General features: G+C 48.4%; 44 protein-coding genes (1 of these 44 running past the window's edge). 20 read left to right on the top strand and 24 right to left on the bottom strand.

Going from position 1 to position 57,671, the window contains the following annotated elements; genetic code table 11:
- A protein-coding gene (locus IC229_RS07910; protein ID WP_190886418.1) for a glycoside hydrolase family 2 TIM barrel-domain containing protein crosses the window boundary here: on the bottom strand, window positions 1-49 show its beginning. 3,230 nt of this gene lie to the left of the window's left edge; only the first 49 of its 3,279 coding nucleotides appear in the window; its start codon is at window positions 47-49; its stop codon lies off the left edge, out of view.
- Between the two features lie 138 nt (window positions 50-187).
- On the opposite strand from IC229_RS07910, the gene IC229_RS07905 reads away from it, so the two are divergent.
- A complete protein-coding gene (locus IC229_RS07905) occupies window positions 188-1,135 on the top strand; it encodes an alpha/beta hydrolase (protein ID WP_190886417.1) in 948 nt (315 codons plus the stop codon).
- A gap of 12 nt (window positions 1,136-1,147) precedes the next feature.
- Here IC229_RS07905 and IC229_RS07900 read toward each other — a convergent pair whose 3' ends face one another.
- Both IC229_RS07900 and uvrB read right to left on the bottom strand, forming a co-directional pair.
- The gene (locus IC229_RS07900; protein ID WP_190886416.1) at window positions 1,148-1,675 is read right to left on the bottom strand and encodes a DUF2911 domain-containing protein; all 528 of its coding nucleotides are present in this window, start codon (window positions 1,673-1,675) and stop codon (window positions 1,148-1,150) included.
- 283 nt (window positions 1,676-1,958) lie between these two features.
- Window positions 1,959-3,977 (bottom strand): excinuclease ABC subunit UvrB, encoded by a 2,019-nt coding sequence (gene uvrB / locus IC229_RS07895; RefSeq protein ID WP_190886415.1) that lies wholly within the window; start codon window positions 3,975-3,977, stop codon window positions 1,959-1,961.
- Window positions 3,978-4,083: 106 nt separating this feature from the next.
- On the opposite strand from uvrB, the gene IC229_RS07890 reads away from it, so the two are divergent.
- On the top strand, window positions 4,084-4,671 hold the full coding sequence (locus IC229_RS07890; RefSeq protein WP_190886414.1) for a GNAT family N-acetyltransferase: 588 nt from the start codon (window positions 4,084-4,086) through the stop codon (window positions 4,669-4,671).
- 92 nt (window positions 4,672-4,763) lie between these two features.
- On the opposite strand, the gene sufB is transcribed toward IC229_RS07890, so the two are convergent.
- Entirely contained in the window at window positions 4,764-6,251 is a 1,488-nt protein-coding gene (sufB, locus tag IC229_RS07885) for a Fe-S cluster assembly protein SufB (RefSeq protein ID WP_190886413.1), read from the bottom strand.
- Between the two features lie 143 nt (window positions 6,252-6,394).
- Between sufB and IC229_RS07880 the strand changes: the two genes are divergently transcribed.
- On the top strand, window positions 6,395-7,048 hold the full coding sequence (locus IC229_RS07880; protein WP_190886412.1) for a hypothetical protein: 654 nt from the start codon (window positions 6,395-6,397) through the stop codon (window positions 7,046-7,048).
- Between the two features lie 50 nt (window positions 7,049-7,098).
- On the opposite strand, the gene IC229_RS07875 is transcribed toward IC229_RS07880, so the two are convergent.
- The 4 genes from IC229_RS07875 to IC229_RS07860 all read right to left on the bottom strand — a co-directional run bounded on the left by IC229_RS07875 (window position 7,099) and on the right by IC229_RS07860 (window position 8,824).
- The gene (locus IC229_RS07875) at window positions 7,099-7,803 is read right to left on the bottom strand and encodes a hypothetical protein (RefSeq protein WP_190886411.1); all 705 of its coding nucleotides are present in this window, start codon (window positions 7,801-7,803) and stop codon (window positions 7,099-7,101) included.
- A gap of 67 nt (window positions 7,804-7,870) precedes the next feature.
- Window positions 7,871-8,260, bottom strand: a complete 390-nt coding sequence (locus IC229_RS07870; protein ID WP_190886410.1) for a DoxX family protein — start codon at window positions 8,258-8,260, stop codon at window positions 7,871-7,873.
- A gap of 54 nt (window positions 8,261-8,314) precedes the next feature.
- Window positions 8,315-8,551, bottom strand: a complete 237-nt coding sequence (locus tag IC229_RS07865) for a hypothetical protein (RefSeq protein WP_190886409.1) — start codon at window positions 8,549-8,551, stop codon at window positions 8,315-8,317.
- Between the two features lie 12 nt (window positions 8,552-8,563).
- Window positions 8,564-8,824 carry a hypothetical protein gene (locus tag IC229_RS07860; protein WP_190886408.1) on the bottom strand — a complete coding sequence of 87 codons (261 nt, stop codon included), beginning with the start codon at window positions 8,822-8,824 and terminating at the stop codon, window positions 8,564-8,566.
- A 113-nt stretch (window positions 8,825-8,937) separates the two neighbouring features.
- On the opposite strand from IC229_RS07860, the gene IC229_RS07855 reads away from it, so the two are divergent.
- Window positions 8,938-9,732 carry an alpha/beta fold hydrolase gene (locus IC229_RS07855; RefSeq protein ID WP_190886407.1) on the top strand — a complete coding sequence of 265 codons (795 nt, stop codon included), beginning with the start codon at window positions 8,938-8,940 and terminating at the stop codon, window positions 9,730-9,732.
- Between the two features lie 52 nt (window positions 9,733-9,784).
- On the opposite strand, the gene IC229_RS07850 is transcribed toward IC229_RS07855, so the two are convergent.
- The gene (locus IC229_RS07850; RefSeq protein ID WP_190886406.1) at window positions 9,785-10,432 is read right to left on the bottom strand and encodes a peptidoglycan DD-metalloendopeptidase family protein; all 648 of its coding nucleotides are present in this window, start codon (window positions 10,430-10,432) and stop codon (window positions 9,785-9,787) included.
- 120 nt (window positions 10,433-10,552) lie between these two features.
- Here IC229_RS07850 and IC229_RS07845 point away from each other — a divergent pair, with 120 nt between their 5' ends.
- Window positions 10,553-12,064 (top strand): peptide MFS transporter, encoded by a 1,512-nt coding sequence (locus tag IC229_RS07845; RefSeq protein WP_190886405.1) that lies wholly within the window; start codon window positions 10,553-10,555, stop codon window positions 12,062-12,064.
- 76 nt (window positions 12,065-12,140) lie between these two features.
- On the opposite strand, the gene IC229_RS07840 is transcribed toward IC229_RS07845, so the two are convergent.
- From IC229_RS07840 to IC229_RS07820, 5 genes are all read right to left on the bottom strand, one after another.
- Window positions 12,141-12,476 carry a translation initiation factor gene (locus IC229_RS07840; protein ID WP_190886404.1) on the bottom strand — a complete coding sequence of 112 codons (336 nt, stop codon included), beginning with the start codon at window positions 12,474-12,476 and terminating at the stop codon, window positions 12,141-12,143.
- Window positions 12,477-12,483: 7 nt separating this feature from the next.
- Window positions 12,484-12,726: a hypothetical protein gene (locus IC229_RS07835; RefSeq protein ID WP_190886403.1), complete on the bottom strand. Its 243-nt coding sequence runs from the start codon at window positions 12,724-12,726 to the stop codon at window positions 12,484-12,486.
- Between the two features lie 6 nt (window positions 12,727-12,732).
- A complete protein-coding gene (locus tag IC229_RS07830) occupies window positions 12,733-13,515 on the bottom strand; it encodes a LytR/AlgR family response regulator transcription factor (RefSeq protein WP_190886402.1) in 783 nt (260 codons plus the stop codon).
- A 12-nt stretch (window positions 13,516-13,527) separates the two neighbouring features.
- Window positions 13,528-15,003, bottom strand: coding sequence for a histidine kinase (locus tag IC229_RS07825; RefSeq protein ID WP_190886401.1), 1,476 nt, complete (start codon window positions 15,001-15,003; stop codon window positions 13,528-13,530).
- Window positions 15,004-15,225: 222 nt separating this feature from the next.
- Complete coding sequence (locus IC229_RS07820; RefSeq protein ID WP_190886400.1) at window positions 15,226-15,687, bottom strand: SgcJ/EcaC family oxidoreductase; 462 nt, start codon at window positions 15,685-15,687, stop codon at window positions 15,226-15,228.
- A 376-nt stretch (window positions 15,688-16,063) separates the two neighbouring features.
- On the opposite strand from IC229_RS07820, the gene IC229_RS07815 reads away from it, so the two are divergent.
- From IC229_RS07815 to IC229_RS07775, 9 genes are all read left to right on the top strand, one after another.
- Complete coding sequence (locus IC229_RS07815; RefSeq protein ID WP_190886399.1) at window positions 16,064-16,618, top strand: GNAT family N-acetyltransferase; 555 nt, start codon at window positions 16,064-16,066, stop codon at window positions 16,616-16,618.
- Window positions 16,619-16,737: 119 nt separating this feature from the next.
- Window positions 16,738-17,451: a (d)CMP kinase gene (gene cmk / locus IC229_RS07810; protein WP_190886398.1), complete on the top strand. Its 714-nt coding sequence runs from the start codon at window positions 16,738-16,740 to the stop codon at window positions 17,449-17,451.
- A gap of 15 nt (window positions 17,452-17,466) precedes the next feature.
- Window positions 17,467-18,540, top strand: a complete 1,074-nt coding sequence (locus IC229_RS07805) for an NAD(P)/FAD-dependent oxidoreductase (protein WP_190886397.1) — start codon at window positions 17,467-17,469, stop codon at window positions 18,538-18,540.
- A gap of 87 nt (window positions 18,541-18,627) precedes the next feature.
- Complete coding sequence (locus IC229_RS07800; protein WP_190886396.1) at window positions 18,628-21,897, top strand: TolB-like translocation protein; 3,270 nt, start codon at window positions 18,628-18,630, stop codon at window positions 21,895-21,897.
- Window positions 21,898-22,850: 953 nt separating this feature from the next.
- A complete protein-coding gene (locus tag IC229_RS07795; protein ID WP_190886395.1) occupies window positions 22,851-34,265 on the top strand; it encodes an SdrD B-like domain-containing protein in 11,415 nt (3,804 codons plus the stop codon).
- Window positions 34,266-34,288: 23 nt separating this feature from the next.
- On the top strand, window positions 34,289-35,251 hold the full coding sequence (locus IC229_RS07790; protein WP_223833914.1) for a PorP/SprF family type IX secretion system membrane protein: 963 nt from the start codon (window positions 34,289-34,291) through the stop codon (window positions 35,249-35,251).
- Window positions 35,252-35,437: 186 nt separating this feature from the next.
- Window positions 35,438-37,900 carry a carboxypeptidase regulatory-like domain-containing protein gene (locus IC229_RS07785; RefSeq protein ID WP_190886393.1) on the top strand — a complete coding sequence of 821 codons (2,463 nt, stop codon included), beginning with the start codon at window positions 35,438-35,440 and terminating at the stop codon, window positions 37,898-37,900.
- A gap of 109 nt (window positions 37,901-38,009) precedes the next feature.
- Window positions 38,010-38,927, top strand: coding sequence for a PorP/SprF family type IX secretion system membrane protein (locus tag IC229_RS07780; RefSeq protein WP_190886392.1), 918 nt, complete (start codon window positions 38,010-38,012; stop codon window positions 38,925-38,927).
- Window positions 38,928-39,036: 109 nt separating this feature from the next.
- Entirely contained in the window at window positions 39,037-40,116 is a 1,080-nt protein-coding gene (locus IC229_RS07775; RefSeq protein WP_190886391.1) for an AAA family ATPase, read from the top strand.
- A 3-nt stretch (window positions 40,117-40,119) separates the two neighbouring features.
- Here IC229_RS07775 and IC229_RS07770 read toward each other — a convergent pair whose 3' ends face one another.
- The 3 genes from IC229_RS07770 to IC229_RS07760 all read right to left on the bottom strand — a co-directional run bounded on the left by IC229_RS07770 (window position 40,120) and on the right by IC229_RS07760 (window position 42,214).
- Window positions 40,120-40,629 carry a low affinity iron permease family protein gene (locus tag IC229_RS07770; RefSeq protein ID WP_190886390.1) on the bottom strand — a complete coding sequence of 170 codons (510 nt, stop codon included), beginning with the start codon at window positions 40,627-40,629 and terminating at the stop codon, window positions 40,120-40,122.
- 68 nt (window positions 40,630-40,697) lie between these two features.
- The gene (locus IC229_RS07765) at window positions 40,698-41,225 is read right to left on the bottom strand and encodes a thioredoxin family protein (RefSeq protein WP_190886389.1); all 528 of its coding nucleotides are present in this window, start codon (window positions 41,223-41,225) and stop codon (window positions 40,698-40,700) included.
- On the bottom strand, window positions 41,222-42,214 hold the full coding sequence (locus IC229_RS07760) for a helix-turn-helix transcriptional regulator (RefSeq protein WP_190886388.1): 993 nt from the start codon (window positions 42,212-42,214) through the stop codon (window positions 41,222-41,224). Before IC229_RS07760 ends, IC229_RS07765 begins: the two co-directional genes overlap by 4 nt.
- Here IC229_RS07760 and IC229_RS07755 point away from each other — a divergent pair.
- The 5 genes from IC229_RS07755 to IC229_RS35280 all read left to right on the top strand — a co-directional run bounded on the left by IC229_RS07755 (window position 42,204) and on the right by IC229_RS35280 (window position 48,205).
- Window positions 42,204-42,401: a hypothetical protein gene (locus IC229_RS07755; RefSeq protein WP_190886387.1), complete on the top strand. Its 198-nt coding sequence runs from the start codon at window positions 42,204-42,206 to the stop codon at window positions 42,399-42,401. The genes IC229_RS07760 and IC229_RS07755 overlap by 11 nt on opposite strands.
- A complete protein-coding gene (locus IC229_RS07750; protein WP_190886386.1) occupies window positions 42,394-43,350 on the top strand; it encodes a glycoside hydrolase family protein in 957 nt (318 codons plus the stop codon). The genes IC229_RS07755 and IC229_RS07750 overlap by 8 nt, the downstream gene beginning before the upstream one ends.
- Before the next feature lie 63 nt (window positions 43,351-43,413).
- Complete coding sequence (locus IC229_RS07745) at window positions 43,414-45,282, top strand: ABC transporter ATP-binding protein (RefSeq protein ID WP_190886385.1); 1,869 nt, start codon at window positions 43,414-43,416, stop codon at window positions 45,280-45,282.
- A gap of 79 nt (window positions 45,283-45,361) precedes the next feature.
- On the top strand, window positions 45,362-45,970 hold the full coding sequence (locus tag IC229_RS07740) for a hypothetical protein (protein WP_190886384.1): 609 nt from the start codon (window positions 45,362-45,364) through the stop codon (window positions 45,968-45,970).
- A 132-nt stretch (window positions 45,971-46,102) separates the two neighbouring features.
- A complete protein-coding gene (locus IC229_RS35280; RefSeq protein WP_223833913.1) occupies window positions 46,103-48,205 on the top strand; it encodes a DUF5723 family protein in 2,103 nt (700 codons plus the stop codon).
- A gap of 8 nt (window positions 48,206-48,213) precedes the next feature.
- On the opposite strand, the gene IC229_RS07730 is transcribed toward IC229_RS35280, so the two are convergent.
- Window positions 48,214-49,608 carry a Gfo/Idh/MocA family protein gene (locus IC229_RS07730; RefSeq protein WP_190886383.1) on the bottom strand — a complete coding sequence of 465 codons (1,395 nt, stop codon included), beginning with the start codon at window positions 49,606-49,608 and terminating at the stop codon, window positions 48,214-48,216.
- 88 nt (window positions 49,609-49,696) lie between these two features.
- Entirely contained in the window at window positions 49,697-50,437 is a 741-nt protein-coding gene (locus IC229_RS07725) for an NIPSNAP family protein (protein WP_394355929.1), read from the bottom strand.
- Window positions 50,438-50,844: 407 nt separating this feature from the next.
- Here IC229_RS07725 and IC229_RS07720 point away from each other — a divergent pair, with 407 nt between their 5' ends.
- Window positions 50,845-51,807, top strand: coding sequence for an alpha-E domain-containing protein (locus IC229_RS07720; RefSeq protein WP_190886381.1), 963 nt, complete (start codon window positions 50,845-50,847; stop codon window positions 51,805-51,807).
- 27 nt (window positions 51,808-51,834) lie between these two features.
- On the opposite strand, the gene IC229_RS07715 is transcribed toward IC229_RS07720, so the two are convergent.
- From IC229_RS07715 to IC229_RS07695, 5 genes are all read right to left on the bottom strand, one after another.
- Window positions 51,835-52,608 carry a hypothetical protein gene (locus IC229_RS07715; RefSeq protein WP_190886380.1) on the bottom strand — a complete coding sequence of 258 codons (774 nt, stop codon included), beginning with the start codon at window positions 52,606-52,608 and terminating at the stop codon, window positions 51,835-51,837.
- Between the two features lie 137 nt (window positions 52,609-52,745).
- Window positions 52,746-54,794, bottom strand: a complete 2,049-nt coding sequence (gene glgB / locus IC229_RS07710; RefSeq protein WP_190886379.1) for a 1,4-alpha-glucan branching protein GlgB — start codon at window positions 54,792-54,794, stop codon at window positions 52,746-52,748.
- Between the two features lie 120 nt (window positions 54,795-54,914).
- Window positions 54,915-55,256, bottom strand: a complete 342-nt coding sequence (locus IC229_RS07705) for a hypothetical protein (protein WP_190886378.1) — start codon at window positions 55,254-55,256, stop codon at window positions 54,915-54,917.
- 5 nt (window positions 55,257-55,261) lie between these two features.
- Window positions 55,262-55,696 (bottom strand): hypothetical protein, encoded by a 435-nt coding sequence (locus IC229_RS07700; RefSeq protein ID WP_190886377.1) that lies wholly within the window; start codon window positions 55,694-55,696, stop codon window positions 55,262-55,264.
- Window positions 55,697-55,780: 84 nt separating this feature from the next.
- Window positions 55,781-57,457 carry a putative maltokinase gene (locus tag IC229_RS07695; protein ID WP_190886376.1) on the bottom strand — a complete coding sequence of 559 codons (1,677 nt, stop codon included), beginning with the start codon at window positions 57,455-57,457 and terminating at the stop codon, window positions 55,781-55,783.
- Window positions 57,458-57,671 lie beyond the last annotated feature (214 nt).

Genomic DNA, 57,671 nt, shown 5'->3' with positions numbered 1-57,671 from the left:
AGAATAAAAAAACGGTTAAAAAGAGGGTGATAGGTAAGCGTTTGTGCATAGTGAACGCGTTTATTTCTGTACACAAGCGAAGATGCGGTTCAAAACCAGCCTTTAAAGAAAGCATCTATTCACGAGCCTTACTGCAAAACAGCGTAAATTACGCATAATTTTTACCGCCATTAACCCATCAGACGTAATGCGTATACGTAATCTGGTTTTCTGTTCACTACTGATCTTACTCCACGTAACGTCGATAGCTCAATCACGTCGACGTGACCAATTAACTACTCCTCAAAGTAATGGACCCGTGCCAGTAGTTGCGGCTCCCCAAACGCGTCTGCTCGAAAGCCTGGTTATGAACAGTTCTTTGATGAATCAGGCGGTGAAGTTTTCAGTGTATTTACCTCCTGATTACTACGTTTCGAATCGTCGCTATCCAGTAGTATATCTGCTGCACGGACTGGGCGATGACGAAACGGGCTGGATTCAGTTTGGAGAAGCCGACCGTATTGCCGATGCCAGTATTCGATCGGGCGACGTACCGCCAATGATTATTGTGATGCCTAACGCGGGCGTTACGTGGTATGTAAATGATTATCAGAATAAAGTGCGTTACGAAGACATGTTTGTGCAGGAGTTGATTCCGCACATCGATTCGATGTTCCGAACGCGTACTCAGCGTGAATACAGGGCGCTTTCAGGACTGTCGATGGGTGGTTTTGGGTCGCTCATGCTGGCAATGCACCATCCTGACCTGTTCAGTTCATGCGCTGCCTTGAGTGCTGCTGTCCGTACCGATGAAAGCTTTAAAAGTATTCCAGATGAGCGATTTAATACGGTTTTCGCACCTATTTTTAGTGGGCCAGTCAAAGGCGATGACCGGCTCAGTCTTACCTGGAAACGTAACAGTCCCATAAATCTGGCCAAATCGGCACCAGAAGGCGATTTAACTCGCGTACGCTGGTACCTCGACTGTGGCGATGACGACGTCTTGACGGTTGGTAATGCGGCCCTGCATGTGTCTTTGCTGGAGCGGAAAATTCCGCACGAATACCGTGCCCGCGATGGCGCGCACACATGGACGTACTGGCGTACTGGTCTGCCTGAAGCGTTGAAATTTATTGGGACAGGTTTCCACCATTAACGACAAAATTGATTATCGTCGCTGAAACGGCACCGTTGCTTCGGTTGTGTCCCAGATCAGCATCATGTCCGCACCATTAGTGGCTGGTATCAGATTGATGGTGAATTGCTCGGCCATAGGCGTGTGCTGGCGGGATACAACTGGCACGCGCAATACGTCTTTGGATTGATCGTAATTGGTACCCCACTGACCGGTTTCGCTGTTGAAAATAGCAATCCAGCCTTGCTGTGAAGGAATAGTCCAGAATGAATAATTGCCCGCTTTTAAAGGCTGGCCGGCAACCGTTACGTCCTGACCTAATTCAATGACAGTCGCTTCGTTTGCTCCTGTTCGCCAGACCTTTCCGTAAGGTACCAAACCGCCGAAAATCTCCCGCCCTTTTTTATAAGGTCGGCAATAGGTCACTTTAATTTTCAGGCCGTTCTGATCGACTTCTGTAATGGCTTCTGGGCTACTGGATTTGGTCCAGCTACGTAGTGAAAACAGGCCAATCAGTATGACAGCAGCGATGATGCCGAGGATAGTAAAAATACGTTTCATGGAAGTGAGAGGGTTTTAACCGGACAGACTGCAAGGTAGGAATAATTCGTTATTTGCTCTACCGACGTAGCATTGCTACCTACGTATTAGCGTTCGGTTCCCATAACTATCAACTTATTTTGCTCATCCTTGTTTGTAGGCTGTAAAATACAATGAGGTAATACTATCCGCGGTGCCCCGCCGGGACCGGACGTATTACCTCAAATAACGGTCGAGGATCTCTCCCCAGCCATTGCAAAGATATCCTTCGCTTTTGCAGCCAAACAAATGGTAAGCCCGATACTTATGCTTCCTGCTTCAGCTTATCGCGTAACTGAAACAACTCATCCCGAAGTCGGGCGGCTTCCAGAAAGTCGAGGTCTTTGGCGGCTCGTTCCATTTTCGATTGTGTTTCAGTAATTAATTTTTCCAGATCACTTTTACCCATGTACCGTACCACCGGATCGGCCGCAATGCGAATCTCTTCAGGTTCAATATAAACGTGCTTCACCTTCGAGTCGGCCACTTTGGTTTGACCCAATATAGCTTCTCGGGATTTTAATACTGTCGTCGGTGTGATACCATTATCAGCATTGTATTCCATCTGAATCGCCCGACGACGGTTCGTTTCATCAATGGCTTTCTGCATAGAACCGGTGATGGTATCGGCATACATAATCACCTTGCCGTTAGCATTACGGGCGGCCCGGCCGATGGTCTGAATCAGCGAACGGATATCCCGCAGAAAACCTTCTTTGTCAGCGTCCATAATGGCTACCAGAGATACTTCAGGAAGGTCAAGACCTTCACGTAGCAGGTTCACACCGACCAATACGTCAAAATTACCCAGGCGCAAATCCCGCAGAATTTCAACCCGGTCCAGCGTTTTGACTTCGGAGTGAATGTAGCGCGTTTTAATGCCGACTCGGTCAAGGTATTTGGTCAGTTCTTCGGCCATCCGTTTGGTCAACGTAGTGACCAATACCCGTTCGTGACTTTTTACCCGACTGTCGATGGATTCAAGCAGGTCGTCAATCTGGTTCAGGCTGGGACGTACTTCAATTTCTGGATCGAGAAGGCCAGTTGGCCGAATAAGCTGCTCAATCACAACGCCTTCACTACGTCGTAATTCATAGTCGGATGGGGTAGCTGACACGAAGATTGACTGTCCCGACAAATCTTCAAATTCCTGAAATGTCAGTGGTCGGTTGTCCATTGCCGATGGAAGCCGGAAACCATAATCGACCAGTGCCGTTTTACGAGAACGGTCGCCACCCCACATGGCTCGTATCTGCGGAATCGTTACGTGACTTTCGTCAACGACCAACAGGAAATCATCTGGAAAATAATCGAGCAGGCAGAAAGGTCGCTGACCGGGCATACGGCGGTCGAAGTAACGGGAGTAGTTTTCGATACCAGAACAATAGCCCAGTTCACGCATCATTTCGAGATCAAATTCAGTACGTTCCCGAATCCGCGTAGCTTCCATTTCACGAAAGTCGGATTCGAAATAACGTATCTGCGTCACCATATCGTCCTGAATTTGATGAATAGCGCTCTGCATGGTCTCGCTACTGGTAACGAATAGGTTAGCCGGGAAAATAGTAACGTAACGCTCGTCTGAAATCTTTCGGCCTGTCGATGGATCGATACGTTGGATGGTTTCGATTTCATCGCCAAAGAAGATAACCCGATAGGCAAAATCAGCATACGCAACGTAGAGGTCGACTGTATCTCCCTTCACGCGGAATGTTCCCCGCCCAAATTCGCCTTCGGTGCGGCTGTACAAAATGCTGACGAGCTGATGCAGAAACTGATTTCGACTCAATCGCGCTCCGACCTCAATCGGCACTACGTTACGTTTGAATTCATCGGGGTTGCCCATGCCGTAAATGCATGATACCGACGCCACCACAATCACATCGCGCCGACCGCTCATCAGCGCCGACGTAGCAGAGAGCCGTAGTTTGTCGATTTCTTCGTTGATTGCGAGGTCTTTCTCGATGTATGTATTGGTAGTGGCTATATACGCTTCCGGCTGGTAGTAGTCGTAGTAGCTGATGAAATACTCAACCGCATTGTTCGGAAAAAACTGTTTGAATTCGCCGTAGAGCTGGGCCGCCAGCGTTTTATTATGGCTGAGTACGAGTGTTGGGCGGTTGGTTTGAGCGATTACGTTGGCCACGGTGAACGTTTTTCCGCTGCCCGTTACACCCAGCAAAACCTGAGATTGTTCGCCTTCGTTGAGCCCTTTGACGAGTTGTTCGATAGCCTTCGGCTGATCGCCGGTAGGCTGAAATTCAGAGGTTAATTCGAAGTTCATTAGCGCCGTTTAGAATCTGGCTAATTTACGAATTTTTGAGTTGGATTCCAAGGAGAGTTTTTAAATTGCTACGTTGTGAATCCGTACCTTCCCTTTACTAAAAACGATGAACCCACTTTTCACTGTAGCACCGTTTACGCCCGAAACGATCAGCTTATCACTTGACGAACAAATCACGATTCGGCTGCTGGAATCGTCCGATTCGGCTAAATTAACGGCTTATTTCGGTGGCTTATCTGAGCAGACAAAAAGTTATTTTGCTCCGCACTCGTTCATTGTAGAAACGGTAGAACATATCTGTAAGACGCTAAATCCTGAGGAGGTGGTACGGCTGGTAGCTGTTTCGTCGGCCACGGGAAAAATCATTGCCTATTTTCTCTTGTTGTCGGGAGCTACGCCTTCGGATACGGCTCGTTTTCAGGCTCTGGGAATGCCCATACATACAGCAACTGATTATTCGATTGCACCTTCCATTGCTGATGACTATCAAAGTCGTGGCTTAGGGAATCACCTGATGAAAAAGTCGCTGGCTATTGCCCGAACGATGGGCAAACAACGAATTATTTTATGGGGTGGCATACAGGATCGAAATCAGCGGGCCATGCATTACTATCAAAAGTATGGATTTATCAATGCAGGCCAATTCACGAACGATGTGCTGAACTACGATATGTATCTGCCTTTGGGTGATTGATTGTATTAGCTTTTGGCACATACACAGCAACGTAGCAAAAAAGCCTCTACGTTTCCGCAGAGGCTCCAATCACATAAATATTTCTGGGATAATTACCCTACACTACCTTCCAGGCTAATCGCCAGCAGTTTCTGTGCTTCCACGGCGAATTCCATTGGTAGTTGGTTTAGAACTTCTTTTGCGTAACCGTTGATAATCAGGGCAACAGCCTGCTCATTCGGAATGCCGCGCTGGTTGCAGTAGAATAACTGGTCTTCGCCGATTTTCGACGTAGTAGCTTCGTGTTCGACGGTAGCCGATGAATTATTGACTTCCAGATACGGGAACGTATGGGCGCCACATTTATCGCCCAGCAGCAACGAGTCGCATTGAGAGTGATTACGGGCATTTTCGGCACGTTTCAGCACCTGCACCAGACCCCGGTAAGAATTCTGGCTTTTGCCCGCCGAAATACCTTTTGAAACAATCCGACTTTTGGTGTTTTTGCCGATGTGAATCATTTTGGTACCCGTATCGGCCTGCTGCATGTTGTTCGTAACGGCCACCGAATAGAACTCACCAATCGAGTTATCGCCTTTCAGAATTACAGACGGGTACTTCCACGTAATGGCCGACCCTGTTTCTACTTGTGTCCAGGAGATTTTTGCGTTCGGGCCGTCGCAGATGCCGCGTTTGGTAACAAAGTTGTAAATACCACCTTTGCCATCCTTATCACCTGGATACCAGTTCTGTACCGTCGAATATTTGATTTCAGCATCAGCGCGGGCAATCAGTTCGACTACGGCTGCATGAAGCTGATTTTCGTCGCGCATCGGGGCTGTGCATCCTTCCAGATAACTCACGTACGAACCTTCGTCGGCGATAATCAGTGTACGTTCGAACTGACCTGTTCCAGCGGCATTGATACGGAAATAGGTCGACAATTCCATTGGACAGCGAACGCCTTTTGGAATGTAACAAAACGACCCGTCGGTGAAGACAGCCGCGTTGAGGGCAGCGTAGTAATTGTCTTTTGCCGGTACCACCGAACCCAAATACTTCTTAACTAACTCAGGATGTTCGTGAACAGCTTCCGTAATGGAACAGAAAATAATACCCCGTTCAGCGAGGTCTTTCTTGAACGTAGTGGCTACCGAAACCGAGTCCATCACGGCATCGACAGCTACACGGGGGCGGTCGTTCGGATTGGTATCTGTTGTATCAACCACACCAGCCAGTCGTTTTTGCTCGCTGAGCGAGATACCAAGCCGGTTGAACGTATCGAGTAACTCAGGATCGATTTCGTCGAGCGAATTGACAGTTTTCTTCTGTTTGGGCGCTGAGTAATACTTAATGGCCTGATAATCAATCTTTGGATACGTAACGTTGGGCCATTTTGGTTCGGTCATGCCTTGCCACATCTGGAAGGCTTTCAATCGATTTTCGAGTAACCACTCAGGCTCATTTTTCTTAGCAGAAATAAAACGAATAATGCTCTCATCGAGGCCAACGGGAGCCTCATCGGCTTCAATCAGCGTCTCGAATCCGTATTTATATTCAGCGTTGGTTATGCTTTCTAAAATGTCAGCGTCCTTGCTCATAGTCTAGGTTAATGACGTGCCTTTTTGCACCGTTGTGCTTTATTTTTAACAATTAGCTGAACGGGTACGTTCCGGGCAGGCTGGACAAATATCGGAAACTTTCCGTTATTTCGGGCATCTCAACGTGTATAGTCTATCTACTTATGCCTGCACCGAAGAAACGTATCAATATTGAACTCCATCTCAGCCTTTCCGCTACGTTCCTAAGTTTAGCTGCTTTAGTTGTTTCTATTTTTCAGACAAAGATTGCGCGTGAGCAGCAACAGAAATCAGTATTGCCTTACTTACAGGTTCGCCACCAGATACAGGATAATTCGGTACATATCATGCTGGAAAATAAAGGAGTTGGCCCTGCCTTTATTCGTCAAATTCTCATTGGTCACGGCAAAAATGAGTCTACCGATTATGTCAATTTTATAAGTAAGGAATTAGGTGCAGGCGAGCTTCGGTTTAATGAGTTAAGCAATAGGCCTAAGATAACGGATGAGGCAATGATGAAAGAAATCAAGAAAGATTCATTGCTGACGGTGTGGTATGATTGGTGGGCAGCCAGCAAGGCTGAAGATGTTGTTGAATCGGGAACTGCTATTAAGGAAGGCGACCTGATGACCATTTATCAATGGCGCAAAAAAGGTAATGTGAGCGGGCCTTTTTTAGACAAATTGCAGGACTTGATGGCTGATAGTACGTATCAAATCAAAATTTTCTACAGCGATGTCTATGACAATTGCTGGCAACTGACTCACGTACATAACAAAAACAACGTAACAGAACTCGCCAATTGCCCTGAGCCATAAAAAAGAATGCCACTACGTAGTGGCATTCGGGAAGTTGAGTAAATCAGAAATTAATTGAGTGTCACATTGATACGGCTGTAGTAAAGCGTCGTTAGTCCTTCGAAACCGGAATCAGTACCGACCAGCAGCCAGAGTTCGCCTTTCTCGTTCGATCTGGCGACGAACGGTTTTTCAGTATTGCTACGTTTGATGAGCGTATACTTTTCGGTATCATCGCTGCTGGCAATGTTTCCCAGACGTATCGCATCTTTTCCATCGTTATTCTGAGCGCCCTTATCGAGATTAAGCGAATAAAAACCGTCTTTCAGCTCTTTTACCGGTTCTACAGGCGAAGCCCCTACTTTCAGCCAGACGCTGCTTCCCGGCGATCCGCCAATACCAATCGAATTTTCGGGATATTTCGACGCTAGTTCTATGTCGAAAACCAGTTTATAATCGGTATTTGGCTGTAAACCTGTTACTTTCTTTTTCAGGAACATGAAGGCGTCGTCACTACGGTTCATGCTTTCGATCATTAACGACTTGCGACTGGAATCAAGGGGAGCAGGCAAACCAGCCCGTGCCGATTTAAATTCCATAATGTTTTCCTGCGCTGTACCGTAGTCGGTGATGTCGGCTGTCCAGCCATCGGTGTCGCGCTGAAAAGAGGATTGGTAGGGGAGACCAGCCTGTGTCGGTACGTCGTCCTGTTTGCAAGCTGAGATACTAAATAAACTGACTGCTAAAATTGATGTTAACAACAACGTTGATTTCATTTTAAACGTAGATGGTTTCCTATACGGACTCATCCTCGTTGCCAACCGTTGTAAAACTTGTTAAAAATTATCGGAATCGCCCCCGCCCAGAATCGTTCAGACCACGTAACGCCAGATAGAATGCAATGATATAAATTAACTGATTACCAGCGCCGTCCCAATTTTCCTTGAGTGTTGTTCCGAACAGCAATGCACTGATAATTAATCCGCCGAGTAAATACCCCCATTTGCTGAATTGCCCGCCGATTAGAATCAGAAGGCCGCAGCTTAACTCAAGAAAAGGAAGTGTGTAGAGAAATCCTTTGGTTAGTAAGGGTGGTAAAATGGTTTGGGCAAAACCAGGTTCTGTTTTCGCAACAAACGCGTGAAGTTTTGGAATACGTACCAGACCGTGCATCAGCATATTGATACCCAGTCCAATACGTATCACCAGTTGAGCTAACTGATTGGCGTTCATCTATTACGTTGGATAAAGATGGTCTAAAAACTACTAAACGAATGCTTATTCGCTTTACGTGAGTTGCTCACCAGATTCGGGTACGTCTTCGGCCAGTACGTCGTCGTTGTTACGTTCAACTTCAGGTGAATCACTATCTTTTTTATCATCTGCTCCCATAGCCGATTCCGGGCTCATTTGCTTCACCTGAGCCGCTCCTGGTTTTGCCGTTTCGCCCTGAGCCAATAGCTGCACAACGCCCTGATTGTCGTCTTCCGCAGGATCATAGGTCTGATTATCAGTTGTGTTCATAGTGCTACGTTGTTAACTGCTTGATCGGGTTACGTGTCCTCCCAAAGAATAATTGTCGTCCTGATGATGGTCGTGTTCGCCAGTTGGGTCACCGTCTTCGTCGAGCGGCTCGTCGTATTCTTCTTCGTCTGCTACGTTGTCATCAACTTCATCCTCATCATCTTCCATAGCGGCTCCACTCTGGTTTCTGAACGGGTCGGGCGCCATCCGGTCCTCCCACGAACCCGTTTGAGACGTAGCAGTTGCTGTTTCGTCATCTTGAAAAGCAGTCATAATCATTGCGTAAATAGGTGATAGATAGGATAACCCGGTAGAATGGCGAAAGGTTAGACTTAACTACGTTAACCAAATGATTTTTACGCTGATTAGTCAAATCCATGCATCCAATGAAAGTTTATTTATTCGTTACGTGCTTGCTAATAACCCTTGGGGCAAATGGACAAACGTCTCGCGAGCCACTTTTTACATCGTTCGACGGGACAAAAATTCACTACGACATTATCGGTGAAGGGAAGCCTGTTGTGCTGTTGCATGGGTTCATCAGCAACAGTGAGAGCTGGAAACGGTCAGCGGTTCGTCAGGCGTTGGCCGATGCTGGTTTCAAAGTCGTTACGCTCGATTTACGCGGAAATGGTTTATCGGACAGACCTCATGCCGCCGAAGCGTACCGGGACAACACGGAATTAAAGGACGTAATGGCCTTGATGAAACACCTGAATCTCAGTAATTACGACGTAGTAGGCTATTCGCGCGGGGCTATCCTGACGGCAAAATTATTGACTATGGACAAACAGGTTCGTCGGGCGGTGATGGGTGGTATCAGTGTCGATTTTTCAGATCCCAACTGGATACGTCGCCGGAGTTTCTTCGAAGCTTTAACTAAACCTGGTAGTCATCCTGAATTGCAACCCGCCGTCGATAACGCCAAAAAATCAGGAGCCGATACGGTTGTGCTGGCTCGTTTACAGGAATTTCAGCCCGTGACCAGTAAAGCCGAACTTGCGAAAATCAAGATTCCTGTACTCGTGGTGAATGGCGATCAGGACAAAGACAACGGCGACCCACAAACGCTGGTAGATGCCATTCCCGGTTCGCGGCTAGTTATCGTACCCGGAAATCATGGTGGAGCCATGCGGACGCCGGAATTTGCCAAAGCAGTGGTCGATTTCCTGAAAAACTAACGTAGCATTTACTACGTATGCCATTCCTGCGCGGAATGGCATACGTAATGCGTTAAGGAAGCCCCTCGATCCCCAGCCAATCATTTGGATTGGGGCAGATCGTCAGAAATTTCGCCCGGTCACGTAGCGAGCAGACACCGGGGAAATCGCCTTTCAGACCAAGCATATCAGTCATTCGTTGAAAATGTAGGTGAGGAGGCCAGTCGCCGTTTTCGGGGTAGGGACCAATTTCGCCTAACTTTTCCCCTTTTTTAAACGATTTACCTTCGTAAAGACCTTCCAGTGATGTTCGTGTCAAATGGCCATAGAGCGAGTAATGCGGCTTTTGTGCTACGTTGTCTTGGTGTTCCAGGATAATGGTTGGGCCGTAATCGCCGAAGTTGGCGTTATCCCGAAAGCTGTGCACGATACCGGCTAATGGCGCAAAAACGGGCGTTCCTGCTTCGGCCCAGAAGTCGATGCCTAAATGAATTTCGCGCGGATCTTCATCCGTATTAAAATGGGCGCTACGTCGGTAAATGACCCGGTGTTCGTTGTAACCACCGACGCCCACGCGAACTCCGGCCGCTTTTAATTTTTCAAAGACGTATTTCGTAAAGACAGACGTATCAGTCAGATCAAGCGTAGCCAGATCTGGATTGGTGGCCGAGAAATCGAGAACCAGGTACGTATCGTTCTGGAAATTAAAAGGGAGAAGCATACAGCAGCAGATTGACGACGCAAGTTAGTTGTCAATGTTGGGTGACAACGGTATATTTACAGCTATTTTGTTCGTTATTTACACAGAATCTTTGGCAAACTAATCAATTTACCCAACCGAATGGAAGCCACTCTTGACAAGCCTACACGTAACACACCCACCTTATTTGGTCATCCAATAGGCCTTTTCGTGCTCTTTCTTACCGAAATGTGGGAGCGATTCAGCTACTACGGGATGCGGGCCATTTTGCTGTTGTTTCTGATTGATAATGTTAAGGGCGGAATGGGTCTGACCGAAGGAGATGGGGCTGCCATCTACGGGATTTACACGGCTTCGGTTTATTTGCTTTCATTACCCGGCGGCTGGATTGCCGACAATCTGCTAGGGCAACGTAAATCGATTGTAATTGGTGGTATAATCATTATGCTGGGCCATATTATTCTGGCTTTTCCAGCCGGACCGGGTATATTTTATGCTGGTCTGTGCACCGTAGCTGTCGGAACCGGTATGCTCAAACCTAACATCAGCACCATTGTTGGCGAATTATATCCGGAGGGGGGCGCCCGTAAGGACTCAGCTTTCTCGATTTTCTACATGGGTATCAATACTGGCTCGCTGTTGGGTATTTCTGTGGTTGGCTATTTGGGGCAAAAAGTGGGCTGGCATTATGGATTTGGTGCGGCTGCTATCGCGATGGCACTCGGCCTGATTACCTTTCAAACCCTTGGCAAGCGATACCTAGGAAATCTGGGTAATTTCACTGCGAAACAACTATCATCCGAAACAGGCACTTCCTCGACGGGTAGTCGGTCTATACTAGTGTTCGTGGTTGCTTTAGTGGTCTTAATGGCCATTCTGCAATTTACAGGAGTTCTTGATCTGACCACGGCGCAGGGACTGGCGAAAGGAATGGGTACTATTATCTCGGCGGTAGCGCTGGGATATTTTGCCTTTCTTATGATAGCAGGAGGCTTAGATACGGTTGAGAAAAAGCGAGTGACTGTCTTGTTTATTTTCTTCCTGGCTTCGGCAGCGTATTGGGCTGGTAATGAGCAACAAGGATCGTCGCTCCAGATTTTCGCCGACCGTTACACTAACCTGGTATTTTTCGGTTGGGAAATTCCATCGAGTTGGTTCCAAAACCTGAATCCCGCCTTTATCCTGATTTTCTCCCCTGTTTTGGCCGCCCTCTGGCTATTTCTGGATAATCGAAAAATTAGTTTTCCGGTACCAGCCAAGTTTGCTGTTTCGCTGTTGTTGCTGGGAGTTGCTTACGTAGTGATGGTATTTGCTGCTAAAGTAGCGCTAACCGGTGTTCGTACATCGTCTCTTTATTTAACCGCTACGTACCTGTTTTTTACCCTCGCCGAGCTGTTTTTGAGTCCGGTAGGGTTGAGTGCCTTCTCGAAATTATCACCCAAACGTTACAGCAGTCAGTTAATGGGGCTATGGTTTATTGGTTCATCGCTTGGTAATCTGATCGCTGGTTTGTTTGCGGGTGGTTTCGATGAAGAGAATGTTCAGCAAATGCCCGAATTATTCCAGAGCGTTGCGTATTTCGGCTTAGGATTTGGCGTGTTGATGCTGATTTTTGTTAAACCACTAAAACGCTGGATGGGCGGAATCGAGTAGATATATGAAGTATGATGTATGAGATATGATGTAGTTGCTCAAGAATATATCATAAATATTACTTCATACATCACACTCATCCTCCTGCTTTCTTCGCTTTATAACCTTTTCCGGTGAGCCACGTCAGTACTTTATCGCGGTGGTCGCCCTGAATTAGAATCTCGTCATCTTTCACTGAACCGCCTGACCCACAGGCGGTTTTTAATTGTTTGCCCAAGTCTGCTAAATCGGCGCTGGCGCCAATAAACCCACGTATCGATGTCACGACTTTATTGCCGCCTAATTTCACCAGCCAGATTTTGAGATTCTGCTGGGCTGGCGGCAACGTATCAGTTTCGGGTTGTTCGTCGGACTGATAGTCAAAATCCGGGTTGGTTGAATAAATGATGCCGGAGCGGTTTTTCTTACTCATAAAACGCTTATTTGCGGGCGAAATTAACCCGTTTTTGGGTTCGTCCCTGTCCACTACGGAACCATTTCTTAACGTAGTGACCTAGCCAAAGCCAGAAACCCGATAAAATAACGGCTGGCAATATCACTACGCGAACGGCAAAAGCGGGCTCCGGCAGCGAAGCCACTGGCCCATAAATATAACCCAGAATCGGAATGCTGGCCAGAATGTGGAACCAGCGAATAATCTTACGTTCGGTTGCTGTTTTCATAGGTTGTCAGAGTTCCATCAACTGCCGAACGGCCTCGCCGTACGTACTGCCGGTGGTTAATTTGGTGCCTTTTTTATCATTCATAGCCAGCACAAATTTGCCGTCGAAATGGCGGTGTACTTCCCCGATTTTATGCCGATTCACCATTACCGACCGGCTTACGCGCACGAACGTATCAGGCAGTTTTTCGTTAAGTGTTGTCAGTGTGTAACTCGTCAGATACTTCTGTCCATCGACGGTTGCCAGAAAGACGTATTTGTCTTCAGCTTCAAAAAAGGCAATGTCCGAAAGGGGTACCAGAATGATTTTTTCGCCTGTTTTTACCGAAATCGAGTACACTTCTTTCTTGGGCTGCATCTGTTCCAGAAGCCGCATTACGCTCTCTGTCATGGGGTTACTGACTGTTTGAGCTGATTCGTTACGTTCGGCCAGCGACCTGATTTTCTGGGCGGTACGTGCCAGACGTTCAGCTTCGATGGGTTTCATCAGATAATCCACCGAGTTTTCTTCGAAAGCCCGAATCGCGTACTGATTGAAAGCTGTCGCAAAAATAACCATGGGCATATGGGTCACTTTGGACAGCATCTCGAAACCATTCAGGAGCGGCATTTCGATGTCCAGAAAAATGACATCCGGCTCCTCAGCTTCAATAAGCGTCAGCCCTTCAGCACCATTCGACGCTTCACCAATAACTTCGAACGTATCATTGTGCTTACCTAACAAACGCTTCAATCGGCTGATAGCCAGTGGCTCGTCGTCAATTAGGAGGGTTCTTAAAGGGAATTGCATACGGTGTTGAAATTAAGTATTTGGTAAAATAGACGTATCGGCAGTCTTGATTTTATTCATGCTGATGGATAAAACCACCTGCTTGAGTGGCCAATTCTGAAGTTCAACGCGGGCACTATCGCCATAAAGCAACTTGAGTTTATCCTGAATGCTACGTAGCCCATATCCGCCATCCATGTTGTCGGGAAAAGCTGGACCGTTGTCGTGGACGCAAAGATTCAATTCACCATTTTTCTCATAAATTCTGACATCAATACGTCCCGTATCGGCGCGTTTGGCGATGCCGTGTTTGATAGCATTTTCGACGATAGGTTGTAGCAAAAATTGCGGTAATCTCAGTTCATTCAGTGCAGGATCTGACACTTCGACGCTGAACGTAAGGCGTTTCCCGAATCGTACCTGCTCAACCTGTAAATACGTCTGAACCATCTCTAACTCGTCGGCTAACGTAGCAAATAGTTCGCCGTTGCGCCCGGTTGAGTAACGGAATAATTTAGACAGGAGAAGCGTCATTTCTTCGGCTTTGTCGGGGTCATCGTGAACCAGACTGGCGATGCTATTGAGCGAATTGTACAGAAAATGGGGATTGATTTTCGCCTGAAGCGCGTCCAGCTCGGCGCGGGTTTTCAGCTTTTCCAGATTTAAAAGCTGAAACTCCTGCTCCGATAATTTGCGGGTTAACTGACGGCCTTGCTGAAGTATATACAGGAAGAAATTGGCAATTAGTAAATCACCCAGAACATAAATGTACCACGGGGCAGTTTCTTCAATAGCGCCAGGCATCTTTGCCAGTGCTTCAATGTATGGCTTTGCCAGAAGCATATACAATCCCGTATTTATTACCCCGAAACTAGCTACTACAAAAAGACTAATAATGAGATGGCGTACCCAAATGGCTCGAAACTGGCGTGTAAGCCAGCCCGATAATGCCCAGGTTAGTAAGAAGACAACGACGCCATCCATTAGGTTTTGTACAATCAGAAACTGGTACACACCTGCCAGTAACGGATCTTTTGCCGTGATAATCAGGTTTGTAAAGTAAATGACTGCATTGCTTCCGTAAATGAGCAGAGCGCCTAATAATGCCCCGATTAACGTACCTAAGCCTGGTTTTTGCAGGAGGTTCGTCAGGGTTATTGGCTCTGGCCGGTCGGCGGTGGGGGGGCGGTATTTGCTACGTCCGGAAAAGTTGAACGTAGCGCCCTCTACATTGGCACCTGTTAGGTCTATATCTTCCAGGCCGCAGAAATTCAGGTTCGCTTCGAACAGATCGGCGTCGGTAAATGAAGCGCCTTCAAGGTTCGAAAAACTAAGATCGGCCCCGCGAAGAATCGCCTTCTGAAAATTAGCTCGTTCCAGATTGGAAAAGCGAAAGTCGGCGTGCGACAGGTCGAGGCCGCTGAAATCAAAATTGGACAGGTCGGAGCCCATCATGTTCAGACGACGACCGTTTTTGCCAATGGTACCAATGAGTTGTTCGCGCGTCATAAACGTATAAGTCGGGAGTCGTAAGTCTTTAATAGTCAGCCACTAATTAGTTAGTACTACGTCTCTATTGACTGATGACTTGTGCCTATTATAGAGTTGGCCAGTTTAAATGTAAGAAATTTTTCTACGACCTTTTTCGTGATGGAGCGAACCACCGCCTGCTGCTAACGTAATGCTTGGAATAAGAACCATCTTCAATGTATTTAACTGGCTTGCAGGTAATTATTTTTTCGAGAGCGCCATCATAATCCGCTGAAATAAACCCGGTTTCTGAATCCGGCAATTGTGAAATGCCCTGATTTTCCACGTACCATTTTCTTTGATCAGTACGGTCGTCTGAATCGAAAGCCGATCTAAAGGCGGTTTTTTTTGGAAGCGCAGCTTAATAGTTCCAGTTGAGTGCATCAGAGCAACTGTATCACTCAAAAATGCAATGGTCGGTGCAGACGAACCTGTGTGCATGGTCGAACCACGTAGCGCCCACGAATGAAACAACTCATTATGGATTTTCACGTTCTCTTGCTGACCTTTTATGTGTTGACCGGCAAAAGTTACGTAGTCACAGTCGTCGGTTAAACATTGACCAAATGCCTCCGCATCACCAGCGTTCCAGGCTACGGCCAGTTTATCGAAAACCTGCTGGATAATAGCTTCCTCGTTCGTTTTGGTTAGTTCCTTTGGCATTTCTGAAAGATTTTTCTGTGTAATACGTTGTTATTCAGTACGTACAGACGTAGTAATGGTGGGTTTTTTATAGGCTAATGATAATTGCTTTAACGTAGTGCTTAAAATCAGGAAGCGGAAATAAGCAAGTTTCATGACTTTTCAGTACGTTGGCGGTCTGATTACTAATTGGATGACCAAAACTAGGTACTTCCAACGGCGACCAATTATATTTTCCGACGAATACTCAAAAGCAAGGAGTGAATTAGGGTAGGAGGGAGATGAAGTTATTCGTAGTATTGGTGACGTAATGACTCACTAACTGCCCGATTAGGCTAACATTTGCCTGAACGTATTGTTACTGACTTACTTAAGAAGGCCTGATTTGACTACTACTTTGATCAATTTTCCTCTATCTATCGGTCAGTTACGTCCCTGGCGGGAGGGTGACGAAGAATCGCTGGTGCGCCACGCCAATAATCGGAACATCTGGAACAATGTGCGGGACTTTTTTCCCTATCCCTACACCCCGCGGGATGCCACCTCATGGGTGCGCTCGAACAAGTCGTATCAACAGCCCAATAACCTCGCCATCGATATTGATGGTCAGGCTGTTGGCAATATTGGCTTTACGGTGAAAGACGATATTTATCGGTACAACGCCGAAATTGGTTACTGGCTGAGCGAAGATTTCTGGGGACGTGGTATCCTGACTGAAGCCTTGCCCATTATGACCAATTATATCTATCAGAATTTTCAGGTAAATCGTATTTTTGCCTGCGTGCTGGAGGGCAATATCGGTTCAATGAGCGTACTTGAACGAGCATGTTATCGACACGAAGCCATTCATCGGAAGGCAGCTATCAAGAACAATCAATACCTCGACGAACACATCTTTGCCTTACTACGTAGTGAGTATGAAAACGTAACCCATTCAGCATATGGACGTTAGATGCCGGAGTATGGATAAGCGCGATGAACGTAGTATAATTGCCTGTAAACTTGCTTAACTATACGCCGTTTTTTGAGTTACTTTGTTGTATCACTACCGCTTCGGCGGGCCCACTATAGATGCCGAAAATAGTCATCGCCATTGATGGATATTCAAGCTGCGGAAAAAGCACGACCGCAAAAGCCGTAGCCGCCCGCATGGGTTACGGATACATTGACACCGGCGCCATGTACCGCGCTGTTAGCCTGTATTTTATTCAGGAACGTGTGTTGCTCACCAGCCATCGGGACGTAATGCTGGCGTTGGAAAACATCCACATCGCTTTTAAACACAACCCCCGCACGGGTAAAAACGAAACCTGCCTCAACGGTCTGAATGTAGAGGAAGAGATTCGCAAGATGTACATCTCCAACATTGTCAGCGAAGTAAGTGCCATTCCCGAAGTTCGGTGGGCCATGGTAGCCCAGCAGCAGAAGATGGGTCGTCGCCGGGGTGTGGTGATGGATGGCCGCGACATTGGTACCAAAGTGTTTCCTGATGCTGAAGTGAAGGTGTTCATGACGGCCGATACGTATACACGTGCCCGACGACGGCAGCAGGAATTGCTGGCCAAAGGTGAGATGGTTAATCTGGAAGAGATTATCCGCAACCTCGAAAAGCGTGACCTCATTGATACAACCCGCGCCGAAAGTCCACTCATACAGGCACCCGATGCCGAACTGCTCGATACGTCGTACATGACTATTGAAGAGCAAGTGGAATGGGTTTTAGAACTGGCCGACCGAAAACTGGCCGAACTGCACCGCGAACGTAACGGAAAGGTAATGACCTAACCGCGAACTGTCTCCATGAAAGCCGATTTTTTGATTGTAGGCCAGGGAGTAGCTGGCTCGGTGCTGGCCTGGACTCTCGACCAACGGGGTTGCTCCGTTATTCTGGCCGACGCGCCAACGTTACCTTCCGCGTCTGCGGTGGCAGCTGGCATCGTGAATCCGCTGACGGGCCGTAAGCTCGTTCGTACCTGGAAAGCCAACGAACTCTTTCCGTTCCTGCACCAATTCTATACCGACATCGAAGACCAACTCGGCGTTCATTTCTTTCAATCCAAAAATATTTACCGCCCTTTCCGGTCTGACATCGAAAAAACAACGTATCAGGCTCTGGCTGAGGCTGAAGATGTACGTCAATATGTATCCCAAGAGATTGATAATCAAAAGTATAGTGATTATATTGACAACCCTTTTGGCGGAATAGAAGTCACTCAGGCGGGGTGGTTGGATTTAGTTGAGTTCGTCAGAATTATCAAAGGCTATTTCATTAAAAAAAATCAATATTACGAAGGCGTAGTTAAGAATAAAGACTTAGAAATCAGTGACTCTAGAATAGAATGGAAAGGTATTGAAATTGGTAAAGTTCTATTTTCAGACGGTGTTCTAGCGCGTGAGAATCCGCTGTTAGCGTGGTTGCCCTACAATCCCGTGAAAGGACAGATTCTAACAGCTCTTGTTGATAATTACTCTATTAGTAATATAGTTAATCAGGGAATTTTTATCTTGCCTGTCCGGAAAGGGTTGGTGAAGCTAGGTGCTACGTATAGCTGGCACGATTTAGATTGGCAAACAACTGATGACGGTCGCGCGTTTTTAGAGTCGAAAGTTCGGGCCGTGCTGAAAGTACCGTATGAAGTAGTTGGGCAACAGGCGGGTATACGCCCATCAACGAAAGATCGTCGTCCGTTTATTGGTTTGCATCCCGAGCATCCGGCTGTTGGTATTTTTGGTGGGATGGGTACCAAAGGCGTTTCGTTGGCCCCTTATCTGGCCGAACAATTTGCCCGCCACCTGCTTGATGGAGAAGAATTAAATCCAGAAGTGAATATTAGTCGGTATATATCGTTATTAGAAGGAGCTAGGAATGCATAGCCGGAAGCAAGAATAAAATACGTATGTCATGCGCTGACAAAAGATTCTTTTCTGCTAGTTCGCTCCTCGCTTCTGACTATTACTCGTATGCGAAATCAATACATTTTGCTGTTGAGCCTATGGCTGGTTGGCATGAGCTCAGCCATGGCACAAAACTATCCGTCGATGGAGCGATTTGGGAAAAATCGCATCCAGTATCGCAGTTTTGACTGGAAAATTATCCGCACGTCGAATTTTGAGATTTACTACTATCAGGATGGTACGCAGATTGCCAACCTGACAGCTCAATATGCTGAATCAGAGTTCGATAGGATAACTGAATTACTTGGGTACACGCCTTACAACCGCGTTAAAATTTTCCTCTTCAACTCGCCCGAAGAGTTGGCTCAGAGCAACATCGGCCTCAACGCACAGGGTGGCCTCAGCAGCCAGGAGCAAGACCTCTCTAAATCACGTATCGAACTAGCGTTCACGGGCGATCAGGTCAGTTTCCGGAAGCAAATCATCCACGACGTAGCGATGCTGTTCGTGTACGATATGCTTTACGGCGGCAGTCTTAAAGACGCTCTCCAGAGTTCGCTGCTGCTGACCCTGCCCGATTGGTTCATGCCGGGAATTGCTTCCTACATTGCCGAGGGTAACAGTCTGGAACTGGACGATTATATGCGTGACGTATCGATTACGCGTCCGGTACGTAAACCGTCGCTACTGTCAGGAGCCGATGCCGAGCGTGTGGGCCACTCCATCTGGAATTACATTGTGCAGCGCTACGGTCGCGATAATATCTCGAACATCCTGAACCTGACACGTATCATTCGGAATGAGCAGAACAGTATTTCCAGTACGTTAGGCATTCCATACAACCGTTTCCTGCGTGAGTGGAAAGACTATTATACCGGTATGGCTACCAACGTAGCGCAGTCGTACGCCAGCAGTACCGATGATTTCCGGATTAAAGTAAGTTCGGTGAACGATAAAACGTCGCTGATAAGCCTGAAACTAAGCCCTGATAAACAGTTTATTGCCTATACTGTCTTACACGACGGTCGTTTTCAGGTGAACGTAGTAAATACTTCGAATAAGAAAAAGACGACCATTTTAACGGGCGGCTACCGACTCGACGGGCAAACTTCCCGAACCAGTACACCACTAGTTGCATGGCAACGCGACAATAACCTGCTGGTTATCAGCGACGAATCGGGGCAGACAAACCTATATAAGTACAGTTTCGAGAAGAAACCGAAGCGTGAGTTTAAGCGTGAGGTCAATAATCTGTCGCAGGTTGTTTGGATGGACGCTTCGGAAGACGGGGGTAGTTTAATTATAAGTGCTGACCATAAAGGGCAAAACGACTTATTTTTGTATAGCATCAACCGGGGAACGTATCAGCAGATTACCAACGACTTATACGACGATTTATACCCATCGTTTATTGGACGTACCGCACAGCAGGTGGTTTTCAGCTCGAATCGGAAAGACGATACGATGGGTGTTGATAAAGGCTCCTATAGAACAGTACGTGATTATTTAAGTCTGTTCTCGCACGAAGGAAGTTCCCGCAACCTCTCAGTTACCCGCCTGACCGATTCGCTGGGACACGCAACGCAGCCGATTCCGGCTAACGAATCGACTATTTATTTCCTGAACGATGTTGGTGGCATCCGTAACCTCTATCGACTCAGTACCGAGAGCAAATCCGTACAGCAAGTGACGGCTTTTCCGCAAAGTATTCAGCTTTATGACGTACTGCCAAATAATGGCGGATTCGTGTATAGTAGTCTGAAGAACGGCGAAGTGTATATTGGCTTCAAATCCCAATTAAATCTGACCCAGAGCGTACAAACGCCACCTACCCAACGTATCGCCAGCGCCCGTCCGGCAGCACCTGCTCGCGCAGCTCAGGTTAAAACCGATACGTCGGCCCGTACTACTACGTCTCCCACTGATTCAACGGTACGTGCTCAATCCACTCCTGTGCAGGCTACTACAGTTGCACCGCTGGCGCTTGAAGCAGGTGAAGTAGATACTGATAATTATAAGTTCGATCCCGACGTACTGAAAGCAACCGAAAACCGGCAGCGTCGTTCAGGAATTAATACCTCGTCTATCGTTACGTCGGCTACATCGTTACGTAACCGGCGTCGGGAAAACATCACCATTCGTGGGCCGTTCCCGTACCAGGGTTTATTTGGTGTGAACGAAGCCCCCTCGAACTGGCGAATCGACCCTATTCGTGGATTCGGTTATGCCCAGGAGGTAACACTAACCGACTTACTGGAAAATCATACGTTACGTGCCGGTGGCTTTATCAGCCTGACGAACGCGCTGCATAACAGTGATTTATTTGCCGAGTATACTAACTCAACTCACCGCGTTGATTTTGGCGCACGTTTCGACCGACAGACGCTATTTATCGACCAGCCGGGCATTAATCAGAAAAATCGATACAATCGCTTTGCCGTATCAGCTTCATATCCGTTATCAGTAAACAGTCGCTTTACGTTATCGCCTTTCTACGCCATGACGCGGTTGATTGATATAACGCCCCCGTTTGCTGAACCTGACCGCGTTTCGGATTATCTGGGATTGCGCGGGGAGTTTGTATTCGACAACACCAAAGTCAACGGCATGAACATGGTGGTAGGTACCCGGCTAAAGCTTCGGTATGAAGAATACTCCGGTCTACGTTCGGCATCCGAAAGCTGGCGACGCCTTTCGCTCGATTTACGACACTACCAGCGCATTCATCGCGACATCGTTCTGGCGACTCGTTTTGCGTTCAGTCAATCAGGTGGGCCATCGCCTAAACAAAGTACTTTGGGTGGCATGGAAAACTGGATTGGCTATGGGGCCAATCAGCGAGAAAGCGCACAATCGAATCCACTGCTGGTTCCCAATCCGCTTCGCACCGAAATGTATGATTACCGAAATGTGTTTTTCTTGGATTTTGCGGCTCCGCTACGTGGCTTCCGACAGGGGAAACTTACCGGGAATAGCTATATGCTTTTCAACGCCGAGTTTCGCCTGCCGTTGGTAAGGTATTTATATCGTGGCAACGTAACGTCGAACTTCCTGCGGAACCTTCAACTAATCGCTTTTACGGACATTGGCACAGCCTGGTCGGGAAGTGGGCCATTCAACCGGGCTAATAGCTTGAACACAGAAATAATTGGGGGTGATAAAATTCCATTCCGGGCCACTGTTACCAACTTCAAAAATCCATTCCTGATTGGCTACGGCGCTGGCATACGAACCATGATTTTCGGGTACTTTGTTAAGTTCGACTACGGCTGGGGTCTTGAAGATAAGTTGGTGACCAAACCGATTGCTTACCTAACCCTTGGCTACGATTTTTAGACAACCATATACTAACATTAAAAAACCGCTTCATTAAGGAGCGGTTTTTTCATTTAAAAGAATGCCGGAAAGTAAATCTATAGGGAACTACGAACCTGGATATTATCTTTGTCTACCCCATAAGTGCGCTACCAACATATTTCAGCAGATGAGTTTGTATAAGCTGAGTATGTACTTCATTTCAAAAGCCTTTTAAAACGTAACTATTTCATAGATAGCCTGATAAAAAAACTGTGCGTTAGCTAATGTTGGCTAAGATTACTTGGAGAAAAATGCAATTGGCATAGTTTTCGCTAAACGGCCTCCGTCGCACAGAATGGCTATGAAAGAGTAGTTATAGGCTTGCTAATCACCCATATCTGTTTATATTGTAACTAACAACCCTGAATAACTCTCTAGAAAAGAGCTTTTTAAAGATTCAGGTACGTGATGAAGACGAACGAGGCCGCTATTTGGCATAGTTTTAGTTGATTTTGTAGTGAGCAAAAAGGTCTTTGGGTGCCAATTAAGATATAAAGTGACGAACTGTACTTCTGTTTGTCTGAATAGCTGGTTCCCGTTACGAGATAATTTGTTCGTATAAGACCGTCCAAACTAAGTTGCAGATGGAAGAAATGTCTACGCTACACACACAACGTCTTAAACCTTTGATCAATCGTTCCAATCGGATCGGTACGTATCAACCAGGTAAAATCGCTCGTATTACAGGACGGTTGATTCAATTCTTTCTGGAATTGATGCATAGTAAACAATTACCATCTTCGGTAATTAGCTTATTTCCTTTTACCAGACATATTGCCATTTATAAGCTGCCTTTATCGGAAGGAAGGGCCTCTGCTTGTCAGGAGGTGCCCAGATCTTACCGGGAACCTCCTGATATACACGATTCAGGGCCTCCTGATACTTCGTCTCTTACTCAACAAACAGATTTTAATCTCATAGTGCCTTATCCAATGAATGAGCAATTTTTACTAAACAAGTCACCTCACCACGATTCCCGACTGGCAAAAGCTACAGGGAAAAGACCCCGATTAGTAGAGTCATCGGGGACGGGCAGCTTGAACAGGCTGCTGTCGTCGTTGGCGGGCTATACACGGTGGGCTTCTACGCCTGCTCTGAAAGGAGCTTGCTCGTTCCTGATGTTTTTGCTGAGCTGGGTGGCAGTGGCACCGGCGCATGCGCAAGCACCAACTGTTGATTTAGTTCTGCATAAAAAAATTGACAACCAGGCACCTGCCATTGGTAGTGTTGTTACGTATACGATTACGGTTGTCAATAGTGCCAGCTCAACAACTACGGCAACTGGTATTTTGGTAAAGGATGAGCTACCCGTTGGTGGTGTAACTTACCTGCCAGGTTCAGCCAGCGCACTACGTGGCACGGCAACCTTTACTCCCCCTGCTTCGGCTTCTGTCGGAACAGGGACTTGGTCTATTGCGTCTATTGCTCCCAACGATTCGGTTGTGCTGGTTTTACAGGCGACGGTAATCGAACGAGGAGTCTGGTTTAATACGGCTGAGATTGCCGCATCTTCTCCGCAGGATATCAATTCGGTTCCAGACAATCAGAACCTAACGGAAGATGATTACGACGCTGTTTGTTTTTCCGTACCAATTCTCTGGTACGTTGGCGACGAGTACACGGTAACCATACCATCGGGTTATAACCAGATTGTGTGGTTCCGCGATGACGTACCCATTAGTGCGTCGGCAGTATCGACATCGCTGGCTCAGGTCAACAACGACGGGTCTCTGACGATCAAGAGCCCTGGCACATATCGTTTTGTTACGTATCAGGGTAGTTGCCCATCGACAAACTGCTGCGACATTAAGGTAATTCAGGGACCCTATGGTAGCTTGGGTGACTATGTTTGGGTAGATGCCAACAATGATGGTATTCAGGGTCCAACAGCCTCCGAACCAGGTATTGATGGTGTACTTGTTTATTTATACGACCAGTCAGGAACCGTAAAATTAGACTCAACGCTAACAGCAGGTGGTGGTAAATATCTATTTGATAGCCTAACCGACGGTAGCTATATCGTGCGGTTTATTGCCCCATCTGGATATAGCTCGACAAGTGCTAACGTAGGTCTCGACGACTTGGACAGTGACGCCGATGGTAGTGGTGTCACGGGTATATATACTATTGATACAAGTCAGCCTGAGTCAAGCACGGCTCGGAACAATCTTACAGTTGATGCTGGTTTCTACCTGCCCACTGCTACGTTGGGTGACTATGTTTGGCTCGATGCCAATCATGATGGACAGCAGGATAGCGGTGAAGATGGTATCCCAGGTGTAACTGTTACGTTGGTCAGCAATGGCACCGTAGTAGCCACTACGACTACCGACGGTAGCGGCCTGTATAGCTTCACAGGGCTCACACCAGGTGTACCGTACTCAGTAAGCTTTACTACACCGGTAGGTATGACGGCCACGCTGGCTAATACGGGTCCTGATGGTACTGATTCTGATCCAGTGGCTGGAATCACCGATCCAGTGACCTTAACTGTTGGTGAAAATAACCTAAGCATAGACGCGGGCTTCTATTTCCCCACTGCTACGTTGGGTGACTACGTCTGGCTGGATGTTGACCGGGATGGTCAACTGGATAGTGGTGAGGTAGGTATCCAAGGTGTGACCGTTACGTTGGTCAGCAATGGTACTGTGGTAGCTACTACGACCACTAATGCTAGCGGCTTATACAGCTTCACGGGTTTAACACCGGGCATACCTTACTCAGTAAGCTTCACCACGCCGGTAGGTATGACGGCCACGCTGGCTAATCAAGGTAGCGATGATTCCGATTCTGATCCTATAGGCGGCACTACAGATCCGGTGACCTTAACAGCAGGTGAAAATAATCTGTCGCTTGATGCAGGCTTCTACTTTATTCCTGCTACGTTGGGCAACCTCGTCTTCGCCGACAATAACAGCAATGGCATTCAGGATGCAGGTGATATACCCATCTCCGGGGTGACTGTTACGTTGATAAGCAACGGTACAGTAGTCGCTACGACGACCACTAACCTCAGTGGTGAATACAGCTTCACTGGGCTGACACCGGGCGTGCCGTACTCAGTGAGCTTCACGGCTCCAACTGGCTACACGGCTACGGCAATGCAGGCAGGAGGTACTGATGCTACAGATAGTGATGCTAATCCTATTACAGGATTAACACGTAGTGTTACGTTAGCTCCTGGACAAACGAACAATGATATTGATGCCGGTTATACTCCGCCAACTTCGCCAATTGCAGTTGCTACGTTGGGTGACTATGTGTGGGTAGACCTAAACGGCGATGGACAGCAGCAGGTGGGCGAACCACCATTGTCGGGTGTGACCGTTACGTTAATTAATAACGGTACAGTGGTGGCTACAACCACAACTGATGTCGGTGGTGCGTATAGCTTTACTATCATACCCGGTGTACCCTACTCAGTGAGCTTCACGGCTCCGACCGGCTACTCGGTAACAGCAGCTAATCAAGGCCCCGATGCTAGCGATTCTGACCCAGTGGGTGGTATCACTGATCCGGTCACCCTGACGGCTGGGCAGGTCAACACCACCATCGACGCGGGCTTCACCCCAATCTATGATGTGGGTATTGCCAAGTCGGTAGTTAGTGCAGGTCCGTATTTCCCCGGTAGCTCGATCCAATATCAACTGACGGTTACCAATAACTCGATAGTACCTGTATATAACGTACGTATAGATGATATTCTGCCTGCTGGGGTGAGCTTTGCAAGCGGAACTGGTTTCAGTATCTCGGGAGCTAGCTCAGTAAGTGCCTTGGTTGCTGGTCCGCTGGCGGCCAATGGAGGTACGGCTAGTCTGACTCTGACGGTTGCGGTGAGCAACGCTTATTCGCTGAGCAACGTAGTGAACGTAGGTGTGGTGAGTCGGTATACCTCGACAACTGACATTACGGGCACTCCTGCCATAGACAGTAATCCGAACAACAATACGGCGACGGTAACGGTGCCGTTGGGTCAGTATGCTACGTTGGGTGACTACGTGTGGGTGGATACAGATCAGGATGGTCAGCAGGACGGCAATGAAACGGGTCTGGCGAGTGTGACGGTGACGCTGGTGAGCAACAACTCAGTGGTAGCTACCATGATCACGGACGGATCGGGCGCCTATAGTTTCACGGGTCTGACGCCTGGTGTGCCATACTCAGTAAGCTTCACGGCTCCGGCGGGTTATACGGCAACGGTAGCCAATCAGGGTCCAGATGGTAGTGATTCTGATCCAGTGGGTGGAATCACAGATCCGGTAACTCTGACGGCTGGTCAGAATAACAATACCATTGATGCCGGTTTCTATACAACTCCAACCTGTCCAACGAATTTTGGTCTGCTTGCGTCGAATGACTTGAGCATCTGCACAGGTGAGACGGTTTCTTTAACGGCAACAACTACAGCAAGTGGCGCTCAAATTCATTGGTTTATGACACCAACCGATGGAGTAGCATTCGATACGACGGCGAGTGGAGAAGCTTTAATAGTGAGCCCGACAGCCGCCAATACTATTTATTATGCAGAAGCATTCACCACAAGTGGCTGCGTAAGTCCTCGCGAACCGGTTAGTGTAACGGTTATCACGGTAGCTACGCCGGTGATTGCTGGTAATCTGCGTAATACATGTCCGGCAACTACAGCTAATTTGAGCAGCGTTCAGATTCAGAACCAAACTGCGGGTGTGATCTACGAATGGCATACGAGTGCAACGACCTCTCAGGCTACGCTGGTTACGAACCTGACAGCTGTAGGTGCTGGTCAGTACTATCTATTCGCGAAATCGGGTAATTGCTACAGCAGCCCAGCCGTTCTAACGGTTCAGATCGACAATTGCAACTGTCAGAACGTAGCAGGTGTCACGGTAAGTGGCAGCGTAACGATCTGTTCGGGCGGAACCGTTCCAGTTCGCGCTACGCTTTCTGGTTCGGCAACGGCAGTAATCTGGTCGACGAATGGTACGGGCGGATTTGCTAGTCCAAACAGTCTGACAACAACCTATTTGCCATCGGTTGCTGATATTGCCGCTGGTACAGTATTGCTGACGGCCACAACCAACGACCCAGATGGACCAGGTGGTGTTTGCCAGGCAGCCACCAGTTCGCTGATAGTACGTATCACTCCGAAACCCGACGCTCCTGTTGGGGTAGCCTGCGACGATACGTTGGTTTGCCAGGGCAGCAGCACCAAACTGGTGGGCTTTGCGCCAAATGGCCGGATCAACTGGTATAATCAGGCTGGTCAACTGATCGGTACAACGGTTAGCGGTGGTAAACTGGTAGTAACGCCAGCTACAACAGGTCAGGTGATTTATACAGCTGAAGCAGTTAGCCCAGAAGGTTGCGTAAGTGACCGCACATCACTGACGATCACGGTTGGTCAGTGCCTTGCAGATCTGGAAATTGTAAAAGGGATTGTTACGCCAGGACCTTACACGGTTGGTCAGAAAATAACGTATTCGCTGACAGCTTCGAACAATGGCCCTGTTACGGCTACCGATGTTCGGGTAATTGATATACTTTCGCCATCGTTAACCTTCGTTAGTTCAACACCTGCGGGTCAATACAGCCCAGCAACGGGTGTATGGAACATCGGTACGTTGACTGCAGGTTCGAACCGGAATCTATTGATTGAAGCTACAATTACGGGCGGCACCAGTGCTACGTCGGTTAACAACACGGCTATCATTGGTGGTACGAACAACGATCCGAAATATCCGCTGAACGATACGTCCCGAGTAGTGATTCCGATCAATCCTTGTGTAGCTCAGGCCCCGATTATTGACTGCGCTATCACCGAAATTTGCCGTGGCGGAACAACAACGCTGAAAGCGATAGGTTGTGAAGGCGGTAATGCAATCTGGTCGGACGGTAAAACCGGCAAGATCATATTCGTTGCTCCAACTGTTACGACAACTTACACAGCAAGCTGCGTAGTGGGTAACTGCACCAGTACGGCGTCAAACTCGGTGACCATTACCGTCGTTGATCCGCAGGCTCCAGTGATTACTGCTAGTGCTGATCAGGTTTGCCCAGGTACGTCTGTAACGCTGACGGCTTCGGGCTGCACCAGTGGTACAGTAGTCTGGTCGGATAGAGCTCAGACAGGAACATCTATTGTGGTGATAGTCAATAGCAAAACGACCTATACGGCTCAGTGTCAAGTGGCAGGTTGCTTGAGCAATCCAGCAATCAAAACGATTGATATCGCCACTGATATTCCAAGACCGACCATCGTGGCCAGCTCGTCAGTAGTTTGTCCAGGCGAAACAGTAACACTCACCGTTGAGAACTGTGTGGGTACACCTGTCTGGAACAGCACCACGGCTACCACCGCCAGCATTACTGTGATACCAACCGCTACCAATAATAGCTACTCGGTATACTGTAAGAATGATGCCTGCACCAGCGCTTCGTCGCAAGTGTACAGCGTCAGTGTGGTATCGCCAAGAATACCAACGGTTACAGCTAGTGCTGATACAATCTGTTCAGGTAGCTCAGTCGTGCTTACCGCGACAGGCTGCAATGGTACAATTCAATGGTCGAACGGGGTAACGGGCGTAAGCAGCATCACGGTGAATCCGAATGCAAACATTAGCTACTACGCTGAATGTAAGTTCCGTACCTGCGTGAGTGCGCCATCGAATACTGTAGATGTTGTTGTGCTTTCACTGCCGACTCCAGAAATTACGGCTGATAAGTCAATCGTATGTAGCGGTGAGAAAGTAGTTCTGACGGCTACAGGCTGCCTGGGTACGGTGAAATGGTATGGTATCGACCGGCTGGGCGCCAGCATCGAGATCTACCCGACTCAAACTACCGAATACTATGCGACCTGTAAGGTGGGCGCTTGCGAAAGCGACCGATCGACATCGGTTCGTGTAACTGTGAATACGTCAACGGCACCAGCACCAACTATCGCTGCTTCGGCAACGTCAATCTGTAGCGGTGGCCTAGTATCGCTGACTGCGACAGGTTGCACGAGTGGTACGGTGGTCTGGTCAGATGGTCAGATGGGCTCAGTTGTTTCGGTAACGCCGACGGTTGGCAACAGCTCATACTATGCACTTTGCAAAGTAGGTACCGCTTGTGGCACAGGTCGTTCGAATGTGATCAACATCAACATCACGACCACGCCGAAACCAACTATTGTACGTTGCATTTGCAGCGCCGATACGGTTTGCGCTGGCGAAGAAGTCGAATTGTCGGTGAAAAACTGCCAGGGCACTCCGCACTGGAGCACCGGCGAAACAACGACTACGATTTTCGTCTCGCCAACAGTAACGACTGGATATACCGTTTACTGTCAGGATGGCGTTTGTGTGAGCCCTGTCTCCGAAACGTACACAATCACCGTGGTTCCAGTAACGATTCCAACCATTACGGCATCGGCAACGTCTGTATCGCCAGGTGGCTCGGTAACACTGACGGCTTCGGGTTGCAACGGTACGGTGATCTGGTCGGCTAACGACATCAACGGAAATGATATGGGTACGTCAATCGTGGTGCAACCCAATGGCACACAGACCTACTACGCTCGTTGTAAATTCCGTGTATGTCTGAGTGAGCCATCGAACACGATTATTATTAACCCTGGCGACTGCGCCGTACGAGCTGGTGCTCTGGTGCCGGTTAGTGGAACAGTTTGCAGTGGGGCCGACAGCACGGTGGTGATCGGAGCTACGCCAAATGGTGGTCTGATACAGCCAGCCAGCTACTCGGTAGTATATGCGCTGACACAGTCAGGCATTGTTCAACAGATTAGTGCTCTGCCACAGTTCACGGTGCCGTCAACGGCTGCTTCGTATATCATCCATACGTTGGTATACAACGGCGATCCGACGAACCCGAACTACGTAGATCTGTCAGTAGTGCAACCGAATGTTACAACGGCCAGCGATCTGTTGTCGCTGATTCGCAACAAGTGCGCAGCTCTCGATACGACTGGTGCGCCAGTGGTTGTGAGCAGTATTCCGGCTCCTGTCCTCTCGGCTGGTCCGTCGATTACAGTCTGCTCGGGTGGCGTCGTGTCACTAACGGCTACGGGTTGTGTAGGTGGTACAGTAACCTGGTCTGACAACTCAGTAGGCGCCACGATTCAGAAAACGATATATAGCAACACCTGGCTGACGGCTACCTGCACCATCAATGGTTGCACAAGCCCAATGTCTGAGCGAGTTAATATCGTTCTCGGTAACTCGACCATTCCAGTGATTGTAACTGACAAACCGGTAGCCTGCGTTGGAGAAGTAGTCTCGCTGACAGCAACAGGTTGCACCGGCGGTGCCTACACCTGGAGTGATGGACAAACTGGTGCTGTGATCTCTTTCACCGCTAGTGCTGATGTTAGCTACCGCGTCAAGTGCGCCATCGGCGATTGCGTCAGCGATTGGTCGGCTACTAATACCATCGAAGTAGGTAAACCAGCCGCTCCAACGATTTCGATTGTAGGGGTAACGGGTAACAGCACTACTGCATGCTTCGGTGCACCAGTAACGCTGACGGCCGAAGGTTGTGGACCGAATAGCTATGTAACCTGGTCGAATAACCAGGTGGGTACCTCGATCACTGTCTCGCTGGCCAGCAGTGCTACGTTCTCAGCCGCGTGCTGCAACTCGACGCTCTGTAAGAGTGATCCGTCAAACGTAGTAGAGGTAATCGTAACGCCGAAAGTGAACCAACCAACGGTCGTTGACAAAACCAATACGTGTCCGTTCAATACGGTAGATCTAAGTACGGCAGTTAGCAGTAGCGTAACTACCGCTGGTGGCGTGTTCGAATTCTACACCGATGCTTCGCTGAGCGTAGCTTCGAAAGTGGCGAATCCTGCCGCTGTGGGTACTGGAACGTACTACGTGGTTGAACGTACCGTCAACGGTTGCATGAGCTTGCCGGTGGCTATCCATGTGCAGATTACCACCTGCCAGGAGCAGACGCCTTGTAGCACAACCAATCCAGCCACGGCTAGTGCCGGTCCAGATGCCAGCATCTGTGCAGCCAAGACGTATCAACTGGCTGGTGTAATGGGTGGTGCGGGTTCCACCGCTCACTGGACGACCAGTGGAACGGGTACATTTGACAATGCCTTTGCTCTGAACGCGGTCTACACGGCCAGCGCGGAAGATGTACTGTCAGGCCGGGTAACGCTGACTCTATCGGTGAGCACTAACAACGCAGCTTGCCCTGTGGCTACTGATGATATGGTGCTGACCATTAACGGTAGTCGATCGGTACCAGTAGTAACGATAGTAGGCGCTACCAGCCTTTGCTATGGTGATTCGGTAATCTTGAAAGCTCCTGCTGGTGCCGCTGGTTACCTGTGGAGCAACAACGCAAGAACGCAGGATATCGTGGTGAAAGTTAGTGGAGTGTACAGTGTGCAACTGCTGGATGCCAATGGCTGTAGCTCAGTGAAGTCGGATAACGTAGTGGTACATGTATCGGATCCGGTCATGCCTCCATTAGTGCATAATCTACGTAACGAGTGTCCGTCGAAAATTGTGGATCTGACTAAGGCGCTCTCGACGACAAATGTGGGTAGCACCTACGTCTATCAGATATGCGCGTGTGTCACGTCAAATATTATTGCTCGCCCGGATTCGGTGTGCGAAGGCACGTACTGGATTGTGGAACGGAACGCAGCCGGTTGCCGGAGTGCACCAGCCAAGGTGGTGGTGAAAGTCTTCGACTGCGCATCTGATACGTTGCAGGCCGATGTAAGTATCGCTAAACTGGCCAGCACCGCCTTCGTGCAAAACGGAACTCCTGTTACGTACACCTTGACGGTTAGCAACGCTGGTCCGCATACGGCCAAGAATATCGATGTGCGCGACGTACTGCCAGTCGGCCTGGAGCTAGTGAATGCTGGCCCGACGAGCTATACGGTATCGAACGGTATTATCACCAAGCGGATTGATAGTCTGAATGTGGGCCAGTCGGAATCAATCGTCTTTGCGGCACGTATCGTGAAGAAAGGCGTTGAAATCGTCAATAAGGCAGAGATTACGTATCTGGATAATAAAGATGCTAATCTGGTTAATAACACATCCAGTGTAACAGTGAAAGACACCAGTGCTCACAAAGCAAGTCTGGTAGGTCTGGCTAAAGCTGTGATGGGAACGCCCACAACAGTTGGTGACTCACTCATCAGAGTGTCCTACAGCTTCGTAGCGACCAACTTTGGCGACGATACGTTGCGGAATGTGCAGGTGGTGGACGACTTAAGCACCGTCTTTGCGCCCAACACCGTGGTTTCGACCACACTGACTGCTTCGGGGACGAACGTAACACTGCAGCCAAATCTGGCCTTCACGGGTACGGGTAGCAATGCGAACCTATTCGATTCTACGAGCTACATTGCTCCGGGTAAATCGCAACTGTTCGTGCTGGATGTGCTGGTGCAACGTACGGCTGGCGATACGACCAATACGTTCAATAACGTGGCTACGATCACGGCATTGAACAGTCTGACGAGCGTATCCGATGCGTCCGTCAATGGTGGTGATCCAGATCCAGATGCGGATGGCAACCCTGGTAATAACACGAGCGCGTCTAGCTTCACATTGGGTAGTCAGCAGCCGTTTGGACCAAGCATTGGCGTGGCACTAGCCGTCGTCAAGGTGGAACAGCAACCCGATAGTTCGTACAACGTCACATACAAAGTGACCATTAAGAACAATGGCGACGTCGCTCTGAAAGGTGTTAGTGTGACAGACAGTCTGATCCGCGCCTTCACCGCTCCAGCCTCCTATTCGGTGGTGGGTGCCCCAGTAGTCGGTGCAGGTAGCACGCTGATAGCCAACTCGGGCTTCGATGGAAATACCCAGCCTGACCTGTTGACGGGTGCCAGCGAACTGGCGGCCGGTGCGCAGGATACAGTACTGATCACGGTGAACGTGAAGACCAATGGTAACAATGGACCGTTCTACTCCAATGCTACAGCGACTGGTCACACACCGGATTCAACTCAGACCGTCAAGGATGTCTCCAACGTGGGACTTGATCCGGTGGCGGCCGGTTCTGCACCGACGACGGTACGTTTCGATCTGCCCAAAGCACTGCTTGGGGTAGCCAAATCGGTGGGTACGCCTACGCTAGTGGAAGATGGTGTCTACGACATCCCGTACATCATCACCCTGTCGAACCTGGGAACGGTGGCGCTGACTAAGGTTCAGGTGGAAGATAAACTGTCAGAAACCTTCGGTAGCGGAGCGCTGATTGTCAGCAACCGCATTCCGGTGACTAGCACAGGTTCAGTTGCCGTCGACACGATGTACTCGGGTCAGGGCATGATCACCAACCTGCTGGTAGACTCCTTGAGTACGCTGGACGTAGGTGCGAAAGCCTCGCTGAACTTTGTGGTACGTGTCGATGTGAAGAATGCTGATACGCTGACCTTCTACAATACGGCGAAGGCCACTGCCATCGCGCTCGACAGTACGGGCACGATTGTGGAGGACGTATCAACGGCGGGTACCAACGACGATCCCGATTATGACCTGGATCCACGTAACAACAACCAGCCAACTCCGGTGGCCCTGAATGCGCTCTCCAACTCTTCGTTCATCGGAGTAGCTATGGCGGTTCGGGATACGGTACGGCAGGCCGACGGTACGTTCAACGTAACGTATCAGATCGTGGTGAAAAACTACGGTCCGGACTCACTGAAAAACGTAACGGTGACCGATTCGCTGGCTAAAGTGTTCAGTCTGCAAACGGGAGCGACCTACACCCTCGTGGGCGCACCAGTTATTACCTCAACAGGTAGCGCACTGAAACTCAACCCAAGCTTCAATGGAGATTCCGATCCGGTAATTGTGCTGGGTGACAGCACCAGTACGCTGGGTGTGGGTCAGGCTGATACGATCCTGGTGGTGGTTAACGTAGCAACCAATGGTACGACAACTACATTCCTCAACTCGGCTTACGCCCAGGCAATGTCCAAAGCGGGTCAAGTGAGTGATGTGTCAACCAACGGCTTGAACCCAGACCTCAACGACAACCAAAACCCGACCGATTCGAACGAGCGGGAGGCTACTCCGTTGAACCTGCCAGCGACTAACACGACGGTCTTCATACCACAAGGCTTCTCGCCAAACGGAGATGGTATCAACGATCTGTTCGTGATTCGAGGGACAGCGGGTATGCAGGTAAGCATGGAAGTCTACAACCGCTGGGGCCACATGGTTTACCAGAACAACGATTACAAAAACGACTGGGATGGTAAGCCTAACAACGGTATCGCCATCAGTTCGGATCCGAACGGCTTGCCCGACGGCACGTACTACTACATTATTACGTTGAGCGACGGCCGCAAGTTTGTCCGCTACATGACGATTAACCGCTAATAAAGATGGTAACTCAGTTAAAAATGAAACAGTGGGCAGGAGCGCTGCTGGTGATCCTGGGGATCACCAGCAGCCAAGTGCGGGCTCAACAGGACAAGATGTTCTCCCAGTACATGTTCAACATGCTGGCGTTGAACCCGGCGTATGCGGGTAGTCGTGATGTATTGAGTATGTCGGCCCTATACCGCAATCAGTGGACGGGAGTTCAGGGAGCTCCCCAGACGGCGACGTTCACAATGGACATGCCCCTGAATCAGGAGCGGGTCGGTGTTGGTCTGCAACTATATGGAGATAAGTTCGGTGAAATGCAGGAAGCTGGTGCGTTTGCCTCCTATGCTTTCCGCATTAAAGTTGGCGCTAAATCGACACTGGCACTAGGCTTGCAAGGCGGTGCATCGAGTTTCCAGTGGAACCTCGCTAACGTACAAACAAGTCCGGATGGCACAGGTCAGGTAGATCCTGCTTTTGCCAGCAACATTTCGAAGGTGCTGCCCAACTTCGGTACAGGTATCTATCTGAGCAACGACCGGTCGTATCTGAGCATCTCGGTGCCTCGGCTGATCAAGAACAAGCTGAGTGAGTACAACTCGGGGGATTATCGGTCGGTGCAACGTCGCCACGCCTATGTGGCTGCTGGTTTTGTAGTAGGCCTGAGTCCGGGAATCAAGATGAAGCCTTCGTTTTTGGCTAAATATGCCGAAGGAGCGCCACTTGGTTTTGATGGCAACATCAACTTCTGGTTTGCCGACCGCATTGCGATTGGGGCTTCGATACGTCGGAACCAATTTTCGTCGTGGACTCAGTACAGCACGGATGCAGTAGTGGGCATGGTGGAAGTTCAGTTGACGGATCAGTTCCGGTTCGGCTACTCTTATGACCGCACGATGAACAATTTTCAGAGTGTAGCACCGAGTTCGCACGAGATCATGATCCGTTACGAATTTGGATTTGGTAAAAACCGCATTCTGACTCCGCGTTATTTCTAAGCGGGGAAGGATTAAAACGTATAAAAGCGAAAGACTGAAAAACCTGGTAAAAGAGGTTTTACTCTTTCGCTTTTTTTTTAACTCAGTGCTTCCATTTATTGGAATTTTTCAGTAACTAACAGTACGTTTTCAGGATAAAACCTGATTACACAAGCATCCCATTTTGCTTTCCAACTCTTAAGATTTATGATACGTTCCGTTTTGCTAATCGGGATGCTTTGGCTATTGACTAGCCAGGTATTCGCGCAGTCGCTCGTCAAGCAAGGCGACCGTCAATTCGATCAGTTAGCCTATGCCAAAGCTGTTGAACTCTACGAAAAAGCGCTGACCAGCCCTGAAAAAATCAACGAGGGTGAACGTAGAGATGCCAGAGCTAAACTCGGCTATAGTTATCAGCAATTACGCGATACGCAGAATGCCGAACGGGTTTACCGCGATTTAATGGGAAATGGCGATATGCCAAACGATTACGCCAAATGCTATCTGTATTATGCGCAGGTGCTGGCCAGTAACGGAAAATATCGTGAAGCACAGGTAGCTTACGAAAAATATGGTAAACTTCAGGAATCGGACAAAAGAAGCCCTTCATTTTCAAAGCTTTATAAAGACGTTAGTGCGTTGACACGTAATGCGGGCAGTTATAAAGTCGAATTCCTGAAGATGAATACCAAGAAGGCCGAATTTAGCCCGATGTTTTACCGGGATGGGTTAGTTTTCGTATCTACTGGACATGGTGGTAACGGCGTTAAACGGGTATTTAAATGGAACAATTCGCCGTTTCTGGACCTCTATTATTTGCCTGATCTGAGCAATATACGTGTCGACAAAGCTTCCAGCCTGGGTGGTAGCGTATCGACAACCAAACATAAGCGCACTCGGCTCATCCGGCCGTTAGGTAGTGATGATTACACGGCTGCCACGTCTAACGACACTAAAACTGTGGGCTTTTACGGCGACTATAACATGACAATGGGTTACGAGGACACCCCGATTAGTGAATCGGATCAGTTTAGTCGCAACTTAAATACCAAATATCACGAAGGGCCACTTACGTTTAGCAAGGATGGTTTGCGGGTAATATTCACACGTAACAACTTCAATGAAGGCCATTTTCGGAAGAGCCTGGATGGCATCAACAAACTCAAACTCTACACCGCTACCCAAACAAACGGATATTGGGGCAAAGCTGAAGAGCTTCCTTTTAATAGTAATGAGTTTTCAACCGGGCATCCAGCTCTCTCCAAAGACGATCAACTCCTTTACTTTGCGTCCGACATGCCAGGTGGCTATGGCGGTACTGATCTATACGTATCACGTTGGGCCGATGGCAAATGGAGCACACCCATCAACCTGGGTAAAGAAGTTAATACTAAAGGAAACGAGCTATTTCCGTATATAGACGAAAAAGGAAACCTGTATTTTTCTTCAGACGGGCATCCGGGGTTGGGTGATCTGGATATGTTTTATGCTCAGATTGTGTCTGATGGAAAAGAAGGTAAAATGGTACGTAACCTAGGCGAACCACTTAATTCGCCTAAGGATGATTTCGGAATTGTGACTGATGGCGATCGCAAAAGTGGCTTCTTCAGTAGTAATCGGAAAAACGGTGGTGCTGATGATGATGTGTATCGGTTCGCCCGCGAAGGATCGCTCTATCCCTGTCGTCAGTTAACACTAAGCGTATTCGATGCTGAGTCGAGAGAACCGCTTGCCAATACGTCTGTAGCACTGGATAATGCAGCGAGTGATGGGCAGAAACAACTCCAGACTGATGCTGAAGGGCTGATACGTGTCTGTATTGATGCCGACAGTGAAGTAAAGTTCCAGGCCACAAAAGAGGGCTATCTGGATAATAAGCTGGGTTTTTCGACCAAAGGCATGTCCGATGATCAGCCTTCGCGTTTGGAAATTCCACTCACGAAACTAGCTCCAGCAAAGCCAGCCACCACAACCATTCGGGGCCGTGTAACGACACAAACGGGTCAGAAGCCAATTTCAGGAGTGAAAGTGGTCCTCATCAACGAGACAGACGGTACCATGCAGGATACACTCACAGGGGCTGATGGCAGTTATGAATTTGTGGTGAAAGCTGGCAACGAATATCGGCTTGAAGCGATGAAAGATAATATGGGCACCGTCGGTAGCCGTATCTCGAAAGAAGGAACGGGTACCACCGACTTAACTATGTTTAAGAAAGGAGACGTTATTAAAATTGATAACATCTACTATGATTTAAACAAAGCCGCAATACGTCCTGATGCCGCTGTCGAACTCGATAAAGTGGTGGAGCTGCTCAATAAATACCCCGCTATGAGCATCGAAATGCGGTCGCATACGGATAGTCGGTCTTCAGCCAAATACAACAAAACGCTGTCAAGTAACCGGGCCAGAGCGGCTGTTACATACCTGAAATCGAAGGGGATAGCCTCCCCGCGCATGGTAGCTAGGGGGTATGGCGAAAGTTTACCCTTGAATAAGTGTAAAGACGGCGTGAACTGTACAGAAGAAGAGTACCAGTTGAACCGACGTACTGAGATTAAAATTCTGAACATAGAATCGGCATCCGTTAGCGAAAAATCAAAACTGACTACTAGGTCAAAACCGTCTGTCAAAAAGTCAAAGCAGAAATCCAGAAAACGTAGACGGTGAGCATCAGATACGTAACAGGTTAACAAATAAACCAGATACAGGCATCCCAGGAACGTAGTAGGTTTTCAGACAAAAACCTCGGAACTTGGTCCCTATTTCGACAGATTTTATGCGCTTGGCATTTCAGAATTTCGTTACGTGGGGATCGCTGGTTTGTTTGTTACTGCTTTCGTATGAGCGTGCCCAGGCTCAGAAAGAGGTTTTATATTCGCAATACCTTGCTACACCCTTGAGCATCAATCCGGCTTATGCCGGTAGCCGGGAGTCGCTTCATCTGACGGCTTCACTACGTCGCAAATGGATTAGCGTTCGTGTTGCGCCTGTTACGCAGACAGTGTCGGTGGACGGGGCTATTGCGAACGGGAAAATAGGTTTAGGATTCCAGGCGCAAAACGACCGTATGGGACTTTTTGCAGCTACAGGAGCCTACGGAAGCGTAGCGTACCGATTCAACTTACCGGCATTAGCCAAGTTGTCGATTGGCATTCAGGGTGGTATCAACGTATTGCCGATTTACGACTTTGCCAGTGCATCGAGCCTGAACCGGGCCATTGCGAGTTTTGGGGTTGGTATCTATTATCAATCTGATCGTTGGTTTGGTGGTATCTCGGCCCCCGAAATGACGGGTCAGGCACTGGATTTGTCGGGACGCTATCTGTACAAAAGTGTTCGGCCGGTGATGGCGCAACTGGGGTTGAATCTGAGCGCTGGCGAAAATACAGTTCTGATTCCGTCGGTGATGGTATCGAAAATAGAAGATAGGCCACTTGGATTCGATGTGAACCTGAAAGCCTGGTTTAATGAGCAGATTGGCATAGGCGCATCGTACCGACAGAATAGTCCGGGGTTGATACAGACCAATTATTTACAGGCTTCGGCTGAGTATCAACTCACAAAATCGATTCGGCTAGGCTATATTTTTTATTCAAAAACACCCGAAAATCCGAATGCTGGCTTGTATTTTCAGGAAAGTGTTCATGAGGTCATGCTACGTTTTGCGCCCAACGTATTAAAATTTACGTATTGATATCTGATAAGAACATCTGCTACGTTTGAATAACGACACCTTATTAATACGACACCAAAAACCAAACGCCCGGTTGAAACCTTACGAAAACGAGATTTCTGGGGCTAATATGCTTCGATACCTAGCGGCCGAAAGTAGTATGCCCACCCAAGCTGTCATCCAGAACCTATATATTCCTAGCGATCTTGACCGAGAGTTTCCGCTGGCACCTCATTTTGTCCAGACATTTGGCAGCTACCCGAACTATCTGCATTTCAACGATGATTTCAGGCCATCAGCGCGGCAGTTGTTAGACGAACGAGGGTTTAAACTGATCAATCACTCGACCCGCGTAACGGATGAAGGCTGGCAGATTATCGAGCGAATCTATCAGCATGACGATGGCCTTATCCTGAAAGCCGAGTTCGTGGGTGAGCGATTTTTTCGGCTCTACGGCTACTATCGCGAAGAGAGTTCGGCAAAACTATTGCTGAATGGTTTTCATGAACATAAATACGTTCATGAAGAAAATCAGACACATATTTATCTGATTCAGAGTGGTTTGGGCGGTCTGCATACCGAGCGTGTCGAAATCAATCCGCCGGAAATTGATCTGGATTTACACTACAACGACGATTTTCCGCCTGTTCACGAGCGGCTGGTAAACTTATTAGCACAACCGAAAAGTAAAGGGCTGATTCTATTACACGGTGAACCGGGCACGGGTAAAACGACCTATATCAAATACCTCAGTTCGCTGGTCAGGAAAGACATGCTCATTTTGCCGCCCTACATGACCAATTACCTGACGTCGCCCGAGATAATTCCGTTTCTGCTCGATAATAAAGATTCGGTATTGATTATTGAGGATGCCGAACGTATTCTTCAGTCGCGTGAAGCCGGGGGCGACACTAACAGCGTATCGAATATCCTGAATCTTACCGATGGTCTGCTGGCCGATTGCATGCATATACAGGTAATTGCTACGTTCAACGCCAGTAAACATCTTCTTGACAAGGCATTGCTACGTAAAGGACGCCTGATGGTTGATTATGCATTTGGCAAACTGACACCGGCCAAAGCCAACCATTTATTAACGCATCTCGGCACAGATTTTCGCACCAAAGAATCCATGACCCTGGCCGACATTTTCAATCTGGAAGAACAGACGGTTTCGGGCGAGCGGCACGAAGTGAAAATGGGTTTCTAGAGGTCAGGACTTTGCTGGTTTTTTGGGCGTTGTTTTCTTCTGATGGCGCACAGATTCCCGTTCATTCAATTCCTGAACTTTATCTTCGTGAATGTCTTCGGCTTCCTCAATGGAGTGAGACAAAGATAGTTTGGCTTCTGTTTTAGCGCGTTCGGCCAGTTCACCAAAAAAGCGGTGTAATTCTCTGAGTTCTTCTTCGGTCAGATCTTCTACGTTGAGCAGGCGATTACTGGCTTTCCGGTTGACGGCAATCAATTCGTTGAGCTTGATCTGCATCGCCAGCGAATCTTTATTCTGTGATTTCTGGATTAGGAAAACCATCAGGAATGTAATGATGGTAGTACCAGTATTGATGATTAATTGCCACGTATCGGAAAAACCAAATATTGGGCCGGTGATAACCCAGATAATAATGGTCAGTAAGGCGATAAGAAAAGCCGTCGACGAGCCGGTAACTTCCGTTGATTTAGATGCAAACCGCTCAAAGAAATTACCGGATTTATTTGTATCCATGTCATTAGGGAGAATGGTGAAATTTCTCTATTAACTGTACGGCGTTACGTTTGTGAGATTAAAATCAATTAATGAAGAAACGTATCTGCTTTTGTCGAATCGGAGGGATTTTTTTGATACGTTGGTACAACTGAATTTGGCTGAGGTACTCGCCTACGTCGGGCCTGCCGTACTTTAGACATCGAAAGCACCAGATCGGCCTGTTTAATCATGGCATTCACACCGCCGTACCCGACGGCTCTATGTACTACGTCGCCCGATGGAATAAAATATAAGGCCGTCGGGTAGCTCGCTACGGCAAATTGTTTCGCCAGTTGGACGCCTTCGCCCACTTCAGCATCCAACTGGTAATTGATAAAATTCTCGTTGAATTTAGCCCCTACGTTCGCGTTCGGAAACGCTTCGCGGGCCATGCGCTTGCAGGGTGGGCACCAACTCGTATAGAAATCGACGAAAATGGGGCGATTCAGCCGTTTGGATTCAGCCTGCACATCCGGCCACGAGCCAGTAAAAAAGCGGACACCGACGGGCTCTTCTACCTGGCTACTGAACAAAAATAAACTGATTAACGTAACGAGAAGAGCACGGTGTTTCATAGATCGGACGACGTAGTACCGCTACGTAGCTGGCTGGGTAAATAACCAAATTTGCGCTGGAAGGCCGTCGAAAAATGATGCGACTCACTGTAGCCAAGTGTCAGCGCGATTTCGCCAATGGTCTGATTCGTGCTACGTAGCAATTGATGAGCATAATCCATTCGTATAGAGCTTAGGTAGCCGAATACAGTCGTGCCAAGCAGTTCGCGAAATCCCTTTTTGAGTTTGTAATCATTCAGGCCAACGTAGCGCGACAGTTGCAGGAGGGAATACGTATCGAACGGACGGCTATCGAGCCGATTTTTGACCGCTATGATTTTTTCTACGTCGCTCGTTTTCAACGTAGTGATTTTGGAAGATTGTGAAATTTCGGCCTGTTCCAGTTGCTGACGTAGCAAATCGAGCACGGTCATTTCCAGATACAGGCGCTTGAGGGGCTGCGGACGATTGGTCTGCATTACATCAATCAGTTGTTTTTGTAAGGCGGGCGTAATCGGTAGATTCCGATCTGACAACGTAACGGTTTCGCGTCGGGCCATGTGGTTCATCAATTGATTCAGAAGCGGAGCCGTGTCGTCGGCAAACTGACTGAAAAACGTTTCTGTAAGCTGCACGCCAACGTACTGATAATCACCGGTTTCGAATAAGCTTCGGACATCGCCATAAGGTCGATAACTCAAATTGTGCTGCTGAGATGCGAATCGGGTGCGTAGCGACGATTCATGCGAGATGTGGCCTTGCAGGAGAAACATCATCTCGACCGACGAAAAATCTTCTGTCGAGCAAATGGTATCGGCTTTCAGGGTTTGAAATTGGCCGTAGTGGATACGCACACCCTGAAAACAAAATTCACCTAATTCACCCTGCGATACTTCGTCGGCCAATTGCACGTGCGTTTCTGAGTAACCAGCGGCTTCATGGAACTCGGTGGGGTAACTGCGGGAATATTCGTTGAAATAATGCCCGTAGTTGCGCGAAATGATTTGCATAAAACGAAGCTACGCAGAACGTCTGATTTGGCAAAATGGTGAACTCAGGCCGACTAGCTGGCAAACGTATCAGGTCGATGGAGAAAGTAATCCGTTTCGCGGGATCATCGATCCGTTTCGCGTGGCCATCAGGCGTAGCCAACGTAGTAAGTTCGCGGTCGAATTAATCGACATAAAAGATGGCTGAATTTGCATTTGGACTATATCCGGGAAGCGCAACGGGTGCCGAGAGTGGGTTAGTAAATGGCCCTGCCGATATTCCTGAACGTATCAGAGATGCACTCGATGACCTGCAACCAACTGATAAATCGTTTCGGGTTCGGGTGTATGTGGGATATGCAGGTAACGGGCAGATTGAGCATACAACGCCCACCGACTTTACGCAATACGTTGCTCCGAATCGAAAACTCGATTTAGTACTATGTTATCGTGCTGTTGATGACCCATTTGAGTGCTGGACTGATTTTATTCGGACTATGTTACAGCAATACGCTCCGCATCTTGCTACGTTGCAAATAACGGAAGAAGCAAACTCAACCGGACCGGGTGGCGATGGCATTACACCGAATATTCGGGCAGCTTTAGTGGCGGGCATACTGGCAGCAAAAGCAGAAATTCAGCGGCTGAACGTATCAATCGAAGTCGGCTTCAGCGCGACCATCAATTTTAATCCGGCTGATGATTTCTGGCGGGAACTGTATCAGCTTGGCGGACAGTCTTTTGTGGATGCACTCGACTACGTAGCACTCGATTTCTTCCCCGACGTTTTTACGCCCTTACCTCCAAATGTTACGTTATGGGACGCGGTACGTGTCGTGCTGGAGCAGTTTCGGCAGGTGAATTTGCCGCAGGCGGGTATTCCAGCCACGGTACCGATTCACATTGGCGAAAACGGATGGCCCACCAATTCAACACGAACCTATGAACGACAAGCTGAAACGCTGGAGGCCATTATTCGGGCGGTGTATGCGCATCGTGCTACGTTCAATATTACGTTGTATGAGCTGTTTGATCTGCGCGACGCTGACAGTTCTCAGGAAAATATATTTTATCAGTTCGGGATAATGCGGGATGATTATTCGCCAAAACCGGCCTACACTGTTTTTAAAAAATTGATTGCCGAACTAACGTGCTGAAAGCCTGTCCAGACCGTCAAACCTGGGTGAACTAATCCGTCTGCTGGCTTGTCTGTTTTGTGTATGGCTAAAGTAACTGCACACGCGGGTGGACCGCCAAACGGCGTTGTTCCTACCGACCCGAAAGATCAGGTGAGCTGGCGGGAACGCTTCGCGGCCCTCGGCAATTTGCCGGCGTTTTTCCGGCTGGTCTGGGAGGTGTCTCCGGCGTTGTTTCTGGGGAATGCCGCGTTACGTCTTGTTCGGGCGGCTATCCCGGCGGCTACGCTCTACGTTGGTAAACTGATTATCGATCATGTTGTTACGTTGTCGAAAACCGGTGGACAAGGTGATACGGAATACCTCTGGTGGTTGGTTGGTGCCGAATTTGGATTAGCTATTCTTTCAACAGCATTGGGACGGGCGGTATCGCTGATGGATAGTTTGCTGGGTGATCTGTTCGCCAATCGGACGTCGGTCCGTTTGATGGAACACGCGGCCTCGCTCGATCTGGAACAGTTTGAAGATGCTACGTTCTATGACAAACTCGAACGCGCTCGACGCCAGACTACCGGTAGGACGGTGCTGTTATCAGGTGTTTTTGGGCAGGTGCAGGAATTGATTTCGGTGGGATTTCTGGCGGCTGGTCTGGCGGTGTATAATCCGTGGCTTTTGCTGCTTATTCTGCTGGCCGTTACGCCCTCGTTTATCGGCGATAATTACTTCAACCAACGTAGCTACTCGCTTTCCCGATCCTGGACGCCCGAACGGCGCGAACTCGACTACCTACGCTACGTAGGCGCGAGCGACGAAACGGCCAAAGAGGTTAAAATTTTCGGCTTGTCCGATTTCCTGATTGATCGCTTTCGCACGTTGTCGTGGGAGTATTTTCTGAAGAATCGTTCGTTGGCGATCAGTCGCGCTGGTTGGGGAACGTTATTGTCGGCGCTGGGTACAGCGGGTTACTATGGGGCTTATGTCTGGATTGTAATGCGGGCCGTGAGCGGGCAGATTTCGCTGGGCGATCTGACGTTTCTGGCGGGTTCATTCCGGCAGGTCAGGGGTTCGCTGGAAGGAATTTTGCTTCAGTTTAGCAGCCTCACGCAGGAAGCGATTTATCTTCAGGATTTGTTCGATTATTTCGCTATCAAACCGCTTATCCATTCGCCAAAAACCAGCCGACCATTCCCAAAACCGATACGTGAAGGGTTTGTGTTTGAAGGCGTTGGCTTTAAATACACCAACTCTGAACGCTGGGCGCTACGTAATTTATCGTTTACGTTGCAGGCGGGCGAAAAACTAGCGCTGGTCGGCGAAAACGGTGCCGGTAAAACGACGCTGGTCAAATTACTTGCTCGTCTGTACGACCCAGCCGAAGGCCGAATTTTGCTCGATGGCTATGATTTACGCGAGTACGATCTGATGGAACTGCGACGTAACATCGGGGTTATTTTTCAGGATTATACACGGTTCAAAATGACGGCGGGTGTTAACATCGCCGTCGGTGACATTGATGAACGTACCAATCAGCCACGTATCGAAACATCGGCGCAACGTAGCTTAGCTGATACGGTTATTGCTAAACTGACGGGTGGCTATGACCAGCAATTGGGTCGCTCGTTTAACAAAGGCGTTGAGCTGTCGGGTGGTGAGTGGCAGAAAGTGGCGCTTGCCCGGGCGTATATGCGAGATGCCCAATTGATTATTCTGGATGAACCAACTGCCGCCCTCGATGCCCGCGCCGAATACGAAGTGTTTCAGCGATTTGCGAAACTTACCGAGGGAAAATCGTCAGTAATCATTTCGCACCGATTCAGCACGGTACGTATGGCTGACCGGATTCTGGTGCTGGAAAACGGTACGTTGCTCGAAATTGGTTCTCACTACGAGTTACTGGAAAAAAGCGGTCGTTACGCCGAGCTATTCGGTTTGCAGGCGCGGGGGTATCAGTAACGGTTTTATTTTTGGTTTTGCGAAGGTTCAGGATAGTTATTTCCCTATCTTTCCATACTAAATACTAACCGTTCTGACTATGAAAGCCGTTTTTACTACGTTCATTTTACTAGGTGGAGTAACGCTGGTGTTCGCCCAGACGCCCTCGATTCCTCCAGCCGATATGCAAATTAAAACCGCCGTGTTAGCCGCTCCGGCCGATAAACGCGATGGAGCTATGGTATATGGCTATTCGGAGAAGAATGAATTTGTCGTGCTACGTAAGGGGACGAACGAAATGATTTGCCTGGCCGATGATCCGGCTCAGAAAGGGCTTAGCGTGTCGTGCTATCACCGCGATCTGGACCCTTTTATGGAGCGGGGACGTATTCTGAAGAAAGAAGGAAAAAAGGCAAACGAAATTCTGGCGATCCGTGAGCAGGAAACCAAGGATAAAAAACTCACGATGCCCTCACATCCATCGACTTTGTTCTCCTATACGACCAAAGACGAAAACTACAATGCTGCAACTGGCGAAGTTAAAGATGGCTATCTGCGCTACGTTGTTTATATTCCGTATGCTACCGCCGAAAGTACAGGTTTACCGCTCAAGGAGGAAGCTCCAGGTATGCCCTGGATCATGGACCCTGGTACGCACCGGGCGCACATTATGATTAACCCGCCAAGATCGACAACGGCTCACCATTAGAAACTGGATTATTTAAGGATGTCTCTAGCTAATTTTTAGTAGTAGACCTACCGTCGGCTAAGTCGTTGGCCTGTTTGTTGCAGGGGGAGCGATAACTTAGCATTTTTGCGAAAATTCCTCTTTTACAGCTGCATGACGAAACGTCTCCTTTTCGGGACTCTTTGCTTATTACCGGGCTTCTTACAAGCACAACGCATGACTGGCTATCAACTCAGCAATTATGCTGGGACGAATAGCCTGTATATAAACCCGTCGTCAATAGCAGATTCGCCCTGGAAGATGTTTGTCAACGTAGCAACGGCATCGTTCCAGGCAACTACACAGCCGCGTTTACCACTTGCAACTATTCCATTTGTGCAGGCTAATCTTAAACTAGGTGGTGAACAACTGGCTCTGAAACAGTCAGATCTGCGAGGGCCAGCTTTTCTGCTTCAATTCCGAAACAAGCATGCATTAGCCGTTTCGACCCGCTACCGGGCCGATTTGAATTTCTCGAATGATTACGATCTGATCCGCTGGTTTCAGGGTGAAAAAACGCCGTTACTACTGGCCGACCGTTCTCCTGCATTAAATGCCGATTCATTTGGCGAAATTGCTTTATCGTACGCAGCCCCTATTATTGACCGGGGCGGCCATTTTGTTAAAATCGGTGGAACGTATAAGCACGTACGCGGTTTGCAGACGGCAACCATGGCCGCTGAAGGAAGTTTTGAAGCCCAGTCGGACCGGCTAAATTACACTGTCCGACAAATGCAGGTATTTTATTCGGATTTGGTGACGCTGTCGCGATTAACGCCTGCCGACGCCATTCTGGGTACTGTGCCCGGAACAGGGAATGGATTCGATTTAGGCTTTACGTACGAATTTCGGCCACAGACAATAGAAAATCGGGTAGAGACGACGGGCGAGGCACGGTTTCCTACTAAACAGAATCTCTATAAATTTCGATTGGGCATATCACTGCTCGATATGGGCAGTATACGTTATAAAAGTGCCAGTGTCTGGCGCGTAATTCCTACAACCAGTTTCTTGCAACAGTCAGATATTCAACCTCCTAAGTCCCCAACCCAGATCCGGGATGCCGTTGCCCGTACACTCGGTGTGCTGCCTGAGGGCGAAACAGGCGAACTATACGCAAAATTGCCCCAGACATTATCCGTTCAACTTGACGCCAATGTAGGCAGGAACTGGTTTTTGAGCGGTACATGGTGGAAACCATCAACTACAGTACCAGGCGCTCAGCATCGTTCGGAGTTAATAACGCTTGGCGGACGATACGAAACCGCCAAACTCGAGTATTCGGCCATGCTGAACTACTGGCAGGACCTGGGTAAAGTTTCCATTGGTACCCACGTCCGATACGGCTACGTTACGCTCGGAAGCGATAATCTGTTTGGTTTCTTTTCGTACAATAACCTGGCTACGCACCTGTTTGCCGGCGTATCTATACCATTTGGTGGTAAATCAACGAAAACAGTTGCTGCCAAACGGCAAAAGAATTTAGATTCTGATGGGGATGGCATTAACGATCAACTTGATCTTTGCCCTGACGTAGCTGGCATTCAGGCCTTTCAGGGGTGCCCGGATGCAGATAAAGATGGGATTCAGGACATTGAGGATAACTGCCCGCAACAAGCCGGACTGGTTGCAAATAAAGGCTGTCCGGATGCGGATGGCGATGGAATTCCTGATAAAGATGATGCCTGCCCCCGCGACGCTGGTCCTGCTGATATGAAAGGTTGCCCGGACTCGGATGGCGATGGCATTGCTAATAACCTGGATGAGTGCCCCACCGTTGCCGGGCGAAAGGACCTTAACGGTTGCCCGGATTCGGACGGCGATGGTCTACGCGACTCAAAAGACAACTGCCCGAACGAATTTGGGTTGAAAGAGTTTGGCGGCTGCGCTTTGGCTGATATTGCGCCTACAGATACGGTCGGCCTGTTTGTCTCCGAGAAGTTTCTGCTCAATCAATTGAGAACAAGTTGGATACATGGTCCAAAATATACCATATCATCACTAAATGTTCTTCAATCGTATCTGGCAGCCAATCCGAAACGAATAATTACCATGGTTGTTTCGGGATCGAGCCAGGCGCAGGTAACTAGTATTCTTGCTCTATTCAAAGAAGAACTGAGCGCGAACTCGATCAGCCTTGAGCGTTTTAAGTTTACGGATAACGTAGCAGTCAATTACAAAACAGGGCTCAAACTGGGTATTATCAATGCCCCATAACATAGTGATTAAGCCTGTTCTGGTTCCGAACCTCGAAAGGCATCCTTTTTATCGACAGGCATCAATTTAATCGGGCGACCCTCCCTCGCTGATTGATAAATAGCCTCCATGATTTTCTGGTCCTGGAGCCCTTCTTCGCCTGGTGTATAAGGCGTTTTATCTGCTAGTATGCAGTCTGAAAAATGGTCCATTTCAGTCGCAAACTGGTCTTTATCGGCAATTTTGTGCTGAATTACCTGATTTTCCTTGCCTTCCGCCTGACTAGTTTCTAACTCCAGACCTGTATACGGAAAAGCTGGGTCCATCTTGATCCATCCTTTGTCGGCCAGCACTTTATAGTTCTTATCATCGTGATGGCCGTAACTGGTAGCACAACTGGTTTGTACGCCACTCGGAAATTTCATCAACCAGTTTACCTGTTCCTCAACTTCCGTGAAACGCGGATCTTTGGGCGTGCTATGAACGTAACCAACGACTTCCGTTGGTTCTTCGCCAAGCAGGTAACGTATCGTATTCAGGCAGTAAAGGCCAACGTCTGGAAGCGAACCGCCACCAGCCAGCGCTTTGTTGAAACGCCAGTGTTTCGGATTGTCAGAATTCTGACCATTATTAGCCATAATGGATTTTACCTTGCCGAATTTTTCCTGCTGCACCATCTCACGTACCATCCGGTGGTGCGGTTCATACTGAATCCGGTACGCAATCATGAGTTTACGGTTGGCTTTTTTGCAGGCATCAATCATCGCCTGACATTCGGCAACCGTGTTAGCCATTGGTTTCTCGCATAGAATGTGTTTACCCGCCTGAGCCCCACGAATTGTGTATTCGGCGTGCATTCCGTTGGGCAATACGATGTAAATGGCTTGTACGTCTTTGTTGTCTCGCAGTTTGTCGTAATCGGCGTAGCTGTAGCAAGATTCTTGTTTTATGCCGTACTGAGTCGCTACTTTCTGCATTTTTTCGGGACTTCCACTCACCAGAGCCACTACTTTCGATTTTTTACATGCACCAAAGGCTGGTAAAATCTGATTCAGTGTCAGGTGACCGAGCCCAACCAGTGCATAACCAACACGCTGGTCGTCAGCCAGTGGGGTAGGGGTTGGCCCTTCCTGCTGTTCCGTTTTAGCTTTTATTTGCTCTAATTCAATGGGTTTTGTGGAATCCGCTGGTACGTCGGCGGGGGGAGACGTAGCAGGAAGTTTGGGAACTGAGCCGCTGGAAACCCCACTCGACGTAGGACTAGAAGTTTGTGTGTTCGGGTTCTGTTCGCAGGAAACAAACGTAGTGGTTAAGGCACCAGCCGCCAATCCTTGAGCTGTGAGTTGTAGAAAATCCTGTCGTGATACAGAAGTTGATTCTAAAGAATTAGATAGTAGATTAAAAAAACGAGAAATCGGTTTCATAACGTAGTTGAGTTTACGTCTGAAACCGATTGTCAAATGAGGTTGTTTGTCGGGACCCCGAAAACTAAGGTATTGGCTGGCTTACCGTTTATTTGATGGGCGAATAATCAGTTGGTTTCATGTAAACTGACTCTACTTTAGTCGTCAATGCACCATCTTTTTCGGACTCAGCTTTGGCCTTCACCCAGTCTGGATCTTTCCGGAAAGCATCGAAATGAGCTTTCCCTTCGGCTTCGCTCGGATGCGCCAGAATGTACACTAGTTTCGGTTGTGCGGATGGATCTTTTTCCTGCGTTATCCAGTAGGCAACATTCGTCATGCCGTGTTTGGTGAATAATTTCAGAGTATGATCGCGAAAGCGATTCAGCAGGTTGGGTAATTTGCCGGGCGAAGGGGTGTAGGTACGTAACTCGAAGGTACGTTCGGGAGAGGCCTGCTTCAGATTAAGCTTCGGCGAAATTTCGGATTCCGTCATGAAAATCTGGTCGACGTGGTCAACGATTTTTCCGTTAGCTTCTGTTTTGGCCACCACGGCTTTCCACTCAGGGTCGCTGCCGAAAGCTTTCCACGATGCATCACGGGCTTCCCGGTTCGGATAGGCCAGAATGTAAATAAGTTCCTTGCGCGACGTATCGGTTGGCATCCAGTAACCGATGTTTTCCATGCCGTGCTTTTCGAAAATTTTGGTTGTGTATTTCCGGAAACGATCGACAATAGCGGCATAATTGCCCGGTGTTGGATGATAAATCCGTACTTCGTAGAGTTTAGAATCCGCTGGCGCTTTTTCTGGTTTCGTCGACGCTGTTTTTTCCGAATCAGATATGGCCATGGCGAACGTACCACATAACATACTGAAGGTGAGTAAAGACAATTTGATAGACATGTGATTTCGCATATAAAGTTGCTACGTTCGTGATATAAGTGTTTATCACCAATTTTCTAACTGTTTTAATGGCTAATCCGCATCCGCATGGCAACGTGAAGGGTAGGGAGAAGTAACTGGAGTAACTGCTACGTTCGTCAGCCGGTTTTATGGTATTTTTGTTCAATTCAGTTGAATGTGTGGCTTTTACTGTGCAGGCAGTCATTAGTAGCTACAAATTATAGGATGCTTAAATACTTGGAAATAAGGCTATTATTTCGTGAAATTTTGTTTCACAAACTTTTTTATTGCCTAAAAGCTCATTCTCGTTATTTTTGTTGGTATACAACCTATTTCGCCTAACTTTATAAAATATGCTAAGCCGGGTCGCGAGTTCTGTTTACTGGATGCATCGCTACATTGAGCGGGCCGACAATTACGCTCGTTTTATGAGCGTTAATTTTAATCTGGCGCTCGATCTACCTCCAAATGTTAATCAGCAGTGGGAACCTTTACTTACGGCCACCGCTGATAATCAGAAGTTCAATAAATATTACAAGCAGCCTACTCGCGAGAATGTCATTCAGTTTATGACATTCGACAAACGGAACCCTAATTCCATTGTTTCCTGCCTCAGCTATGCGCGCGAAAATGCCCGGACCATTCGGGAGGTTATTTCGAAACAGATGTGGGAGCATCTTAATAACTTTTACATGATGGTGCGTGATACGTCTCCGAATCAGGAGTGGAGCCAGAGCCAGACGCAGGAATTCTTTATGGAAATCCGGAACGGTACGCAACTATTTTACGGAATCATTGACGCGACTATCACCCGGAATGAAGCCTGGCATTTTGGCCGATTAGGCCGATTTCTGGAACGGGCCGACAAAACGTCTCGCTTTTTGGATGTAAAATATTTTACGTTGCTTCCCGATGTTGGCGCAGTAGGTACCACAATTGATTTAATGATCTGGTCGGCCGTGCTACGTTCCGTGAGCGCCTATAACATGCATCGTCAGCGGCACAGGTCACTTACGCCCTCCAGCATCGTCGAGTTCCTGATATTGGATAAAATGTTTCCTCGGGCGGTTTCACATTGCATCCGTCAGGCTGAACTTTCACTGTACGAAATTTCGGGAAACAACATCACCAGCGGCTTTGGTAATTCGGCCGAACGATCACTTTCCAAGCTACGTTCCGACATCGAATTCACCGAAACCGCCGACATTTTTAAAGTCGGGCTGCATCAATATCTGGATAATTTCCAGACAAGAACGAACGAAGCAGGTGAGGCCATTTTTGAAACCTATTTCGATTTGAAGCCGGTCGAAGTTTAATGACTGACGGGGCCGCCCGCGTGGTGATCAGAAGAAAACCGGAAATGTAAGTGCCAAATACCCCATCCCAACCCGGTGGCGGAAGCGATTGTTGTCGGCTACTACGTCGCGGTTAGCGGCTGAGGTTTCGGTGGTTAGCCATTGATAACCCGCTTTAACGGCGAAACGTTGGGTTATGTACACGCGAGCGTAGACTTCGGTAGCGAGGGTGCCAATATCATTATCGCCCAGCAAACGTACGTTGAATGTACTGGGTGATGTTTTCTGAAACGTATTGACTCCCTGAAAATACAATGTAAGCGAATCACCTCCAGTCGCATTTTTTACTGTATACTGACCCGTCGATGATTTATAGCGACCGATACGTGACTTGCCCAGCGTTAAACCTATCAAATCGGCACTGGCCCCAATTTCAACAATACCTAGATTAAGCTGCGCCCTAATCCCGGCACTGATCGATGTCATCGATACGTAATCGTAGCGCATGGTATCGATGTTTTTATCGATTAAAGGGGCTCCTAAGGCGCCAAAGCCTGTTTTGCCGCGCGTCAGGCGGGCTGGGGCTGTATAATAATTAAGGTTATCGCCGTAAAAAGCACCGGCCCGGAGGGTCCAGCCGAGGGCAAAGAGTCGGCGATTTCCGGTATTCAGAAGCTGATAATACGTAATTGAAGGGTTGTAATGCTGAGGGGTGTAGGCCATTCCTACATCGTAACCGCTACTCAGACGGGCCGCTACCGGCGATTGTGCGAAACTGCTAAGAGAAACGAACGTTAATAACGCAACAAGTATTTTCTTCATGCAATCAATTCAGCTTGCGTGCGCGCAAAGATAGTGTCAGAACCGGGATTTAGCAGATGTAGGGATTTTCAGGATTTTGTTAATTGATTGAGCGCTTCGAAGAAACGAAAGCAAAATCCTGAAAATCCCTACATCTGCTAAATCCCGGTTCTGACGATTTTTAGTATCACGGCGCCCAATGGCGGTACGTTGATTTGAAGCGACTGCGGACGTCCATGCCACGTTTCATCTTCACTCATCAATGGCTGCCCGTTGATGAATCCGCTGCCGTAAAACTCCGTAGCGTCGCTGTTGAAAACTTCCCGATACGTACCGGCGGCCGGAATACCAATGCGGTAATTAGTACGCGGAACTGGCGTCATATTCAGGATAATCAGTAACGTATCGGTAGCGTCATTTCCTTTACGGAGATACGTAACGATACTGTTTTCGCGGTCTGTGGTGTCGACCCACTCGAAGCCATCGGACGTAAAATTACGTTCGTATAGCGCTGGCTCGGTCTTGTAAAGTGTATTCAGGGCTTTCACGCAGGCTGCCATACCTTTATGCGGAGCAAACTCCAGCAGATGCCAGTCGAGGCTGGCGTCGAATTTCCATTCCGACGTTTGGCCGAATTCACCACCCATAAACAGTAATTTGGTGCCAGAGTGGGTAAACATATAAGCGAACAACAGTCGTAGATTGGCAAATCGCTGCCATTCATCTCCGGGCATTTTAGAAAGCAGCGAATGCTTGCCATACACTACTTCATCATGCGAAAGAGGTAGCATGAAGTTTTCGGTAAAGGCATAAATGGTGCTGAACGTTAGCTCGTCCTGGTGATATTTGCGGAAAGTCGGATCGCGTTCGAAGTAACGTAACGTATCATTCATCCAGCCCATCATCCATTTCATACCAAAACCCAGTCCCCCTGTATATACCGGTCGTGATACGCCTGGAAAGGCAGTCGATTCCTCGGCAATCGTCTGCGTATCAGGGAATTCTTTATATATGGCTTCGTTCAGTTCTTTGAATAATGAAATGGTTTCCAGGTTTTCGCGGCCACCAAACATGTTGGGTTCCCACTCGCCAGCGTTACGTGAATAATCGAGATAGAGCATGGACGCTACGGCATCGACCCGCAGACCGTCGGCATGGCAACGGTCGAGCCAGAACAGCGCATTACTCAGCAGGAACGAACGTACCTCGGGGCGCGTATAGTTGAAAACATAGCTTTTCCAGTCGGGATGATACCCTTTGCGCATATCAGGATGCTCGTATAGATGCGACCCGTCGAACTCATACAGGCCATGCGCATCGCCTGGAAAGTGCGACGGAACCCAGTCCAGAATAACACCGATACCAGCCTGATGCAGCCGTTCTACAAGCGTCATGAAATCCTGTGGTGTACCAAATCGGCTACTAGGCGCGTAGTAACCCGTAATTTGATAGCCCCAGGAAGGCGCATACGGATACTGCATTATCGGCATGAATTCGACATGTGTAAAGCCCATATCCTGCACGTAAGGAACCAGCGCATCAGCAATTTCGCCGTAACTCAGCTCCCGTTCAGGAGCGCTGGGATCGCGTCGCCAGGATGCTAGATGCACTTCATAGACAGAAACAGGCGCATTGAGCGCGTTTTTAGTATGCCGATTGGTCATCCATTCCTGGTCCTGCCATTCGTAATACGTATCCCAGATGACCGAAGCGGTTTTGGGCGGAATTTCCCAGGAGTGAGCATAAGGATCGCCCTTTTCCAGTTCACGACCGCTTTCGTGAACGATGAAATATTTATACACTTCGCCCCGGCCAATATTCGGGATAAAAACTTCCCAAATACCCGACGAATCCCAGCGGACACTCATCGAATGGCTGCCCTTATCCCAGCCATTGAAATTACCGATAACGGCAACGTAACGCGCTGAAGGAGCCCAAACGGCGAAATACGTACCGATAACGCCATTGTGTTCAACAGTATGTGAACCAAATTTCTCGTAAAGACGGTGGTGTTTTCCCGACCGAAACAAATGGACGTCGAAATCCGTGAAGCGGGAATATGATCCATCCTGCACCACGGATTCAGCAGGCGCAGGGGAAACTAGTTGCGCTTTTTTACGGGTTGCCGGTTTCACGGACGTAGTAACTACGGGTTGTTCGATTTCGGGTGTAGGAGACGGTGAAGTCGTGGTTTTGCGTTTTGCCATAGATTTGACAGATGCGTTCTAGTGAATGAACCGTATCAGGGCCGGAAAGTTAGAAAAAAAGTGGGAGGGACAAAGTGACTATCGTTTTTCACCGACAATCGTTCGAACATTACTGATAAACTAGAACCACTGTCTGGCACCCTTGTCCAGAATGGCATCAACAGCTTCCCGATCTAACTTTTCGGGTTTCGTAATCTTCAGGCAGCTCTTTCCGCTTCGAACAGATTTAAGTCGATGGCCGTACTGGGCGTCCAGATTAGGCGACTCGTGTAAGGGCATTAAGTACAGCATAAGGAATTTGTCGGTCAGTCGTAGTCCGGCAAAGGGCTTCCCAATCAATTTAAATTCTTCAATGCCGCCTTTAGGCGTGTTGCCCGTTGTAGAAACATAGGGTTGGCTGGTCATACCATCAATGTCCAGAAGTTGCCTTCTGAGTTCATCGTGTAGTTGTTGCAATGTCATGATTTTTAAATGGTTTCTTTAGTAATAATTTCAGCTTCAAATAATTCCAGCAAATCATTTCTGGATCGGCTGCTTTCAAATTTAAAACCGCCCATTGTCAGCGCGTAGACAAACACAAGCATGCCTAAAGGAAGCAAGTCCATTTTTTCGAATTGATTTCTGCTACCAAACAGGCTTGCGATCGAAACTGGAAGCAGCATACCTGCAAAACCAACCCAGGCACAGAGAAAAGCAATTACCAACGGGTGAAGCCCCATTTTAACGCGCACAATTGTTCCCTGAACATCAGCCTGAATGACACCGCTGATTTGCGGTAAAAATGAGTTTCGGTAGCCGATGATTCTACTTATGGAAAATCGGTTGCCAGTAATTTCCCCTTCGTAAGGCATTGTTGAACTGGACCCAAACAGGTCAAAACGAATCGCTTTTCTGGGTTCCACCGAATCCATAAGTCGCCTGATGGCCTCTGATTCAGTCAGTTGGGTTCGATACGTTATGTTTTCATACGGCAGCAGAATCATGGCTTACTTTGGCTGGAGCAGCCCGGTTTGCAGCATCGGTACGTCGGGTACTACGTTTCCATCGCTCAGGCGAATTTTCTCGATTTCACGTACTACGTCGATGATGCCTTTCAGCGGAATTTTCACCCAGGCGGGACGGTAGCTGATTTCGTAACCTAGTTCATAAACGGCTTTCTCCAGCAAGTAAATCAGCAGAAGAAAATTGATTTCGCTGTTGTTTTTGAACAGCGGATGCGGTGCGCCAAATACATCCAGATATGCATCGAGGAACGTATCACGTATCAAATAAAACCAGCGATCCGATACGCGCTGGAGGTGGTTAGGGTTCAGCCCTTCGGTTTCTGCCGAGTTGAACAGCTTGGCCGAAACAGCGTAATGATACGAACGTATCATGCCTGCTACGTCCTTCAGGGGCGAATGTTTGATTTTACGCTCGGTGATGCTGCTTTCTGGTTCGCCCTCAAAATCAATGATCACAAAATCCCCCTGGCCTCCTTCCGACGTAGCACCTGATACGGCCAGCACCTGCCCCAGGTGATAATCGCCGTGAATGCGGATACGTAGCGAATCGAGCGGGCGGTTATGGAAGTCGTCGATGAATGTGTCAATCATCTCTTTAGCTTCCATGAATACCCAGGCCAGCCGCTGTGCCTGCGGGTCGAGTTTGGCGTAATTATCAATTAATAAGGCGTACCGTCGGTCGAGCAAATCCTCGAATCGTTTTATTAGAAACTGGCGGTATTCGTCGGTGAATGGCTCTGGTGCGAAGGCCGCTTCGGCATCAGGTTTATACAGAGCGCAGTGCAACTCGCCGGTACGTCGGCCAAGCAGTTCAACTTTATCGAAAACGTCTTCCCGAATGGCAAACATCCGATTAGGTACGCCATACAGGAAATCGTTGAGGTAATCGCCGGTCTGCATCCAGGAATCCTTCTCGTTTGGAACCATGCGCTGGACCATACCCAGCGTTACGTCGGGGAAATTGCTACGTTGCCAGATGATGCTCCCGCCAAACGCTGGAATGTTAGCGAATTCGCTTTCCTCAGTCAGAAACGCCACCATGTCGACTTCTGGGTTAGTTTCCTGAAAAAGTTTCCGGTAAAGTTTCAGGAAGTATTTATCACCGAACGTCATGGCCGAATTACTCGAATCGACGGGCAGCACCCGCGACGGCAACGTATCATCCTCCTCATCCAGCCCTTTCCCACGATGAAACGTTAATTGACCTCTCGTCTGATCTACCGTCTGATTTTTGTAAATGCCTGTATATAAGGCTTCCCGAAAGCGTTCGTCGTAGATGGCGTCAATCAGTAGGCCCGCCTGGTCATTCAGCACTACGTTGCCGATACGTCCTTTCTCCGGAATATCGCTCTGCGAAATGGCTTCTGGTATATCGGAGTTTTGCAAAATGAACGATACGGGCAGCAGGTAATTTTCTGGAATACCATCGACGTAACGGGCTTCCAGAATCAGCAAATAAGCATTACTCTGATCGGATAGGGTAAGTGTGTGGATGGTTGGAATGGAAAATCCCTGTTGCTGGCGAGCTTTACCCGCAAACCAGCGACACGTATTGACGTAGGCAGGAAGCACTGTCTGAGCCAGATTTTCCCAGAACTGACTATCCGTCGCTACGTTAAGCCAGGCCGTGTCTGAAGCGATGGGTTGGGCCACAGGCATGAGTATTCTACGTACTAAAGTTTATGTCAAAGCTGAACGATTAGACTACACCAACTTGCTACGTTGGTCGAAGCACTACGTCGGTGAGCGTTTACGCAATAACGCACTTATTTGAAGATAAAAAATTCCTGGATATAAGAGGCCGTCTAAAAATGGTATTTTAAATAAAATAAGGAGCCAGTAGGTTTGTAAGTACAAAGAACCACCAATGTAT

The organism is Spirosoma profusum (genome assembly GCF_014699005.1).
GTDB lineage: Bacteria > Bacteroidota > Bacteroidia > Cytophagales > Spirosomataceae > Spirosoma > Spirosoma profusum.
Note: the sequence above shows the minus strand (reverse complement) of the source record. Positions and strands in the feature narration are given on the sequence as shown.

Coding starts and splice junctions, on each gene's coding strand:
- IC229_RS07905 (WP_190886417.1), top strand. CDS start 188: ATGCGTATACGTAATCTGGTTTTCTGTTCACTACTGATCTTACTCCAC.
- IC229_RS07900 (WP_190886416.1), bottom strand. CDS start 1,675: ATGAAACGTATTTTTACTATCCTCGGCATCATCGCTGCTGTCATACTG.
- uvrB (WP_190886415.1), bottom strand. CDS start 3,977: ATGAACTTCGAATTAACCTCTGAATTTCAGCCTACCGGCGATCAGCCG.
- IC229_RS07890 (WP_190886414.1), top strand. CDS start 4,084: ATGAACCCACTTTTCACTGTAGCACCGTTTACGCCCGAAACGATCAGC.
- sufB (WP_190886413.1), bottom strand. CDS start 6,251: ATGAGCAAGGACGCTGACATTTTAGAAAGCATAACCAACGCTGAATAT.
- IC229_RS07880 (WP_190886412.1), top strand. CDS start 6,395: ATGCCTGCACCGAAGAAACGTATCAATATTGAACTCCATCTCAGCCTT.
- IC229_RS07875 (WP_190886411.1), bottom strand. CDS start 7,803: ATGAAATCAACGTTGTTGTTAACATCAATTTTAGCAGTCAGTTTATTT.
- IC229_RS07870 (WP_190886410.1), bottom strand. CDS start 8,260: ATGAACGCCAATCAGTTAGCTCAACTGGTGATACGTATTGGACTGGGT.
- IC229_RS07865 (WP_190886409.1), bottom strand. CDS start 8,551: ATGAACACAACTGATAATCAGACCTATGATCCTGCGGAAGACGACAAT.
- IC229_RS07860 (WP_190886408.1), bottom strand. CDS start 8,824: ATGACTGCTTTTCAAGATGACGAAACAGCAACTGCTACGTCTCAAACG.
- IC229_RS07855 (WP_190886407.1), top strand. CDS start 8,938: ATGAAAGTTTATTTATTCGTTACGTGCTTGCTAATAACCCTTGGGGCA.
- IC229_RS07850 (WP_190886406.1), bottom strand. CDS start 10,432: ATGCTTCTCCCTTTTAATTTCCAGAACGATACGTACCTGGTTCTCGAT.
- IC229_RS07845 (WP_190886405.1), top strand. CDS start 10,553: ATGGAAGCCACTCTTGACAAGCCTACACGTAACACACCCACCTTATTT.
- IC229_RS07840 (WP_190886404.1), bottom strand. CDS start 12,476: ATGAGTAAGAAAAACCGCTCCGGCATCATTTATTCAACCAACCCGGAT.
- IC229_RS07835 (WP_190886403.1), bottom strand. CDS start 12,726: ATGAAAACAGCAACCGAACGTAAGATTATTCGCTGGTTCCACATTCTG.
- IC229_RS07830 (WP_190886402.1), bottom strand. CDS start 13,515: ATGCAATTCCCTTTAAGAACCCTCCTAATTGACGACGAGCCACTGGCT.
- IC229_RS07825 (WP_190886401.1), bottom strand. CDS start 15,003: ATGACGCGCGAACAACTCATTGGTACCATTGGCAAAAACGGTCGTCGT.
- IC229_RS07820 (WP_190886400.1), bottom strand. CDS start 15,687: ATGCCAAAGGAACTAACCAAAACGAACGAGGAAGCTATTATCCAGCAG.
- cmk (WP_190886398.1), top strand. CDS start 16,738: ATGCCGAAAATAGTCATCGCCATTGATGGATATTCAAGCTGCGGAAAA.
- IC229_RS07805 (WP_190886397.1), top strand. CDS start 17,467: ATGAAAGCCGATTTTTTGATTGTAGGCCAGGGAGTAGCTGGCTCGGTG.
- IC229_RS07800 (WP_190886396.1), top strand. CDS start 18,628: ATGCGAAATCAATACATTTTGCTGTTGAGCCTATGGCTGGTTGGCATG.
- IC229_RS07795 (WP_190886395.1), top strand. CDS start 22,851: ATGAATGAGCAATTTTTACTAAACAAGTCACCTCACCACGATTCCCGA.
- IC229_RS07790 (WP_223833914.1), top strand. CDS start 34,289: ATGAAACAGTGGGCAGGAGCGCTGCTGGTGATCCTGGGGATCACCAGC.
- IC229_RS07785 (WP_190886393.1), top strand. CDS start 35,438: ATGATACGTTCCGTTTTGCTAATCGGGATGCTTTGGCTATTGACTAGC.
- IC229_RS07780 (WP_190886392.1), top strand. CDS start 38,010: ATGCGCTTGGCATTTCAGAATTTCGTTACGTGGGGATCGCTGGTTTGT.
- IC229_RS07775 (WP_190886391.1), top strand. CDS start 39,037: ATGCTTCGATACCTAGCGGCCGAAAGTAGTATGCCCACCCAAGCTGTC.
- IC229_RS07770 (WP_190886390.1), bottom strand. CDS start 40,629: ATGGATACAAATAAATCCGGTAATTTCTTTGAGCGGTTTGCATCTAAA.
- IC229_RS07765 (WP_190886389.1), bottom strand. CDS start 41,225: ATGAAACACCGTGCTCTTCTCGTTACGTTAATCAGTTTATTTTTGTTC.
- IC229_RS07755 (WP_190886387.1), top strand. CDS start 42,204: ATGATTTGCATAAAACGAAGCTACGCAGAACGTCTGATTTGGCAAAAT.
- IC229_RS07760 (WP_190886388.1), bottom strand. CDS start 42,214: ATGCAAATCATTTCGCGCAACTACGGGCATTATTTCAACGAATATTCC.
- IC229_RS07750 (WP_190886386.1), top strand. CDS start 42,394: ATGGCTGAATTTGCATTTGGACTATATCCGGGAAGCGCAACGGGTGCC.
- IC229_RS07745 (WP_190886385.1), top strand. CDS start 43,414: ATGGCTAAAGTAACTGCACACGCGGGTGGACCGCCAAACGGCGTTGTT.
- IC229_RS07740 (WP_190886384.1), top strand. CDS start 45,362: ATGAAAGCCGTTTTTACTACGTTCATTTTACTAGGTGGAGTAACGCTG.
- IC229_RS35280 (WP_223833913.1), top strand. CDS start 46,103: ATGACGAAACGTCTCCTTTTCGGGACTCTTTGCTTATTACCGGGCTTC.
- IC229_RS07730 (WP_190886383.1), bottom strand. CDS start 49,608: ATGAAACCGATTTCTCGTTTTTTTAATCTACTATCTAATTCTTTAGAA.
- IC229_RS07725 (WP_394355929.1), bottom strand. CDS start 50,437: ATGGCCATATCTGATTCGGAAAAAACAGCGTCGACGAAACCAGAAAAA.
- IC229_RS07720 (WP_190886381.1), top strand. CDS start 50,845: ATGCTAAGCCGGGTCGCGAGTTCTGTTTACTGGATGCATCGCTACATT.
- IC229_RS07715 (WP_190886380.1), bottom strand. CDS start 52,608: ATGAAGAAAATACTTGTTGCGTTATTAACGTTCGTTTCTCTTAGCAGT.
- glgB (WP_190886379.1), bottom strand. CDS start 54,794: ATGGCAAAACGCAAAACCACGACTTCACCGTCTCCTACACCCGAAATC.
- IC229_RS07705 (WP_190886378.1), bottom strand. CDS start 55,256: ATGACATTGCAACAACTACACGATGAACTCAGAAGGCAACTTCTGGAC.
- IC229_RS07695 (WP_190886376.1), bottom strand. CDS start 57,457: ATGCCTGTGGCCCAACCCATCGCTTCAGACACGGCCTGGCTTAACGTA.